The organism is Paenimyroides ummariense, from assembly GCF_900115115.1.
GTDB lineage: Bacteria > Bacteroidota > Bacteroidia > Flavobacteriales > Flavobacteriaceae > Flavobacterium > Flavobacterium ummariense.
The window spans coordinates 1-57671 of the sequence record NZ_FOVI01000007.1 but is presented as its reverse complement, the minus strand read 5'-3'; the positions used below and the strand labels follow the sequence as shown (position 1 = coordinate 57671).

Here is a 57671-nt window from a genome sequence, read left to right as displayed (position 1 = left end):
TCAAAAACTAATTGGTTTCCTTCTACTTTCCCTTGAACTTTTAATACGTTGGAATTATCAAATGCAGTTGCACTTTGATTGATTAACAACTCATACGTTCCGGTTGATTTTAACGATCCTAAATTAAAACGCAACGTAGTTAAGTTAGAAGCCGTATTTGTTTGAACCAACCAAGACGAATCTAAAATTTCATAATCGTCTGATTTTACAAATGATGTATTTTCATTGTTTGTTCCAATAAACAAATATTCGTTGTTGTTAAAACCGTTTGTACTAATTTCGATACGCTTATCAACAGAATTAACGGTTTCGGTTTTGTTCAAACCAAAATAATCGCTTTTTCCAACTCCTGTAATGTTTGTGTTATACTGTGTATTTAAGTTGCGGTTCCAAATGTGCTTTCCGTTCGCATCAACATAATTTGCAGGATTTATTAACGAAATTCCGTATTTTACCGATAAATATGTTTGAATTTGCTGATGATCTAATTCTGTGAATTTTTCATTTACATAAATTACTTCGTACACATCGGTTAAATCATTAGGTTGATCTATAACAGTCACATAATTTTTATCTCCGGTTGCGCCAGGATATTCAAAACCATATTTTACAATAGCTCCGGTTTTTCTTTTCTGATCAACTGTAGCGGCATCATGATAATTAATATTATGCGTAGTTACCGCATGTTGTGCACATGTAAATGTAAAATTCAATAAATCTTTTTCAACAATATCTTCCGACTTAAAGACCATGTAAAAGTTTGAACTACCTTCACCGATATTTGTTGTTAATGATTGATTTGTACCGTGATTTAACGAGGCATTTTTATTAAATACCTGTTTTGTACTTTGCGTTTTATTAGGTTTTGCCCAGAAGGTTGCTTTATTTTCAAAGGTTTGAGCAAAAGTTGTTAAAGATGTAAATAAAACTGCTGCTAAAAGTATTTTTCTTTTCATAATGATTTGTATTTTAATCGAATATACAAATTAAAATGAAACGCAAATAAAAAAACTCATAGAAAATATGAGTTTATCTTAAAATTATTTTTTTAATGATTTCTTTGCCTAAATCTTCATTTATCATGGCAATGATTTTATCTAAACCGTAACTTAATTCTTCTCGGAGTACGTTAGACGACAATGCAACAAACAGCGTGTCTTTTCTTAATTCTACCTGTTGTGTGTAAGCGGCAATTCCCGGACCTAAAAGCTTTATCCAGGCTTCGCGAACATTTAGCTTATCAATTCCTTTTTCTAAATTATAGCCCGAAATCATTTTCCCCAAAACATCTTGAATCGATGATTCTTCGTGCAAGCGTTTGTAAGGATTAAATTTTTTATTATTCATTTACTACAATTGGCGTAAACCTTTTATATGTGTATTTTATATCGTTTTGGTTGATAATTACCAATTCGTCTTTTGTAAGTTTATCAACCTTTTCTGTCCATTTGGCGTAATCTGTAGAATATTTCAGATACGTTGCATTGGCAGAATCTAAAACCGTGAATTGTTCTTTGATACCGTTTGATGCATTTTTCCCATCGAACTGTGGAACAACTTTGGTTCGAGTTCCCTTTAAATCGTTCAATTCAAAAAAATCTACATTGTTGTTTGATTGAAACTCTTTGGTATCTCCGTCAGCAGTTTTTACTTCGTTGATTTCCCAATATCCGTTTAAATTCTTTAATTCTTCGGCAGAAATTGGTTTTGAACAAGAAACCGCTAACAAACTAAAAGCAAATAAGCCTAAAATATTTTTCATTATTTAAAGAATGAATCTACGAATTCGTATTTATTAAAAACCTGTAAATCTTCGATCCCTTCTCCTACTCCAATGTATTTAACCGGAATTTGAAACTGATCTGAAATACCGATTACAACCCCGCCTTTTGCCGTACCATCTAACTTTGTAACTGCTAAAGATGAAACTTCGGTTGCTGCGGTAAACTGTTTAGCCTGCTCAAATGCGTTTTGCCCGGTAGATCCGTCTAAAACCAACATAACATCGTGCGGTGCATCGCCAATAACCTTTTGCATTACGCGTTTTACCTTGGTTAACTCGTTCATTAAACCTACTTTGTTGTGCAAACGTCCGGCGGTATCAATAATCACCACATCAGCATTTTGAGCAACTGCAGATTCTAAGGTATCAAAAGCAACCGAAGCCGGATCTGATCCCATTTGCTGCTTTACGATTGGCACCTGAACGCGATCTGCCCAAATTTGTAACTGATCGATAGCTGCTGCACGAAACGTATCTGCCGCACCTAAAACCACGTTATGACCTGCCTTTTTAAACTGATATGCCAGCTTACCAATAGTTGTTGTTTTACCAACACCATTTACACCAACAACCATGATTACGTAAGGTTTTTTATCTTTTGGGACTTCGAATTCTGTAGCTTCGCCCGATTTTGTTTCTGAAAGTAATCCTGAAATTTCTTCACGCAAAATTTTGTTCAGCTCCTCGGTTCCCAAATATTTATCTTCGGCTACACGTTTTTCGATACGACCGATAATCTTTAAAGTGGTATTCACACCTACGTCTGAGGTGATTAGGATATCTTCCAGATTATCTAAAACATCGTCATCTACTTTTGATTTTCCGGCAACTGCTTTTGAAAGTTTATCAAAAAAAGATGTTTTTGACTTTTCAAGCCCTTTATCAAGTGTTTCTTTCTTTTCTGATGAAAATAAACGCTTAAAAAAACTCATATTCTACAATTTTTAAGTAACAAATATACTGATATTAATCTTAGGATTTCTGATAAATATCATTCCCTTTAAAATAAATTTTCAGTAAAAATACATCAAAGATTAATAACAGGTAAAACGATTGTAAATAAGGGCTTTACAATCGTTTTTTGATTTTTTGGTAATGTGATAAAAAGCAGAAAAAAGCGAGTTTATGCAAAAGTAAGCTTACTAAAACGTTACTTTCAAGCATTATAAACAACCTATTTAAAATACTGTAATTCAGCTTTCTGCATAGTTTTTCATATTGTCCAGTAGCTCACATAGGTTTAATTTTATCATTAAGAATTGTGAGTATGGAAACGACAAAAAAAATCAACGTTTAAGGTTCTTTTCTACCTTAAAAAGAACGCCCCAAAAAAGAACGATAAAGTTTCGATTATGTGCAGGATTACCGTAAATGGTAAATGGAACACGAAGTAAGTATAAAACACTATTAAGACATCTTCTATCTTACAGACCATTAGATTATTGCCTTTGTGTTAAAGCAGAATTTCAACTATTCATAAAAATAAATACTTGTAAAAATATCTCCACCGGATGTAATAAACCTTCGTTTGGTGATATAACCATCGTCCGATTTCTCAATCTCGATATGCTCACCGTTCGGCAAAGGAGACACCTCCATCGCACTTATAACTTTGGGCGAGAAGAAATATCCAGTCAAATAAGACAGCGAATAGTTGAACGTAGGATCTATCAATGCCATGAACAAATCCAACTTATGTTGCTGAGTAAGTCCGTTTTTTAAATCTGATGCGTAATGATAGTTGTAAGAGGTATTGTTTCGCTTATACTTCGAAAAAGTACCTTTTTCAATATCAGGATCTTCTATCACATAATTTGTATTAGATCCAATGGTAAACGAAAGTTGCTGATTATTGTAGGTGATGTTCTGTATATAATCATTCCCGGTTGTACCTGTTTTCTGAACTTGTACCGGAATTCCGTTTTCGTTGTATATCATTTTAAAATCTTCGTATTGATTAGGTCTATCTGGTCTTTTAATTCTTCTTAAAACTTCGGGAACATTACTATTGCCAATATACGAAAACTTGAACGTTACATAACTGTTTACAGCGGCTAGTCGACCCTGCTCGTCATACTCATAATAAAAAGTGGCTGTATCGTAATCATAGTCTGCTCTATTTGACGAAATAGAAAAATGCGTCAATCTTTTCGTTATTCCATCTGTTTCTGCATTGTCATCATCATCTTTAGTACAAGCTGTAAATATACAAATGGCAAATATTACCAGATATGACAGCATTGCAAAATGCTTAGCTTTTTTATAAAACTTTTTCATCTGTTTATTTTTTTTATTTTAATGCTCATTTCATAAACTTTAAATTTCTAAACAGCTTCTTCAAAGGCTGATTTTAAAAAGAAAAATCGTTACGGATGCTTACTGTTTAATTTATTTTTTTGCTTTTTGAATACTACCAAAATGAGGCCGTTGGCAAGGCATAAAAAGCTGTGTCTTTTTCTTTTTGCCAAGGTGCCTGATGAAATTGCCAGCACTTTTCTACCTTGTCAAAACTTTTCCCTAAATTTATTTCTCCCCACTGATAACCAGCCTTGTATTCTTTTCCATTGCTGATTATGGTTCCGAATATGGTAGGATAAGAAAAACCCGATACACCATTGGTATATTGAATGGCTTTTTCAAACTTCAACGTTGTTCCTGCTGGAAACCTGGTTATTTCTACTAAATCGCCAATCGCTTTTTGTTCTTCTACATATTGCCATTTCGGATGCAGGCTATCCAACAAAACATAAGGGTAATCCCTGTTATGGTTCATTTCCATCTTATCCTTAAACAGAATCGCTTCCTTGTTAAGGATTACCGTTTTACCTACCCATTCTTTGAACGGCTCATACTTGGTGATACTTGTTGATTTGGTCTTTACCGTTGCGAAAATGATCAATACCAAAAGCCCGATGCCACCGATAACGACTAATGCAATGATACCCATTATTTTTTTTGTAGACATGTTACTTCTTTTCTGTGAGATATATTTCCATCTTACCGTCTGTAGCTTTCATGTTGATCATATAACCTGCTTGTTCGGTAATCTTCACAGGTGTGCCTTCTGTTTCAAAATCTGTGCTGTTCAATTCTTCTTTTGGCTTATGCGTTTTGCTAATTCCAGTCGATTTTGCCATGTAATAAATATCTCCTTCAACCTTTACCACTTTAAACCAACCAAAACCGATTTCCGACGCAATGCGTTCCCCTGCTTCTTTGAATGCTTCATACCTACCAAGATAAATATCCCCAACCACAGGAGCTTGTTCCATAGCTACATATTCTGCTGATTTAGGTACTGGGGGCTTCATTTCCTGATAAACGATCAATCCCATCGTGGCGATCATTATTGCTACGAAGATCCATCCTACAATGGTCAGCTTAAAGATAAATGGAGGCTGAGGTGCTTCCGCCACTTTTTGTCTTGCAAATGCTTTCATTTCGGGTGTCCAATAGCGGTTGGCTATCTTTTTTTGCGTTTCATCGTCCCAGAATTCACCATAGGCCTTTTTGGAATAAACGGTAAATAGTGCCGTTCTCGACTGCGTACGGTAGATACCCAGTACCATTGGTTTAGACGGATTTTTAGGATTATGCAGTCCATCAGTACGGTGGACTGCCTGTTCTATTTTATTGATTGCAAAAAACATATTTCTTCTTTTTTATGGTTGAACTTAGGGTTTGAGTATTGATCATCAATCTTTAAACTGGTTGTTGAAATCTGCTACAGCTTGTTCTATCCTTCGGTCTGCTTCCTCAATGATCACCGAAGCTATTTCACCTGGAGTGATATATTCCTTTAACAATGCTTTTTGATCGGCAAATTCCAGATAAGCCATCACTTCATGATGACCCCAGCAAAAGTCATAGACAAATGCGACACCTCGCTGTGTGCTTTCCTGATAGGATGCAAGGCTTTTCAACAGAGAAAGCATCGGTAAGATTTCGTTGTAGTTCTCGCTGAAGAAAACAGCGATGAATATCCATTCTTGCGACGCACTGTCGTAAAATTCTTTCGCACCAAAATCTCTGTCTTGGAGTAGTTCATCAAATACATTCCGGTTCGTTGCCGTGCTGTATGCTGGCAACTGTTCTAAACTTTGTTTGCCATACATCTTACGGCTGTCCCACCATCTCTGCCAGTCATCGTCAAGCAACTGTGATACCGGTTTGTCAAGGAAAAATTGATTTAACTTTTCCTCTGTGATTTCGATGTTTATATAAAGTGAACTGTATTCTGACATAATGTTTTGTTTAAATAATTCCCCATTTGAATAAAAAATAGCCTGTACCTATAAGCAGCATAGGCAAACTGAATGCAAACAAAATATTACTACCAAGATAAACGCCCCAAAAAGATACGATGCGTACATTTTGACTGTTCTTCTTACTATATACAATGGGTACCTTTTCACCAATATCATAAGCTGGTGGATTGGAACGCAAATTGGGAGTGTAGGTATTTTTCTCTGATTTTACATCATATTCCAACAAAGGTGCATACATTATGCTCGTACCTGCGTCACTTTGCGATGATATAGCGATATTATCGATTACCGTAGCCTGGGTTTTGATACCATTAGCTACAAATTTACACGAGGAAATAAAAAGCTGTATACCTAATACCAGTAAAACAAAACCTACAAGCACCAGAATCCCGTGTATCATATCTGCCATCTTCATCCTTTTTATTATTCTAAAATTTCAAATATAAGTGTGCATCCCTCTACAGAAATAAGATCGTGACCTTCTTTTTCATCCAAGGGTACGAGATAAAGTTTCCGTTCGGTCTTATTGAAATGGTAGCGATAATAATACCGGTCTTCCATTTTAAAAATTGCAAATGAAGGATGTTGTCCATCATCCATCTTGACGGACAACAATCTTTTGTTTTCGTTGATCTCAAAAGTGCCTTTCTTTTCTCCGTTTATAAAAAAATCGTTTTTAATAAATGCTATGCTTTCATTACGATCAACGTTCTTATATATACGATCCATTGGATGGAATTCCTGTTTAAGTTTCCATCGGTAAACAGTGAACTCTTTAGGATTGGAACTTGCTGAATGCTGAGTCATTTCATCCTCTATCTGATAGAGCAAAGGCCATACATCCTGAGATATCAATTGATCTCCCGGTTCAAGCCAATACACCCGATGGGCTTGCATATTCTTTTTTAGAAATGTCTGCTCAGGCACATGCTCATCAAAACAGATAAACTGATAATATTTACCATCACTGTTCCGGATAGTCATTTCATAGTAATCGGTTTCCAAAAAATCTTTCAAGATAAAAGCATGTTTCCTTGCTGGACCGAGAAATACATCAAGTGATGTGAAATTGTATGAGGGATTATCGCTATCGAGATTTCGGAAAGTCTCTGGTGTACCGTTTTCCAGTACAAATGTCCTGATTTTTTGAAACAGCGTCGGCTTAAAGATTGACGATGCGTCCGTATAGTTGTATTGTTGCATTTCCTTTTCTACATGACTGAGAATGGCATTTAAGCCGTTCCAGGTGCCTTCAAAATAGTTGTCGTCCTTAAATTTCGGTATAAAATATTCGTCAATGATTTTTTTTGTGGCTTCATCGCTCATGAGTTTCTCTATGCCGTAGCCGTTTTCGATACGCATTAGACGGAGTTGTTTGGAAATCGCGATAACTATCCCATTGTTTTTCCCATATTCCCCTTGGGCATATCCTGTCAAATTATCAAATACATATTGATCAAAATGCGCTTTATCGGTATGGTGTTCATCAATAGTGACGATGGCTATTTCGGCAATTCCTTTTTCCCAGATGTCATTTACGATACTATCTAATTGTTGTATCTCTTCATCGGTAAAAATCCTCTCATAATCAATGACACGTTCTTTTTTGACAACAAACTGCTGCTTGTTAGGATGGGTCTGTCCAAACACCAACGCTGACAAAAAACAACACAATATTATATAGAGTAGATAACGCATTTAATATTTTTTAAAGTTGTTATGATACTTTTCCAAACGGCTATTACATGATAAAATTAAACTTATCTTCAAAAAATTTACCTATTACCGGCACGGGCTTTTTAACCTCGTTGGCCGCTGTTATTATACCTAATACCATTAATATCAGAAAAACAAAACCAACAATGGTTAGGACAAATGTAAATGATGGCACGATGGTTAATAGCACTCCAGCACAAAGATTAAAAACAACAGCAGTAATGAATAGCCCCAAACCTTGTTTTAAATGATATTTGCTGAGGTCGTTTCTTTGGTCTTTTCCTACAAAAAAAGCAATAAGCCACAAAATGCCAAGGTAACTTAAAATAGATTGTACTTTCGGTGTCATAATTTTTCAATTTTATCTTAAACAAAAATCGGAAGAATCTTAAGAATGGAAGTTCTAATTAGCCTAACAAACCATCTACATCTTTTTAAAATGTATATACAAAGTATCTACACGTGTTTTAATTACCTTATCTTCAATTGATTGCGAATAAAATTATCATCAAGTTTAACGGTATCTGATTCGGATTTCGTTCGTTTTTTTTATTACTTTGTAGGAGTATGTATATAGAAATTGTATGAGGTTTAAATATGTTTTTTGTTTAATAGTTGCTTTTCTAGCATGTGTGGAGCTTAGTGCCCAGCACATTCATTCCGATACGCAAAAAATTCTGGATGAACTGGATCAGCTTCAATTACAAAACCAGCAAAAAGAAGCTATTAAGATTTTAGATGCCGGCATTAAATCCACTACTTCGCCTGCTGATTTGGCCTACCTCTATGCTTATCAAAGCAGTATATATACTTCGATGGACAGCCTTTTACTTTCTAAAAAACTCGTTGATTTAAGTTTTGAATATGCAGAGAAATCGAAGAAAAAGACATCTTTAGCGGTGGCGTACAGAGCTAAAGCCTTCCTGAACAATGCCCTTAATCTGCCGGATGCTGTTGTAAAAGATGCCCTTTATGGCCTAAAACAGGTAGAAAATAATGAGGACGACCTTTCCACAAAATACCACCTAAACTATTTGCTGTACGGAGCTTACAGCAAATGGGACGATAGCGAAAAGATGGAGCATTATATACATCAGGCTCGTTACTGTGCTGTCAAAGCAAACAACATCAATTTACAAACGAATGTAAACAATGGTATTTCAAGTATGTATCTGGCAAGATACAAAAAAAGTAAAGAACGAAATCTTTTGGACAGCAGTTACCATTATCTGAATAAGTCTTTTAATTTATTGCAAAAGCAGCCGGATAAATTGAGCGTTAACACGTATGTGATTACATGTATTAATCTGGCAAATTATTATTTAGAGCACTCAGCTGAAGCATTGAGAGTTAGAGAGCAGAAAGCATTTGAATATCTTAAACTTGCAGAACAAAAGCTGGATAATAACGAAGCTTTTGCCGATAAATGGGGTAATGTATTTGGTATCAAAAGTGGATTTGCAAAGCAAAAAGAAGATTGGGGACTTGCCGAGCAATATCTTTTACAAGGACTTAGTAGACTAATGAGTTCCAGCGGAAATCATTTTAGGTTAGAGTATGCCATTAATCGGGATTTAGCAGATATTGCCTTTAAAAAACAAGATTATAAATCGGCATTGACGTATCAGCAACGAGCAGAAGATTTATTAAAAAAATCGTTCAACGAACAGCAACTTTTCAATGCACAGAAATTAGAGGTGCAGTATGAAACCGAAAAAAAAGATCGTGAACTTGAACTTTTAACCGAACGTGAAAATTTCAGGAAACGACAAAATTACCTCTACGGAGGAATTGCAATTGCGCTGTTATTCGCGCTTCTGTTTATGTTCGTATCTTATCACTTCCGCCTACGATATTCCGTAGAGCGTGAAAAAAAATTGGCCCAGGAAAAAGAAGATCAGGCACAGCAGGCTGCCATGCAGCTTAAATTGGAAAAAGAAGAACAAGCGAGGTTGAAGGCTGAGCAGGAAATACTGGATTTAAGACGGCAGCAATTGGAAAAGGAAGCCTTGGCAAATTCTCTGATCATTGATAGAAAAAATGATACGCTTAAACAGATTCAGGATAAAATAGATAATGGCGAAGCCAAACATATACAGAAACTGATTAAGGAAGAAATGCTTTTGCAGACGGATTATGAAGATATCAAAATGCAAATACAGAAACTACATCCCGATTTCTTTAACCGTTTGAATGAAAAAGCAATTCAGAAACTAACCCCACTTGATCTGAAATACTGCACTTATCTCTACCTGAAAATGAGCACCAAACAGATTGCACAGGCGCTGCATGTAGAACCACAAAGTGTCCGTATGTTCAAATACCGCCTAAAACAGAAGTTTGGATTAGGGAAAGAGGATGATTTTGAGGATTTTTTGGAGAGGTAGGCTTCTGTTAATTACTTTTTTTTAACAACTTGATGCGATTTGTCGCTATTAAAACAATTAAGCGAGAAAGTTGGGAAGGTTATTCACAAGATTTATCAGAAAAATTCAAAAGTAATAATCCAATAACGATAGCTAAAATCTCATTGACAAAATGATTTGTTAACGACTAAGGAGATAAAAAAAGCTACCTAATAATTTAGATAGCTTTTAATTTTTTAATTTGATGAATGATTATTTTTTTGCTAAAAATTCATCAACTAACTCAGGAGCCATAACTGACTCAACGAATGTGTAAGCGCCTGTTTTTGGAGACTTAACCATTTTAATAGCTTTGGTTAATTTCTTTGAAGCTCCTTGTAATGTTGCTACGGTTTTCTTTGCCATGACTAACTAAATTATTTAATTTCTTTATGAACTGTTACTTTCTTTAAGATAGGATTGAATTTTTTGATTTCCATTCTATCTGGAGTATTTTTCTTGTTTTTTGTAGTAATGTAACGTGAAGTACCTGGTAATCCAGTTGCTTTATGCTCAGTACATTCTAAAATTACTTGAATTCTATTTCCTTTTGCTTTCTTTGCCATTGTGATAAAATTTTAATGGTGAACTGAATTACTTTAATAATCCGTTTGCTTTAGCTTCTTTCAAAACTGCTGCAATACCTTTTTTGTTAATTGTTTTTAATGCAGATGTAGATACTTTTAAAGTTACCCATCTGTCTTCTTCAGCGATGTAAAAACGCTTCTTAACTAAGTTTACAGAAAACTTTCTCTTAGTTTTGTTCATAGCGTGTGATACGTTGTTTCCAACCATCGCGCGCTTTCCTGTAATTTGACAAACTCTTGACATTATTTCTTACTTTTAAAATCAGTGTGCAAAATAACAACTTAAATTTTATTTAAACAAATGTTATTGCTTATTTTTTAAATATTTATACAGAATTAACCATGTTTTTTCTACAGCTGCTTGTATTACCTTATTTCGTGGCTGTCCAAAATTAAAAGTAAACGATTCTACTTGATCACCATAAGCTAATACCATACAAACAGTTCCTATTTCGGCATCGCCATCGCCTTTTAAAGGACCTGCATTTCCGGTAGTTGAGATAGCTAAATCAGCTTGATAAATTCTTTTTGCTCCAATAGCCATTTCACGTGCCACTTCTTCGCTTACCACACTAAATGTATCAATTGTTTGTTGCTGAACACCTAAAATATTCACTTTAGATTCGGTTGCGTACGTTATTGCACTTCCTTTAAAATAGCCCGAAGAACCTTCTACCGACGTTAATTTTTGAGCGATGCTTCCTCCCGTACAACTTTCAGCAGTTGCAATTGTTAAGCCGCTTTGTTTCAACAGAAGAACAACTTCGTTAAACAACGAATCAGCATTTGTTATTCCGATAAAAAACTCGGGGATTAACAATTGTAATTCTCTAATCTTTTGAAGAATTTCTGCTTCGATTGCATCAACAGAACTTCCCGTTTTGCTTAAACGCAAACGCACCAAACCAAATTGAGGTAAATATGCTAAATGGATATTTAAAGGCTGTAAGCTATCTTCCCATTGCTCTATTTTTTCTGCTAATAGACTTTCGCCTATTCCAACAGTTAAAACAGTTTTATGAACGATGGCTTCTAACTTAAACTGTTCTTTTATATAAGGAAGTAATTTTTCGGTAACCAGATATTTCATTTCGTAAGGCACGCCCGGTAACGATACAAAAGTTGTTTGTTCTTTTACCATTAACATTCCCGGAGCCGTACCAACATCGTTAAACAAAATAGTACATTTAGATGGAAGATACGCCTGCTGACGGTTCATTTCGGTAATTGGTCGGTTGTAATAACCTTCAATCAGCTTTTTTACGTGAAGAAAAACCTCATCGTTAAAAATCAGCTCGTCGTTAAAATAATTCACCAGCGTTTTTTTGGTAACATCATCTTTTGTAGGACCTAAACCTCCGGTAAGAACAACCAGATCAACCTTGTTTTGATAACGAATCATTGTGTCGATAATAGCTTCAATGGTATCCGAAATCGCAACTTTTTCAACAACCGTACAACCAATTGCTTCTAATTCCTGACCTATAAAAACACTGTTGGTATCGATCACTTGACCAATTAAAAGCTCGTCACCTATTGTTACAATTACCGCTTTCATTATAAAACTTTAAAGCCAAACATTTTTTTATCTTCCAAGAAACCTTCCAACACATCGCCACTGTTCACTTTTGATACGCCGCTTGGTGTTCCCGTAAAAATAATATCGCCAATTTTCAATGTAAAAAACTGTGATATGTACGAAATTAATTCATCAATTTGCCACAACATATCCTGTGTGTTCCCGTTTTGAACAACCTCATCGTTTTTTATTAATTGAAAAGATATATTCTGAAGATTTTCAAACTGATTTTTATCAACAAAATCGCCAATAATCGTTGCGCCATCGAATCCTTTCGCAATTTCCCAAGGTAAGCCTTTTTCTTTTAGTTTAGATTGAACGTCGCGCGCGGTAAAATCGACACCCAACCCAATTTGATTGTAATATTTATGAGCGAATTTTGGACTGATGCTTTTACCAACCTTGCATATTTTCACCAAAACTTCTACTTCGTGATGTACATCGTTCGAAAAATCGGGAATAACAAACGGAAACGTTTTTAGTAAAACCGATGTATCAGGCTTCATAAAAAGCACCGGTTCTGTCGGTTTTTGGTTAGAAAGTTCATTGATATGATCAATATAATTTCTGCCTACGCAAATAATTTTCATTTACTTTTTAAAGTTTTATTATTTATTTTTTGATGGATTCTGTCGTGTGTCGAAAATTCTAACTACATAAATTGCTCTTTTACCTTTTCGATATGTAATTTTATAATGACTTGTTACAAGCTTTCGATATTCATATTTTAGGTGTATGAATTCTTCATCTATAACACCAATTTCTGTAAAATCTATGGTTGAGTTTTCTAATATCTCTAACTCTTTAAAAATATCATTAATAATTTCTTTTGATTTAGAAATACTGTAAAGGTTATCATTAAATACTCTAATCTTTTGTAAATCTTTTAAAGACCGAGATGTTAATTCAACTCTTATTACGGATTCCATTTTTTCATTATTTCTTTAGCTTCTTCTAAAGTATAAGTTTGTCCGTTTTTAATATCCTTCTCGCCTTCTGCAATCATTTTATCTTTATTTTTTTGCAACATATACGCCTTTGCCATTTCATAAAACATTCTTAAGAATTGGTCATCGGCATTCTCTATATAATTATGCAGTTCTTTTTTTAATTCAATAGTACTCATAATTTCTTTTTTATTTATAAAGATACAACTTTGCTTTAATTAAAACTTATTAGTTAGTTTACGCAACTTGATTCCTGTCAACACTTTTTTGGTGTACAACGGAAAATCGGCATTTTGAATCCAGCCAAAATAACCCGGCTCGCGATCTAAAACATCATCAACCAAAGCACCTTTATGTTTACCGAATGTAAAAATTTCTTCTCCGTTATCATTCAAAGCAATAAATCCAGCAAAATCAACCGATTTTTTACGAGTTGTGAATACCGAAAGTGCTTTCATATCGTTCTCTAAATCTTCGTAACGATCTAACTGCGCCTTTAAAATTTCATAAGTAGCTTCGGTATCGGCTGCTGCCGAGTGCGCATTTTCTAATGATTGATTGCAGTAAAACTTCAAAGCTGCACTTAATGTACGTTCTTCTTTTTTATGAAAGATCGTTTGAACATCAATCGATACACGGTTTTTCATATCAAAATCAACATCGGCACGCAATAATTCTTCTGCCAATAAAGGAATATCAAATCGATCTGAATTGTATCCAGCCAAATCGGCGTCTTTAATCATGTTGTAAACCTGCGAAGCCAGTTCTTTAAAAGTTGGTTCATTTGCTACTTTTTCATTGGTGATTCCGTGAACAGCCGTAGCATGCGCAGGAATTGAAACCGTTGGGTTTACTAGCCACGTTTTACTCTCTTTGTTTCCGTTGGGGAAAATTTTTAATATCGATATTTCTACAATTCTGTCTTTTGCTACATCAATTCCCGTTGTTTCTAAATCGAAAAAACAAATAGGTCGGTTTAATTTTAATTCCATATTTTTTGTTTAAGGTTTAATGTTTCAAGTTAAAATCAGTTTACTTAAAACACTTACTTATTAATTTAATTTCTAACCCTTTGGGTGTAATTATTTCCACAACATAGAAACATAGATTTGCCGTATGTTTTTAAAAGATTGTGATAGGCGTTTTACTTTTCGCATAGCAAACTATGTGAAAAATAATATAATTTTCTATCCCATCTTTGACAATGAGTTATAATTCTATTGGTCTATGTGGTTAATTTTTATTTATTTTGAATTACCCCAACGAGTTTAATTTCTATAACCAAAAATTTGTTCGGCACATTTAATGGCACATTTTTCGCCATCGATCGCTGCAGAAATAATTCCGCCAGCATAACCTGCACCTTCGCCACAAGGATACAAGCCTTTTATTTGCAGATGCCCCAACGTATAATCGTTTCTTGGAATACGAACCGGCGATGAAGTTCTACTTTCCGGCGCATGTAAAATAGCATCGTTTGTAAAATAACCTTTCATGCTTTTACCGAATTCCTGAAAACCCTGACGCATAATTCCTGTTAGAAACTTTGGAAAAACAGCACCTAATTCTGACGATACAACTCCGGGAACATAAGACGTTTTAGGTAATGATTCGGAAACTTTTTTGTTCGAAAAATCTACCATTCGTTGCGCCGGAACTTGTTGCGTTTTACCTGCAACTTTCCAAGCAGTGTTTTCTATTTCTTTCTGAAAATACATTCCTGCCAAAGCTCCATACTTTTCGTACGGTTTAAAATCTTCTAATTTTAGTTCGACTACAATTCCCGAATTTGCTGTGATTTGATCACGCTTTGAAGGAGACCAACCATTGGTTACAACTTCTTCAACATCGGTAGCACAAGGCGCAATTACTCCACCCGGACACATGCAAAACGAATACATTCCGCGACCATTCACTTGTTTTACGATGGAATATGGAGCCGGCGGAAGAAAATCGCCACGGAAATCACATGAATATTGAATGCTATCTATTAAAGACTGCGGATGTTCTGCACGAACGCCTAATGCAAAAGGCTTTGCTTCAATTAAAATCTTTTTTCGATCTAACAATTCAAAAATATCTCTAGCCGAATGTCCGGTTGCCAAAATAACTTGATTTGCCGCAATGGTTTCGCCTGTATGCAAGATCGCGCCTTTAATCTCGTTACCTTTAACATCAAAATCAACCACACGTTTATCAAACAAAACTTCACCACCAAACTCGGTAATTTTATGACGCATATCTTCCATGATTTTCGGCAGTTTGTTAGTACCGATATGCGGATGCGCTTCAACCAAAATATCTTGCGATGCACCAAAAGCAACCAAAAGTTCTAAAATGCGGTTTACATCGCCCCGTTTTTTCGATCGTGTGTACAACTTTCCGTCAGAATATGTTCCTGCACCACCTTCGCCAAAACAGTAATTAGAATCGGGATTTACAATATGGTCTACGTTAATTGCCTTTAAATCACGCCGACGACCACGAACATCTTTTCCTCGCTCTATAACAATAGGTTTTACGCCTAATTCTATTAGCTGTAATGCCGCGAAATATCCTGCAGGACCTGCCCCAACTACAATTGCTACCTGTGCATCTTTCACATTTTTATAATCGGGAAATGAAACCGATCTGTGCTGCACATCTTCGCCTTGAAAAAAAACCTGAACTTTAAGATTGATTTTCACCTGTTTTTGTCGGGCATCGATCGATCTTTTTAAAATGGTAACATGCTGAATTTCGTTAGTAGGCGTATGCGTTAATTTTGCAACATAATCTACCAGCAAATGATTTGTAGCTGCAATTTCCGGAAGGACTTGTAATTGTATTTCTTGAGGCATTTTGTTATAAAGCAAATTTGAAACTACAAAAATACATTAATTATAGATTTGTTTAAAAGGATGTTTTAAATTTACTGAAATTTGACAAAATGGAACGACAGATAAAATTAATCTGGGATTTTAGAGGTCCCGATGCTTTAAAAACAGCCGAACATCAGGAAATTCATTTAAAAGAATTTATTGTTATAGAACAATTGCCGATTTCAATTTCGGGTTTTCAGCAGATAAATGAGTTTCATTCGATTGCTTTTATCGTGGTTAACGACGAAATGATGCGAAAAGTACGCGATGTTTTAAAACCGCACCGTGGTGAGTTGTATAGTGATATTGCATAAAAAACTCCTTAAATATTTTTAAGGAGTTTTTTATTAATTGGCTACTTCGCTAATGAATTTTATACGCATTAAACGAAGTTCTTCTATATCGTAATCGCCATCAAATTCTTTCAAGGCTGCTTTTATAGAATCGTTTTCGGCATCCATAAAATATTCTTTAATTTCTTCCTGCTGATCTTCATCCAACACATCATCAACCCAATAATTAATATTCAGTTTAGTACCCGAATAAACGATCTGTTCCATTTCTTTCAACAAAGCATCCATATTTAAACTTTTGGCAGCTGCAATATCTTCTAAAGACAATTTACGGTCCACACTTTGAATGATAAACAGTTTTAAGGCTGAATTTGCTCCCGTTGATTTTACAACCAAGTCATCTGGGCGAATAATATCATTTTCTTCAACGTATCGTGTAATTAAATCGATGAATTCTTTACCGTATTTTTTGGCTTTACCTTCACTTACGCCATGCACATTTGCCAGTTCATCTAACTTTATGGGATATTTTAATGCCATATCTTCTAAAGACGGATCCTGAAAAACCACAAACGGCGGTACATCCATTTTTTTGGCTACTTTTCGACGTAAATCTTTCAGCATACTTACCAAAACTTCATCAGCAACATTTGATGCCTTTGCATTGGTAATGATGGTTTCATCGTTGGTAGTTTCATAATTATGATCTTCGGTCATCATAAAAGAAGTAGGATTTTTCAGAAAATCTTTTCCTTCTTTAGTGATTTTTAGTACACCATAACTTTCGATATCTTTTGATATTAAATTTGATACCAAAACCTGACGGATCAATGCCATCCAGAATTTATCGTTAAACTCTTTTCCTGCTCCAAAAACGCTTTGCGCATCGGTTTTGTACGATTTTATAACGGCATTTATTTTACCCAATAAGGTAAGAACAATTTCTTTTGACTTGTAGATTTGCTTGGTATCCTGAATGGTTCTTAATAAAAGTTCCACCTGATTCTTTGCTTCTTTTTTAGATTTCGGATTGCGTGAATTGTCATCCATATTGGCTCCTTCCCCATTCACTTCATCAAATTCTTCACCAAAATAATGCAGTAAAAATTTACGTCGAGATACCGATGTTTCTGCATAAGCAACCACTTCTTGTAACAAAGCATAACCAATTTCCTGCTCCGCCAACGGTTTGCCTGCCATGAATTTCTCCAGCTTTTCAATATCCTTATAAGAATAGTACGCCAAACAATAGCCTTCGCCACCATCGCGACCTGCACGACCGGTTTCCTGATAATAACTTTCTAACGATTTTGGTATATCGTGATGAATCACAAAACGCACATCGGGCTTGTCAATTCCCATTCCAAAGGCAATAGTTGCAACCACCACATTCACATCTTCCATTAAAAACATGTCTTGATGTTTGGCGCGAGTTTTGGCATCTAATCCTGCGTGATACGCTACTGCCGAAATTCCGTTAACTTGCAAAACCTGGGTGATTTCTTCTACCTTTTTACGGCTTAAGCAATAGATAACGCCTGATTTTCCCTTAAACTGATTGATGAATTTGATAATATCCGATTCTATATTCTTGGTTTTCGGACGAATTTCATAAAACAAATTAGATCTGTTGAATGAAGCTTTAAACGTATTAGCGTTGGCAATTTCCAGATTTTTAAGGATATCTTCCTGAACTTTTGGCGTTGCAGTTGCCGTTAAACCTATAATTGGAATATCGCCTAATTTTCTGATAATATTTCTAAGGTTTCTATATTCGGGTCTGAAATCGTGCCCCCATTCAGAAATACAGTGCGCTTCATCAATCGCAATAAAAGATAAAGGTACAGAATTTAAAAACTCAACATATTCTTCTTTCGTCAACGATTCTGGTGCAACGTATAAAAGTTTGGTAATACCTTTCTTTATATCCTCCTTAACCTGTGTAATTTCGGTTTTCGTCAATGAAGAATTTAATACGTGTGCCACACCAATTTCGCTTGAAAGTGCACGAATGGCATCAACCTGATTTTTCATTAAAGCAATTAAAGGCGATACTACGATTGCAGTTCCTTCTAAAACCAAAGCAGGTAATTGGTAACATAACGATTTACCACCACCCGTTGGCATAATTACAAAAGTGTTGTTGCCATAAATAATGCTTTTTACAACCTGCTCTTGCAATCCTTTGAACTGACTGAATCCGAAATATTTTTTTAATTCTTTATGTAAGTCAATTTCGATTGATTTCATGTTTTTAATTATGCTATTTTATCTAAATTTGCAATTATAAAGATATACAAATCTTTTAGTTTTAGCAAAATTTACATAACACGTTTGTATTTTGGACATTAATTTTAACATATTGGCAGCCGCAAAAAGCACTTTAAAAGCTGAAAGCGATGCTATTACAAAGGCTATAGATTTTTTAAACGATGACTTTTTAAAATCGGTTCAAGCTATATTTAACACAAAAGGAAGGCTGGTTATTACCGGAATTGGCAAGAGTGCACATATTGGTCAGAAAATTGTTGCCACTTTAAACTCTACCGGAACGCCGTCTTTATTTATGCACGCTGCCGAAGCCGTTCATGGCGATTTAGGTATGATTACGAAAGACGACGTTGTTTTGTGTATATCGAAAAGCGGAAACAGTCCGGAAATTAAAGTCTTAGCTCCGTTATTAAAGCGCGACGGAAATATTTTAATTGGAATGACCGCTAACGAATCTTCTTTTTTAGGAAAAAACTCCGATTTTGTTATTAACGCCTACGTTGAAAAAGAAGCCGATCCTAATAATTTGGCTCCAACAACAAGTACAACCGTTCAATTGGCATTAGGCGATGCTTTGGCTGTTGCGTTAATTGAAATGAGAAATTTTACTGCAAACGATTTTGCTAAATTTCATCCGGGTGGTGCTTTGGGTAAAAAACTACTACTTAAAATCAAGGATATTTTAGACGGTAAAAACAAACCTGCCGTTACTATTCAATCAACCATTCAACAAGTTATTTTTGAAATATCGAACAAACGTTTGGGCGTTACAGCTGTTTTAGATGGATCTGAAATCAAGGGAATTATTACCGATGGCGATATAAGACGAATGTTAGAAAAAACAACCGATTTATCAGCAATCACTGCAAAAGACATTATGACGGTAAATCCGAAATCAATTGAAATAAATTCAAAAGTAGAAGATGCTTTAAATATTATGGAATCGTTTGAAATTACTCAATTAGTAGTTACAGACAATAATCTATATGCAGGCATTATCCATCTACACGACATTTTAAAGGAAGGAATTGTATCGTGAAAAATAAAAACACCAACAAAGAAATGTCGTTCTTAAACCATTTAGAAGAATTAAGATGGCTTTTAGTACGCAGTTGTATTGCAATTTTAATAACATCGGTAGTAGCTGTTTTTTTTAACGAATTTATTTTTGATGTAATTATTTTCGGACCGAAACAAGGCGATTTCATTACTTACCAGTTTTTTTGCGACGTTGCTACTAAATACGATTTAGACCGATCGTTCTGCGATAACGAACTGCCTTTTGTTATTCAGAACCGAACCATGGACGGACAATTATCTGTAATGATTTGGACGTGTATCACAGCCGGATTCATTATGGCATTCCCGATTATCTTATGGGAATTTTGGAAATTTATACGTCCGGCATTGTATCAAAACGAACGAAAATATGCTAAATTATTCATATTTGTATCGAGCATTCTATTCTTTTTAGGAGTGCTTTTTGGTTATTTTGTATTAGTTCCATTATCAATCAACTTTTTAGCTAACTTTACCATCAGTAATGTTGTTGAAAATCAAATCGATATCAATTCATATATCAGTTTGGTAAAAACAACATCGCTGGCAACCGGTTTGGTATTTGAACTGCCAATTATTATTTTCTTTTTAACCTATTTAGGTTTAATTACCGATAGTTTTTTAAAGGAATACAGAAGATACGCTTACGTGTTGATTTTAATAGTAGCAGCAGTTGTAACTCCGCCCGATGTTATTAGCCAGTTAATTGTATCGTTTCCGTTGGTAATTTTGTACGAATGCAGTATTATAATTGCTAAAGTAATTACAAAACGCAATGTGCAAAAAGAGAAAAACGAAGCCTTAACAAAGAATTAAGCAATGAAATTAAGAGCAGAGAATTTAATAAAAACATACAAAGGACGAAAAGTTGTAAAAGGTGTTTCGGTTGAAGTCAACCAAGGGGAAATTGTTGGTTTATTAGGACCAAATGGTGCCGGCAAAACAACATCGTTCTACATGATTGTGGGGTTAGTAAAACCAAATTCGGGCAATATTTTTTTAGATAATTTAAATATTACCAATTACCCAATGTACAAACGTGCCCAAAACGGCATTGGTTACTTGGCTCAGGAAGCATCGGTTTTTAGAAAGTTAAGTATCGAAGACAATATACTTTCGGTTCTACAACTTACAACACTTACCAAGAAAGAGCAAGAAGCTAAAATGGAATCATTGATTGATGAATTTAGTTTGCAGCACATCCGAACCAATCGTGGTGATTTATTATCGGGTGGTGAACGCAGAAGAACAGAAATTGCTCGAGCTTTGGCAACTGATCCTAAATTTATTTTATTAGATGAACCTTTTGCAGGTGTTGACCCGGTGGCGGTAGAAGATATTCAGCGCATTGTGGCTCAGTTGAAAAACAAGAACATTGGTATTTTAATTACCGATCATAATGTTCAGGAAACCTTAGCAATTACAGACAAGACCTATTTAATGTTTGAAGGCGGCATTTTGAAAGCAGGAATCCCTGAAGATTTAGCTGAGGATGAAATGGTTAGAAAAGTATATTTAGGGCAAAATTTTGAATTAAGAAAAAAGAAAATAGAATTTTAATATTAAATTTTCATTTAAAATTTAAAAACAATACTTTTGCGGAGCTAAGGGGGAATCTTTTTTAAAAATTGTTATGACATTGCCAAAAAAAATACAGAAGAATTTTTCATACCTGAAAACAATTCAATACCTGCCTAGATGGATTATTTTTTCTATTGATATTGCTATTGTAATTTTTTCTGTTGTTATAACGCACTTTATTTTAAAGGGCGTAGGTATAGATTATATGCCAATTATTCAGACTCCTTTTGTATTTGCACTCTTTCTTGGAACACATCTTTGTGCGTTTTGGTATTTTAAAACTTTCACCGGAATTGTAAGACATACGACACTGAATGATGCTGCAAAACTATTCTTTGTAGAATTGTTGTGTTTTTTAGGTTTGTATATAACCAATACAGTTGTAGATTTAATTTATGACGGCAGGTTATTTTTAAACACACAATTATTAATCAGTATTGCAATTACTTACGGTTTACTGGTTATTTTTAGATTACTTGTAAAAGTTTGCTTCGATTTCTTTTCAGAATATTCTAACGATAGTCAACATTACATAAAAACAGTTATTTACGGAAGCGATGAACGCGCTATTGCTATTGCAAATGCTATTACAGCTGAAATTCCAAAGAAATATAAACTGCAAGGTTTTATAAATCCTAATGCTAAAAATTCATATAACCGAATTTTAAATATTCCAATAATCGGAAAAACACGTAAGGTTTCGGTTTTAGTAAGATCGTTAGGTGCAAACAATTTAATTATTGCCGATGAAAATCTTACAAAAGATGAAAAGATAGAGATTATTGAAGATTGTTTAAATTACAATATTAAAGTTTACAATTTACCACGTTTAACTGATATAAACGACCAGAAAAAAGTTGCTTCAAATATCCGAAAAATAAAAATTGAAGATCTTTTAGAACGTAAACCAATTGTAATAAACAACAACCAGATATCAGATCAAATTAAAGATAAAGTTGTTTTGGTTTCAGGTGCAGCCGGATCTATCGGAAGCGAAATTGTATGGCAGGTTGCCGCTTTTAATCCAAAAAAACTTATTTTATTAGATCAAGCCGAAACTCCATTACATCATATTTCTTTAGAAATTTCAAAATGCACTACCAATGCAGAAATTATCTGTATCATTGCCGATGTACGAAATTATGATTCGTTAGAACGCGTTTTTAACGATTACAATCCGGATATTGTATATCATGCTGCCGCTTACAAACATGTACCTTTAATGGAAATGAATCCGCAACAGGCAATTTTTACTAATGTTTTAGGTAGTAAATACATGGCAGATTTATCCTTAAAATACAAAGCAGACCGCTTTGTAATGGTTTCTACAGATAAAGCCGTGAACCCAAGTAATGTTATGGGTGCCAGCAAACGCATTGCCGAAAAGTATGTTCAATCTTTGGCGCAGAAACTTAAAAAAGAAAACAACAACACAACAAAATATATTACTACTCGTTTTGGAAATGTATTAGGATCTAACGGATCGGTAGTACCATTATTCACCAAGCAAATAGAGAACGGCGGACCAATAACCATTACGCATCCTGATATTATTCGATACTTTATGACAATCCCCGAAGCTTGTCAGTTAGTTTTAGAAGCAGGATCAATGGGTAACGGAGGTGAAATTTATATTTTTGACATGGGCAAACCTGTTAAAATTATCGACCTTGCTACAAAAATGATTAAATTAGCCGGTTTGGAACCTGAAAAGGATATCGAAATTAAAGTTGTAGGTTTACGCCCAGGCGAGAAATTGTACGAAGAGCTGTTAAATGACAGTGCTACAACATTACCTACACACCACGAAAAGATTATGATTGCCCAAGATATAAATGAAGATTACGAATTTATTTCAAATCAAATTGAAGAATTAAAGCATTTATCAGCAGCATATTTAGTTTTAGATACCGTTGCAACAATGAAAAAAATTGTTCCCGAATTTAAAAGCTTAAATTCTACTTTTGAAAAACTCGATTAAATATTTATGAAGAAGATAATTTTACCTATTGTAGTTGCCACTGTTTTGTTGACTTCCTGCGCATCAAGAGAAAAAATTGCCTATTATCAAGGAATTGACAATACAGAAATTGTTAACAAAAAGTTTGAAACAAAAATTAATCCAGACGATTTGTTAATGATCATTGTTTCTGCACAAGATCCATTAGCAGTACAACCTTTTAACTTAACTACCAATTTAAGTGTTGATCCAATGAATCAAGCTGGTGGCGGACAAATGCAACAACAATTGTATTTGGTTGATGATAAAGGCTATATTGATTTTCCTACTTTAGGAAAAATTGATGTTGGCAATAAAACAAAAGAGCAAATTGTTCAAGATTTACAAACAAAAATTTCAAAATACGTAAAAAACCCAATCGTTAATTTACGTATTATGAATTATAAGGTAACGGTTCAGGGCGAAGTTAAAATGCCGGGAACGCACCGCGTTACATCAGAAAGAATTACGTTGTTAGAAGCAATTTCACTATCGGGCGATTTAACAACCTACGGTAAACGTGATAATATCTTGGTTTTGCGTGAAGAAAACGGAGAAATAAAACACCATCGCGTTGATTTAACCAAGGCTGATTTCATTAATTCTGATTTTTACTATTTAAAACAAAACGATGTTGTTTATGTAGAACCTAATAAAGTAGCTGTTAATTCATCAGCAGTTGGTCCAAACATTTCAATTTATTTATCGGCAATATCTTTATTATTAACCACAGTAGCCATTATACTTACAAATTCTAACAAATAATGACTGAAGAAAAAGACAACGTTATAAACTTAAAAGAAGAATTATTTAAGTATTTAACACATTGGAGGTGGTTTGTTTTAAGTGTTTTTGTTTCACTTATTCTGGCATTTATGTATTTAAAATTCACTCCAAAAAGCTATAGTGTTGCTACAAAAATTTTGATTAAAGACGAAAAAAGTAACGATTTAGCAAACCAATTAAGTGCTTTTTCAGAAATGAGCTTGCTTGGTAATTCTAAGAACAATATTGAAAACGAAGTTGAAATTCTTAAATCAAGAACATTAATCTACAATACGTTAGATTCTTTAAACTTAAACATACAATATTTAGATGCATCTGAAGTTATCGAAAAAGATTTGTATAAAAAATCTCCTATTCAGGTTGTATGGAATAATGAGCAAATTGCAAAAACAGTAACTATTGAATTACATAATATTAATGGTAATACATTTGATGTTTCTGTAAACGACACTAAAATAGGAAATACTACTTTTGGCAAAAGTATTACTAGCGAATTTGGATCATTTATTGTTAACAAAATCGGATCATTGAACAAAGTTAATGAACTTAAAGTTAATGTGTATCCTAAGTTTCAACACGCCGAAAGCTATCAAAAAATCTTAAGCGTTGCACCAGCTAGCAAAACATCAAGCGTTATTGATGTTTCGATTATTGATAAAACTCCGGAAAAAGCTGCCGATTTCTTAAATACGTTGGTTTACAACTACAATTTAGGTGGAATAAAAGACAAACGTTTTATATCAGAAAATACTTCTGAATTTATTTCGGATCGATTAACATTAATTGGAACAGAATTAGGCGATGTAGAATCGCAGGTAGAAGGTTATAAAAACGCTAATAATTTATCAGACATTGAAACTGAAGTTAAATTATATTTAGATAATTTATCAACATTTGAAAAATCGGTTTTAGAGAATGAAACAAAGATCAATGTTGTTAACGATTTAATTCGCCATATCAGCAGAACAAAATATGATGATTTGGTTCCTGGAGGATTATTAACTGATGATGCAGGTTCTGAAAGTTTGATTCAAGAAATTAATCAGTTGATTCTTCAAAAACAAAAAGCTTCTGTTAACGCGACAGCAGAAAACCCAAATTATATCATTTTAGAAGAGCAAATTCGTGCTTTAAAATCAAATTTACAAGCAAGCTTAAGAAGAAATTTAAGCTCGTTACAAATTGTAAAAACTGATTACAAGCGTCAAGAAAACGAGATGCAGGCAAAACTTTCGCAAGTTCCACGTCAAGAAAAAGAATTTAGAATCATTGATCGTCAGCAAAAAGTAAAAGAAGCTTTATACTTGTTTTTACTCCAAAAACGCGAAGAAACCAATATTACGCTTGCAGCAACCGACATGAACGCAAAAGTGATTGATAAAGCTATTGCTACAGATAAGCCGGTTGCCCCTAAAACAATGATTATTTTGCTGGTCGCTTTAGTATTGGGAGCAATAATTCCTTTCATTGTAATTTATATTACAAACCTGTTAGACACGAAAATCAAAAACAGATTTGATGTTACTGATAATTCAGATATTCCGTTTTTGGGAGATATACCTACATCAGAATCTAGTGGTGAATTAATGGAAATAGGCAGCAGATCAAGTGCAGCCGAAGCGGTACGTATTGTTAGAACAAATTTAGATTTTATATTATCAGAGAAAGCAGAAGACGAATGTAAAGTTATATTTTTAACCTCAACAATTTCTGGTGAAGGTAAAACATTTGTATCGGCAAATTTAGCAGCAACATTCTCGCTTTCAGGCAAAAAAGTTTTATTGATAGGTTTAGATTTACGTAATCCAAAATTATATGAGTATGTAAAAGTAAATCCTTTAGGAATTTCTAATTACATAACATCAAACAATAAATCTTTGAATGATTATATTTCTCCTGTTGAAGGTTATGAAAACTTTGATGTGTTGTCATCAGGGTCGATCCCTCCTAACCCAACAGAGATTTTAATGAACAAAAAAATAAAAGAGGTTTTTGACACCTTAAAAACCCAATACGATTATATTATTGTTGATACCGCTCCTGTTAGTTTGGTTACAGATACTTTATTAATTAGTAAATATGCAGATGCTACGATTTATGTGGTTAGAGCCAATAAGATTGATAAAGATATGCTGAGAATTCCTAACGAATTATACAGAGATAAGAAACTGAACAAACTTTCACTGGTATTAAATGACTCTGACGTCACAAAAGGTTATGGCTATGGCTATGGCTATGGTTACGGAGCAAAAGTTGAACAAAAACCACTTTGGAAAAAGATACTGGGAATCAAATAATCAAGTTAACCAATAAAAGTCTAATCTTTTAGGAATTGTTATTAATAGAAAAAGTTCGATATTGTATCGAACTTTTTCTATTAAATTAGAATTGAATACTATAACTATGTTTTGTTTTATTAATTCAATTTTTCCACAGTTTCTCTCCAGATATCCAATTCAGGAATTCCTGGTTTGCGTTTTCCAAAGAACTGTACAATAATATCGCCCATTTCGTTGAAAACCTCAATAGCCGTAACTACACCGTCTTCGGTTGGTTTACGTACCACCCAAGTTTGTGCAATTTTGCTCATATCTAAATGCAGGTTAAAATCAGGATCCATAATGTTGTACCATTCTTGGTGCCACATAGTTTTACGTACGCGACCTGTGTGTATTTGAATGTTTCCTTTGTTACCCACAAAAACCATGATTGGTGTTTTCTCTTTAGTAACTTCTTCTAACATGGTAACAATTCCATCTTTAGAAATTTGTTTTGCATGAAAATCAGACGGAGCCAAACGTAATGCCTGTGTACGACTAACACCAAATTTGCGCAACATCATAAAAAAGTCGTGCGTATCTTTTAGTTCTAACCAAGCCTGTTTAAAACCATCCACATCAATTTCGTTGTCTGGTTTTTCGTCTAAATTTAATTCGTAAGCTTCAGATGTTTCAAACGGTTGCTGATCTTCACTTTTGTATTTTTCAACTAAAGCTTCAAATGCTTCAACATTACTATCAGCAGTTAAAAATATTTTATGGATTGCATCGCCGTCTTTTCCAAAAAACTGAATGCTTCTTGATGTTCCGCGTGCGTTTTCTTCAATAACAGAAAAAACTTTTTTCCAATGTGATAAAAAGATTCTTAAATCAATATCTTCGTTCACAAATAAACCTGCATGCGGATTAGAAAAATCTGCGTTTGCGTAAATTCCTTTGCGTTCGTGTACACATTCTTCATTACGTGTTAAAGCCATTACTTTGCCTAACGATTCAATTTCTGACAAAATTTCTTTAAATTCCGGACGTAAACGCGTTACGTTGCTGCCAATGTTTGTAGCCAATAATTCCATTTCGCTAACACCTAATTTCTGTGCGGCATTGCGTATTCTTAAATGAGGTTGCTCTTGTTTAAGCGTGTCCCATTGTGCTTTTAAACTTTCAGTTGTATTCATTGTTGATTAGATTTATCCGAATAATATAATTGGTTGTTGGTTTTCGGGATGAGGTGTAATGATGCAGGGATATTGATAAACGCGCGAAATACGTTCTTGTGTAAGTACTTTTTTAGGTTCATCGAACATTTCAATAGAACTTTTGTTCATTAAAATTAATCGGTCTGCAAATTGCGAGGCAATGTTTAAATCGTGTAAAACAACCAATGCCGAATTGTTTTGATTTGTGAATTCTTTAATTAAATGAAGCGTTTTAAACTGATGCGCTACATCAAGATTATTCAAAGGTTCATCTAACAAAAGGAGTTTGTTTTCAACGTTATTTTCAAGTTGGGCAAAGACGCGGGCTAAATGCAAACGTTGTTTTTCACCACCCGAAAGTTGTTCGTATTCACGATCTGTTAAATGACTTGTTTCGGTTTTTGCCATCCATTTTTCTACTATCTCCAAATCACTTAAATCGGCTTCTGTTTTAAAATATGGATAACGTCCCATTAAAACGATTTCCTCGTTTTTTAAGTTGATTTCGTTTGATTGATGTTGTGAAAATTTGGCTCTGTGTAACGGAATTTCACTGCGCTTGTAACTTTTAACATCTTTATCTTTAAAAGAAAAATGTTTTGTTTGATAAGGAATTTCGTTTGCAACACAGCTTAAGAATGTCGATTTTCCGGCTCCGTTTGGTCCTACAATAGCAATTAATTCTCCTTTATTTATCTCTAAATTAATATCTTTTAAAAGAAATCGATCCTTAATTTGAAAGCTTAAATCGTGAATTTTTATCATTTTAATTTTCTTTTATAATTAATTAAGATCGAAATAAATACAGGCGCACCCATAATGGCAGTTAAAATACCAATTGGCAGTTCGGCAGGAATAACAATGGTTCTACTAATGGTATCGGCAATTAAAAGAATTACCGCTCCTAAAAGCATTGATAAAGGTAGTAAAATATTGTAATTAGAATTAAAAACAAATCTTAAAATATAAGGAACTACCAATCCAACAAAGCCAATTGTTCCGTTAAAAGCTACCACGCAGCCTACCATTAATGATACAATAATGATGATTTCGCGTTTGGTTTTTTCGATATCGAATCCTAAATGAGCTGCTTCTTTTTCGCCCAGCATTAAAGCATTTAAAATTTTACCTTTTGATAATAAACGAATGCTTCCTAGTAATACTACGATAAAAACCAAGCAGACTTTCCACCAATTTGATCCGGCTAAACTTCCTAAAGACCAAAAAGTGATGTTTCGCAGTTCTTCTTCGGTTGATATATAAGTTAAAAAACCCGTTACAGCACCTGTTAATGCCGTAATTGCCACGCCCGATAACAATAAAATTAAAATGTGCGTTTTACCGTTTGATGTTGCCATTTTGTAAACAAACCACATAGTTAGCAATGCACCGATAAACGCCATAACGCTTAATAAAACGTAACGGAAAAATGCCGGTAGCAGGTGCATTACAGCAGATCCGAACACGATTGTTAAAGCTGCGAATAAGACGGCACCAGATGTTATACCAATTAAATCGGGCGATGCCAATGGATTTTTAAATAATCCTTGTAAACTTGTTCCGCTAATAGCCAAGGCAGCTCCGGTTAAAATTGCCATTAATATTCGCGGAATACGCAATTCTATTAAAACAAAAGAATCGGCTGTGTGGGTGTTTGTATTAAAATAGGTGCTTACAATTTCAAACACCGATTGGTTGAAATCATAAGCACCTAAATATAATGCCGTTACTAAAGCAACAAGTAATACTATAAAGAACGCAACTTTGTAAACAGCAACTTTTTTCTTCATTATTGTAATTTGTTATGTAATTCTACAACAGCGTCACCTACGCGAGGACCAAAACCTGAAAGGTATTGTCCGTCCATTGTAACCACTTTTTTGTTTTTACCTGCGTTTGTTGTAGCAATACCTTCAATTTTTAATAAACCGTCCACACCGCCTAAACTTTGTAAACCTTTATCAAACATTAAAATAACGTCTGGGTTTGTAGTTAATAAAGCTTCTGGAGTTAAAGGTTTAAAATCTGTTAAAGCAGCAGCAGCATTTTCTGCACCAGCTAATTCAATCATGCTGTGTAAAGGAGTTCCCGCACCTGCAACCATTAAGTTACCTGCGCCACGAGCGTAAATAAACAATACTTTAGGTTTTTTATCGAATGCTTTAACGTTAGCCATTTTGTTAGAAATATTATCTAAAAGTGGCTGATAATTGTCTTTTTTAAGTTTTGTAGCAACTTCGGTAATTAATTTTTTACTTCCGTCTATGCTGTATTCCTGATCGATCAATACTAAAGGAATATTTGCTTTTTTCAATTGCTCGTTTAAGTTCGGGTTCACATCTTTAGTAGTTCCAAAAACCACACTTGGTTGTAAAGCCAAAATACTTTCTGCAGTAATTGAACGTACGTGACCTAAATCGGTAGCTTTTAAATCTGCAGGAAAAGTAGAAGTAACATCTCTACCAACAATGTTTCCGGCAACATCTAAAGCTGCCAACGTTTCAGTTACAGCTCCGTTTAACGATACAATACGATCTGTTTTAATTTCTGTTGCAACAGTATCTGTTTCTGTAGTTGTTGTTTTGTTTTCTTCTTTTTTATTACAGCTTGCAACAACAATTGCTAAAGCAAGTACTGAGAAAAATTTCTTCATAAATTCGGTTTAATAAAAGGTTTAACTTATTATTTACGGTGCAAAAATAGCGGTTTTTTTTTAAAAAAGAATATTTTATTTAGAACAAATAAAAATAACTTAATATATTTGCACCGTGATTTAAACAGAATAAATAAAAATAATGAGAATTAAATCTTTAATTTTTTCCTTGTGTTGTGTGAACGGATTTGTAATGAATGCACAGGTTGATTCATTAGATCAAAGTATTGAAGACACAAGACTTGAAGAATTAGTTATTACAGGACAATTTGAACCTCAATCAATAAAAAAATCGGTACATAATGTAAGAGTTATTTCTGATGCGGATATTAAGAATTTAGCTGCAAATAATTTAACCGATGTACTTAACCAATATTTAAATATAAGTGTAAGTTCAAACGAACAGTCCGGTAAATCTTCGGCTTCATTATTTGGTTTAGATTCACAATATTTTAAGGTTCTTATTGATAATATTCCCGTAGTAAGTGATACCGGTTTAGGTACAAATGTAGATTTAACCCAGATTAACTTAGATAATGTTGAACGCATTGAAATTATAGAAGGATCAATGGGAGTAACACACGGAGCGAATGCCGTAAGTGGTATTTTAAACATCATTACCAAAAAGAGTTCTAAATACGATTGGGAATTATCTGCGAGTGTACAAGAAGAAACATTAGGTAAAGAATTTTCTTTTTTTGATAAAGGTAGACACATACAAAGTTTTAAAGCATCTCACAATTTATCTGAAAACTGGTATGCATCTATTGGTGTAAACCGCAATGACAAAAGAGGTTTTTTTGATGATAGAAAAGGTATTGATTATCCTATTAATAATGGCGAGAGAGGGTTTACACAATTGCCCAAAGAACAATTAACCACGAATACTACTATAGGATATCAAAAAGGGGAAACTAGAATTTTTTATAAATTCGATTATTTAAATGAAACAATAACCTTTTATAACCCAATTGTAGTGCCTATTGTTAATTATCCGTTTCCAGAAACTTATTTTTCTCGCGATAAACGATTTTTAACTAACAGATATTTTCAACACTTAAATTATTACGGAAAGCTGTTTAACGATTTAGTTTTTAACGTGTCGTTATCTCATCAAAAACAACAACGCGATGAAGAGCTTTTTGATTATCATTATGCCGATAAGAAAGAACGTGAAAATAATAGAAATGTTTATCATTCTAAAGATGTTTTATATTCAACTGGTACCCTTACAAATATAACTAAAAGTAAAAAAGTTGATTTACAGTTAGGATATGAATTAGTAAGTGAAAATAGTTTTGCAAATGCAAGTACCGGCGTTTTTTTAGATAAAGAAAATCAAGCAAACGGTATACGTAAGCGATTAGAAAATTACGATGTATATGCTATTGCAGAGCTAAATTTTACCGATCGTTTTTCTCTACGTCCTGGTATAAGGTATTCGTTTCAGTCTAAATTCGACAATCAGTATTCTTACTCCATTGGTTCTCGTTATTTGTTTGATAAGGGAATTGAAGCACGTTTATCTGCCGGATATTCTTACCGTACACCAAATTTCGATGAATTGTACACCTATATGGTAGATTCAAATCATAATATCCAAGGAAATCAAGATTTAATACCCGAAAAAAGTAACTATATAGAAGCAAATATAAAAAAGAATACCTTTTTTAAATCCGGATTAACAATGTATAATTCTATAAGTTCGGGATTAATGTTTGTTGACGATAGAATTAGCACGGTGTTAATAAGTCAAGAGCCTATACTTTCTTACAAGTATATTAACGTTGATACATATAAAATGTGGAATATAGCAGCAGAAAATCGTATAGGATACAAAAATTGGAATTTTGCTGCAGGCTTGTCTTTAATTGGTATTTCACAGCAGCTTACTAATAATGTTTCCGGATCTACTTCAGATGACCGTTTTTTATACACCTTAAATATAAACACAGCCTTAAGCTATCAGTTGCCAGAATATCAGACTCAGTTTACTGTGTATTTTAAACATAACGGAAAAACACAAGAGTTTGTTGACGTTTCTTCTCCAGGTGAATCAAATTTCGTTTTGTCGGAATTGGAAGCATATAATTGGCTTGACGCATCAGTTAGAAGAACTTTTTTCAACGGGAAATTCGAAACAATGATTGGTGCACGTAACCTTTTAAATGTAGTAACACTTCAACGTTCTACTACATCTAGTATAGGAGGCGGAGCGCATTCAGCATCGGGTACAACATTGTTAGGTGTTGGTAGATCATATTTCGTAAAACTTACGTACAATCTTAATTTTTAATATATAATTATATCATGAAGAAGTATTTATTATTTTTTTCGTTTCTGATTTTAGCAGTTTATTCTTGTAAAGATGATGATGGAGTAGATTCAGGAGCACTTGCAGTAAGTTTTGCTGTTCCGTCTGCAAATTTAACCGAAGATGTAACAGATGTTGTTATTTCTTTCTCAAAAGCTACAACAGCAGCAGGAACTATTACATTAGGCGTAACTGAAACCGAAGCTGAATATGGTATTGATTACACGACAAACCCAACAGGATCTGCATCAACATTAACTGTTCCGTTTGAAGCTGGTGTATCTAAAGTAATTTTCAAATTCAATAAATTAGTTCCTGCAGTTGAAGGTGAGGTTAAAAATGTAAAATATACAATTAATGCAATCTCAACTAACTATGAGATTACAGGAAACAACACCACGGTTTTAAATTTTAACGAAACGGCACTTACAGGTAGATCGTTAGCTCCACAAGTTGGTGGTCCTTCACAAGCTAACCAAGTTTATATCGATTTAAGTAGTGGAGCAATGACAACTGTACCACGTGTTTCTTGGGATTTAGGATTTTATTCAGGTAACGAATTTAGAGTTATCTTGAATAATTCTGTGAAAATGTCTGTAAAATCTTTAAATAGTACAAATCTTGCAGCTGTTGTGGCAGAAGATAATACCATGTTAATTTCTCAAGGATCAGGCAATCTTAATCAAGTTGATAATCCAACAGGTGTAATTACTGAAACTGCAATTGCTGAAGTTTCAGCTAACGATGCTGAAAACTCTGTTTACTTAATTAATTTAGGTAGCAATCCAGGTTCTACACCTCCGGATTTAGGAAAACCGTCTGCTGATAGTGGATCTCACAGAGGTTGGAAAAAAGTTAGAATTTTAAGAAATGGTAATGGTTATAAATTTCAATATGCTGATTTAAATGCTACAACATTCAATGAAGTTTTAATTGATAAAAATGCTGCTTTTAACTTTAACTTCTTTAGCTTTACGGCTAATGCTACAGTTAATGTAGAACCTCAAAAAGAAAAATGGGATATTAACTTTACTACCTTTGTAAACACAGTTAATATGGGTGGCGGACAATTAATTCCATATTTCTATCCAGATTTTATTGTGAATAACAGTAGAGGAGGAGCATTAGCATATAGTGTTTCTACTGCTGATTTCTCTTACGATGCTTTCACAATGGCTAATGTTGATCAATCTAAATTTATCAATGATCAAAGAGGTATTGGATCATTATGGAGAGGTACAAGTGCTCCTGGTCCAAATGGAGATCCTGTATCTCAGTTCGTGTTAAAGACTGATATTTTCTTTGTATTGAAAGATCCGGCAGGAAACATCTACAAAATTAAAATGACCGGTGGTGCGTTGCCTAATTTAGAAAGAGGGCACCCTACATTTGTTTATTCTTTACTATAAGATATAACAACATATTTTACAAAGGCTCGTACATAGTGCGAGCCTTTTTTGGAGTTAATTGTTAACAAAATCTTATAACAACAAAAAAATCAATGCTTTATGCTTTTGTTTGTATCCTTGCAAAAGAAATTCAAATAGTAACTGTGTTTGAGAAATGATACCTATTCCTCCATTTTTGAAGAAAGTTCAAACCAGCGTTCTTCTTTTTCTTCTAAAGTTTCAATTATTTTTTGAAGTTCTAATCCTTTTGAGATCATCTCATCATCAGAAACAGTTCCGTTTGAAAAACCGTCTTCGATTTGCTTTTTCTGATATTCCAGATCTTTTATTTCGCGTTCAATTTTAGAAAACTCTTTTTGTTCGTTGAAACTTAATCCAAATTTTTTAGGCTGATTATCTTTCCAGTTTACTTTTTCTTTCGACGTATCATCTTTTACAGGTTCTACAGAATCTTCGTAAATTCTAAAATCGGAATAGTTGCCCGGAAAATCTTCAATTTCTCCTTCGCCCCTAAACACAAATAAGTGATCTACGATTTTATCCATAAAATAACGGTCGTGCGAAACTACCAATAAACATCCCGGATAATCTAACAAGAAATTTTCCAATACATTCAACGTAACAATATCCAAATCATTTGTAGGCTCATCTAATATCAAGAAATTTGGATTTTGAATTAAAACCGTACACAAATACAATCGTTTTAATTCGCCACCACTTAATTTCTCAACAAAATCGTGCTGTTTTTTTCGATCGAACAAAAAGCGTTCTAACAACTGTCCTGCCGAAATGGTTCTGCCTTTTGTCAACGGAATGTATTCGCCATATTCTTTAATGATATCAATAACCTTTTGCTCGGGTTTCGGGTTGATGCCGCTTTGTGTGTAATAACCAACCTTAATGGTATCGCCAATCACCACTTTACCAGAATCGGGCTGAAGTGTTTGTGTTAATATATTTAAAAAGGTAGATTTTCCTGTTCCGTTTTTACCGATGATACCAATACGCTCGCCACGATTAAACAGATAATCGAAGTTTTTCAGGATTATTTTATCGTTAAAAGACAAGGAAACATTGTGCATTTCAATGATTTTCGATCCCATACGTTCCATGTTGATCTCCAACTCTAAAACATGCTCTTTACGGCGCGAATTGGCTTTATCTTTAATTACATAAAAATCGTCTTGACGCGATTTTGACTTGGTAGTACGTGCTTTTGGCTGACGACGCATCCATTCCAATTCTTTTACAAACAAGTTTTTTGCTTTATCGATCGATGCGTTTTCAGATGCAATACGCTCTTCTTTCTTTTGCAGATAGTACGAATAATTTCCTTTGTATTGATATATTTTTCCGTTGTCTAATTCAATGATTTCGTTACAAACTCGCTCTAAAAAGAAACGGTCGTGCGTAACCATGAACAACGTAATATTTTCTTTTGCAAAGTAATCTTCCAACCATTCAATCATTTCCAGATCCAAGTGATTGGTAGGCTCATCTAAAATCAACAAATCGGGTTTATTAATCAAAATAATTGCCAACGCCAATCGTTTGCGCTGCCCACCCGACATATTTTTAACCTTTGCTTTTAAATCTTCGAGCTTTAATTTGAAAAGAATCTGCTTGTACTGCGTTTCAAAATCCCAAGCATTGTATTGATCCATTTGGTCGAACGCCAATTGATATTCCTCTTGATCGTCCATGTTCTCCAACGCCTTTTCGTATCGTTCAATAACCTTCAGAATTTTGTTATCTGATGCAAAAATGCTTTCTTCAACCGTTAATTCGTCTTGTAAATTAGGTTCTTGTGATAAAAACTCCATACGGATTCCTTTGCGGATCACAACCTGACCGGTATCGGGAAAATCCAATCCGTTGATAATACTTAATATGGTAGATTTTCCGGTTCCGTTTTTAGCTACAAAGGCAATTTTCTGGTCTTTGTTGATACCAAACGATACGCCTTCAAACAGCGTGCGTGCTCCGAAAGATTTTGATATATTTTCTACTGAAAGATAGTTCATGATTGATTTCTTGAAGCACAAAAATACGTTTTTTTGGCTTATGAATATGATGACTTATGTATTGAAACTGATATTGTATATTAAAACAAGCGGTAACCAAATTTTAGTCGAAGTACAGGTGCAACATCTCCGTAAGTAGTATCAAAATCGTACATATAACCTAAACCAATGTTGGTATTCAATGTAAATTTTGTACCTAAACTTCGTTGCAATCCCCAATGAATATCGGTTAAAAGAGCTTTGTTTAGCGCAAGACTATTAGGATGACCAAAACTGTATTTTGTTTGTAAACCTACATAGTTTCCGGCATTGTTGGCATTATTCTTCTCTTTTGCTTCGCGTTTTTCACGATTGTAGATCCATTTTAATTCTGTAGAAACAAATGGCACAGGATCTAGCAAATAAAAACTATAAGTACTTTTATTGTGATCCACTTCCATTCCCACACCTAAACCGGCTGCACTTTCTAAAAGCAAACTTTTACTTAACGGAAGTTCGTAAGAAAACTCGGCTCCTTGCAAACCTAAACTCACTTTACCAATATTTTCTAATGTAGATTGTGCAAAACATGCAGTTGTATTTGCTACTAAAAGTGCAGCTAACAAACATTTTTTCATGGTGTTTATTTTTTATTGAGCTGGCAAAGGTCGGCTTTTAAAATAAAAATCACAAACACTAACAGGTATTGCTAAAAAAAGGTTGCTTTACAGCAACCTTTTTATTTTATATTATTCTTTGTTAACCAAGCCGTATATTTATCTCGGTTTGCAGCATGTTCTTCAATCGTACTTGCAAATTCGTGATAACCCATACGTTCTACACTTGCACAAAAATAAATGTAGTTGTGTTTTTCAGCATTTAGCACGGCATCAATCGAGCTTTCATCGGGCATTGCAATTAATCCTTTTGGAACACCTTTGTATTTGTAGGTATTAAATGGATGATCTAAAACCAAATCTTTTAAATAAACGCGTTTTATAACTTGTTCAAAATCGTTACTTAAAGCTTTCTTTGCATAAACAACTGTTGGATCGGCTTGTAAAAGCATGTCTTTATTTAAACGATTAAGGTAAGCTCCTGCAACTTTTGGGCGTTCATCTACTTTTGCCGTTTCTTTTTGAACAATTGCAGCCAATGAAGAAACTTCAACGAGCGACAAATTCAACGCTTGTGCTTTTGCTTTGCGTTCATCGTTCCAAAATCGAACATACGATTTTTGCAATAGATTTCTAATCTTTAATGGCGTACTGTTCCAATAAACTTCATAGGTATTTGGCATACACATTGCCAAAACATTATCTTTGGTCATACCCATTTCTTGTAAAAAAGCAGGTTCTGTGAATGACTGATACAAATCGGCAACATCGGGTTCAACTTGCGATGCAATACGTTGTAGTAATTTCTGAAGTGTTTCTTGATTATTAAAAGTCAGCTTAACCGGAACGTTATGGCGTAACGATTTTATAATTCGGTAATTATTGTATCCGTTTTCAATCAAATATCTTCCCGGTTCAACCGTAGCCGATTCGCCTAATTTAGAAAACAACCCTTGTAACGATTCATAATCTTTTACATATTTCTTCAACGAATCTTGAACCTGCGCATGAGTAGCATCGGTTGGAACAAGAATGTAGATGCTTTTTTCAGAAAAATTGGTGTTTGCCGTAAACGCTTTTCGGTACAACATGTATCCGAATATTAATGCTACAAAAACTCCGAGAATGGAAACGTAGCTTACTAATTTATTAATTTTCATTTAAAGGATTTATTAATTGATACAGCGTTTCATCGACATAAACAGAACCAACTTTGTTCCAATGTTTTTTTACTCCGATTTTTTCAAACCCAAAATTAGAAAAAAGCTTGATACTTGCACTATTTGTTTCGGCAACATTAACAAATATTTGATGCACGTTTAAAACCTGAAACGCGTAACCTAAAAGCAATTTTACAGATTCGCTACCAAAACCTTTATTTCTTTCAGAAGGATTTTTAATCACAATGCCCAATCCTACCCTGCTGTTTTTTGGATCGAAATCGTACAAATCGATTAATCCGATTAAATTATCTGTCGATTTTTCTACAATTGCTAATCGTAACTGTTTGGCTTCGTATATATCCTGATGGCTATTTTCCAAATAATTCTTCAACAACCATTTAGAATAAGGTGTTTGCGTATTGCTGACTTCCCACAAAGTTTCGTCGTTTTCAATTTCGTACAGAAACGATAAATCTTCGGGTTCCAATGCGCGTAAATAAACTTGGTTTCCTTTTAAAAACATATTAATCAATAGAAATTTCTCCTTTAAAAACCTGTTTGGCTGCACCGGTTAACATTACGTTGTAATATTTTTCTTCGTTTTGATCGAACGTAACCTGCACATCACCACCTTGTACTTGAATAGTTATTTTGTTTGCAGCCGTTTTACCTAAACTGTTCATGGCAATTGCCACAGCTGTTGCTCCGGTTCCGCAAGACAAAGTTTCGTCTTCCACTCCCCGTTCGTAAGTTCTAATTTTAAAAGAATTGTTTGATAACTGTTCAACAAAATTCACATTGGTTCCGCCAGGTTTGTATTGATCACTGTAACGAATATTCTTTCCGTTTTCAAAAACATTAAAATTTTGAATATCATTTACCATTGCAACGTGATGTGGCGATCCGGTAAACAAAAACGTAAATTCAGTATCCTTTTTTATGGTATCTTTTACAACATCGATCATCTGTAACGCAACAATTCCATTTTCATTAATTGTGGCATGATGCAGACCGTCAATCGCATTGAACGTAGTATCCTTTGAAAAAATTCCTAAAAAATGAGCAAACGAAACAATACAGCGACCACCATTGCCGCACATGGTACTTTCATTCCCATCGGCATTGTAATACACCATTTTAAAATCGGCAGTAGCATCGTTTTCCAATAAAATCAATCCGTCGCCACCAATTCCAAATCTTCGGTCGCATAATTTTTCAATCAATTCTACATTTTTCTTTGGGAAAAACTCCGTGCGATTGTCAATCATTACAAAATCGTTTCCTGTTCCCTGATATTTAAAAAAAGTTACGTTTTTCATACTACAAATATACAATTATTAAAGCTTCGTTAAGTTGTGTTAACATGCGTTAAACTGCTTTTTTGTTATTTAAACATATTTTAATTTTAATGTTAAATAAACAAACATTCTATTTAAACATGAAAAATATAGGAACTATTTTAGCAACATCGTTGTTAAGTGGTGTTGTAACTTTGGGATCGTACAAATTGTTTTTTGAAGAAGATTCTTTCTTAAACAATTCAAACACAATAACAACAAGCGCACCATTTAGAAATGTTGCAAATACAGCTTTTGAAGCACCGAATTTTAAATTGGCAGCCGAAAAAACCATACATGCGGTTGTGCACGTTAAAAATGTATCTTTTAGAAATGCGCCGCGAAACCCGATTATGGAATATTTTTACGGATACCAAGGCGGAAATAAAACCTACGCACAAGTTGGTACAGGTTCGGGCGTAATTATTTCTGAAGACGGATACATTGTAACCAACAACCACGTGATTCAAAACGCAAATGAACTGGAAATAACGTTGAACGACAACCGTACTTTTAAAGCGAAGTTGATTGGAACTGATTCTAAAATGGATATTGCACTTTTAAAAATTGATACCAACGAAAAACTGCCTTTTGCTGCTTTTGCCGATTCTGATGCCATTAGTGTAGGCGATTGGGTTTTGGCTGTGGGGAATCCGTATAATTTAACATCGACCGTTACTGCCGGAATTGTATCTGCCAAGGCACGGAATTTATCAGAAAACGGAATTCAATCGTTTATACAAACCGATGCTGCTGTGAACCCGGGAAACTCGGGCGGTGCATTGGTAAACGGCAACGGCGATTTAATTGGTATTAATACCATGATATCTTCTGCAACGGGATCTTATGTTGGTTATTCGTTTGCTATTCCTTCAAACATGGCTCGGAAAATTGTGAACGATTTAATGGAATACGGAAAAGTACAGCAGGGAATTTTGGGCGTTCAGGGTTACGAAATAAACAGTCAGGTTGCTGCCGAAAACAAATTGAATTTTAAACAAGGATTTTACGTAGAAAGCGTTACAAAAAATTCGGGTGCCGAACAAGCCGGGCTTAAAAAAGGAGATATTATTTATAAGATTGATAACAAAGGAATTAATTCGTTTTTAGATTTAAACAGCATTATTGCAACCAAACGTCCGAACGATGAAGTAAAAGTTTCTTTAAAACGAAATAATAAAGACGAAGAATTTTTGGTTAGATTAAGTAAAAAAGAAATTGCCCAAGTTCAGTTTAACGGTTTTGAAATCGAAAATTTATCGCCAACAGAACAAAAAGCGTTAGGTATAAATTATGGCGTAAAAATCAACGGAATTTCTAACGAACGTTATAAACCTTACGAAGGCGAATTAAAAAACTCCATTATATTGGCAGTGAACGGATCTAAAATTGAAAATACCGAACATGCAAACGAAATTTTATCAAAACTAAATCAGCAACAGCTTCGTATTGATTTAATTACGCCAAAAGGCGAACGATTGCGACTGATATTATAAATTCAATACTTTCAACTACACTGTTGAACTAATTTTAAATCATACAACAACTAAAAAATCGTCTTTAATCATTACAAGACGATTTTTAGTATTTTTTAATAAACACGGTTTTATATAAATTTACTTTTTAACAATTTTCTTCACAGCAATACCTTTATCGGTTTTTATTTGTAACAAATACGAACCACTCGCCAGATTTTCTACATTCAACTGTACTTGGTTTACGTTACTAAAACTATGTGTTTTTACACTTTTACCGCTTATATCAAAAACCTGTATTTGCTCTATGTTAATGCTTTCATTGTTGGTTACTGTAACTACATCATTCATAGGGTTAGGAAAAACGTTGAATTTAGAAGAAATAAAATCTTGTGTGCTTAATGGAACCGTATCAACCGCCGAAATAATTAGATTATCAAACTTGTGAACAGCCTGTACTGATGCTATTGTTTCTACTATTAACCGTGTTTCTGAAAAATTAGATGAAGAAAACCACCCCGAAGTACCACTTACTCCCAAAGAGGGAATTGTAAAATACGATATTTGGTTAGCATAATCTAAATATAATTCAAATTTTAACCAGGTATTTCTTGGAACAGCAGTATTTTGCAAGATATCACGCACTCCATGGGGCGGTGGCGTACAAGTACTACAAGAAACTCGAATTAAATTTGGAGCATTTGCATAATATATTATCAATGGTACAGTACCGCCAACAAAACCCAATTGATTCCAGAATGAATTTGAATTAGAAGAAAATACAATATTTCCGGTAAAAAAATCGTATTCTATTTTTAAAACATTGTTTCCTGCAGTTCTATTATTCCATAATAACCCTAAATTTTTTAGCGTTATAACATTACGTCCCCCAGAAACACCAGGACCTGTTACTTGCAGTACATTTCCCCTGCCGGATTCTACTATAATTTTAAAATCGTTATTGCCTGTATATGGAGTAGGGTTAGTATGTGAAGTTGTGTACCACCCGCCTTTTCCCGGTACAGTACCGGTGTCGTCTGTACCAACATTGCCAATGGTAAGGTTGTTAAAATCTTCACTGTATAACACTTGTGCATAAGTTAGCTGCGTTATACATAAAATTGTTAAAATAAACAGTATGTTTGTTCTCATAGCTTTTTTTTATTAGTATTAAAACTTGTATTTAATAATACAAACCACAGATACAATTTTTCTTGTTATTGTAACAGGGTATTTCTGTTAAAAAAACTACTTTGTATCTGTGGCAAAAATAAATTTTAGGTATCAATACATATTTTTTTCATATACTGTACTACATGTTATATTTAATTATTTTTGATACCAACCAAAAAAATATTTTAGTTTAATTTGGACCTACTATTAACATAGGACCCGATGTTCGCCATAAATGACTGCCAATTGGGATTCCCACAGTAACTTTCCAATTATTTATACCACCATAACTAAATATTTCAGTATCGGGATACACTTGATCAATAACAACTTCACGTGAATTACATATATAATTAGGGTTAGGATTACCATTAGAATCACTAACCGGGTATGGTGCTACCCATTGTGTTTCATTTGGGGCACCCGGAGTTTGGTTAAGGTAATAATAGACGTTACCACCGTGCGGAGTATTTGATGCATATCCTGGTATTTGGATGTAATTTTGGTACATATTGTCTAAAGACTCATTTCTATATTGTACATAATAGGTACCGTAAGGTGCTCCGGATGCTCTTTCGGTAATACGTACTTCATAATAAAATACTTTACCGTATTTCATAAGTAAGTCTTGCTCTTGTGGTGTTGCAGAACTAAAACTGAACACTTTGTCCAGGTTATTATACCCGCTTGGATGCTTATTTACGGCATTTACCAATAGATGTTCATCTGTGGTAGTTGCCGGATCTGAAGCGATTGTTAATTCAGATTCATCTATATTCGATCCATCTAATATAATAGCATCACCTGCAATGAAATTTCCTACTTCTTGATTATGGGCATACAAGTTAGGATAATTTCCATTATTTAAATTAGCTACAATCCCCGTACCACCCGTTTGCAGTGCCAAATATAAATCCGTGTAATTACCGTCATCATTATCATCAAAATAAGCTAACCCTACCCAAGGTATTATTTCCAGTTTTAAAGGGCTGGTGTGCCCGCCACCGCCTCTGTTAGAAAAGGTGTAAACGGGCGTAAAAGGATCATTTCTAAACCAGATATCCCAAGGTGATTGGTAACCCGCACCTGGGTTGATAAATGGACTTCCGCCTAAATCAATCCACCCGGGGTTCTCATCTTCAAAACTGTTGGTTTGCATACCGCTGTTGTCTGCGTTTTGACCATTTGTTGGATCATTTTGATTATCAATTTCATCATAAATGTCACCGCTACATGCTGTAAGTGTACACAATGTAGCAAATAATAATACTTTTTTAAACATATTGTGAATTTAAAAGGTTAATAATGAAGCTAATATAATTAAAAAATCATAATTAACAAAATATTTTGTTAATTATTTAAAATAAATTAAAACCAAAACTAAACCAGCAACAGCTTCGTATTGATTTAATTACGCCAAAAGGCGAACGATTGCGACTAATTTTATAAACTAAAGAAAAGTAGATTTTTAATTAAAATCTACTTTTTTAATTATATGTGCTTGTATATCATAAATTTTAATATTTTTGTACAACTTTTTAAATTACAACACAATTTATACCCCAAATGGAAAATAATTTATACGAAAAAGAATTGGCTTTCCAAGCAGACAGAAGAAAAGCTTGCGTAGAGTTTATTAAAATCGTTAATGATTTATGGTACGATAAATCGATAGAATTGGTATTATTTAGAAACCAATTGATTGACCGTAGCGTGAGCGACATTATTAATTTACACGAATACGCTGCAAAATTTGTTGAAAAACCAATCAATATTTTTGACACGGTTGAAATTGCTCGTGCTATTTTAACTGCAGATTTACCACCGGCACGTATCGATATTGGTAAATTAACGTATGAATTCCATTTAGAAGACAACAAATACAATGATTCTTTATCTTTTGTTGTTGATAAATTAAAAGATGCTAAAGAAAACAAAGGCATTCAACCAAAAGATGTTGTTTTATACGGATTTGGTCGTATTGGTCGTTTATTGGCGCGCGAATTAATGGCTAAAATTGGTAAAGGACAACAATTACGTTTAAAAGCAATTGTTACGCGTGATAAAAACGATGAAGCTTCATTAGAAAAACGTGCTTCTTTATTACGTTTAGATTCAATTCACGGCGATTTTGAAGGATCTGTTGGAATTGATGTAGAAAGCGAATCTTTAATCATTAACGGTTCAGCCGTTCGTATGATTTCTGCAGCGCAACCAGAAGATATCGACTATACTCAATACGGAATTAACGACGCTTTGGTTATTGATAACACAGGTGTTTTTAAAGATGAAGCAGCTTTATCGCGTCACTTAAAATCAAAAGGTGCAACAAAAGTTTTATTAACTGCGCCAGGTAAAGGTGTTCCAAATGTTGTTTATGGTGTAAATCATGACGATTATAACATTGATGAAACTCCGATTTGGTCTGCAGCATCTTGTACAACAAACGCTATTACGCCGATTTTAGCTGTTGTTGAAGAAGAATTAGGTGTTGTAAAAGGACATTTAGAAACAATCCACGCATATACAAACGACCAAAATTTGGTTGATAACATGCACAAAAAATACCGCCGTGGTAGAGCAGCAGCTTTAAACATGGTAATTACCGAAACCGGTGCGGGTTCTGCAGTTGCAAAAGCATTACCAAGTTTGGCTGGTAAATTAACATCAAACGCTATTCGTGTTCCTGTTCCAAACGGTTCATTAGTTGTATTGAATTTAGAAGTTGGTAAACAAACTTCTATTGAAGATTTAAACAGAATGATGAAACAATACGCTTTAGAAGGTGAACTGGTAGAACAAATTAAATACTCGTTAAACAACGAATTGGTATCTTCTGATATCGTTGGAACATCAGCTCCAGCAATCTACGATTCTAATGCTACAATTGTTTCTGCCGATGGTAAAAACATTGTATTATACATTTGGTACGATAACGAATATGGTTACAGCCACCAAGTTATCCGCTTAGCAAAACACATTGCTAAAGTACGCAGATACATTTATTATTAGTAGATACATAACATATTTTGAAAGCCAGCTTTTTACAGTTGGCTTTTTTATTTTACATTAGCATAAAACTCAAACAAAATGGCTCGTACACCATCAAACATGTTAGCGCTTGACACCATAGCACCCGATTTTTTTCTGCCCGATACTAACAGTAACGAATGGAAATCGTTTAATGATGTAAAAGGAAATCACGGAACTGTGGTTATGTTTATTTGCAACCACTGTCCTTTTGTACTGCATGTTATTGAAGAAATTATCCGTGTTGCAAATGATTATCGAGTTCAAGGAATTGGTTTTGTGGCAATATCAAGCAATGATGTCTTGAACTATCCGGAAGATGCACCTGATAAAATGACCGAATTTGCGTTCAACAATAAATTCAGTTTTCCTTATCTGTATGATGAATCCCAAGAAACTGCTAAAAAGTACGATGCTGCCTGTACACCCGATTTTTATTTATTCAATGCACAAAACAAGCTGGTTTATCGCGGACAGTTAGATGATTCACGCCCAAAAAACGGCATTCCAACCAACGGAAATGATTTACGCGGTGCCATTGATTCTTTATTATACAATCGGAGTGTTAATCCTTTGCAAAAACCGAGTATCGGTTGCAATATAAAGTGGAAAAATTAGTTTTAAAATCAAAATGTTTATTACCTTTGCGAACACTATTTTTCTTAATCTGATATAAAAGAAAGATATTTTTTAAATAAAAAACAAATTAGCTGTTTCAACATAGTTTAAAATTGTTGTTTAAATAAATATCTATAGAATAAGTAATAGTTCAAACAAAAAATTTAATAAACAACAACAAATTTTTGCATTTAAAAACCTATGTTACACCAAAAATTTTTAAATCGTTTTGTAATTAGGCAAGTTATCTGGGCTTTTATAATTACCTATTTAATTGTAGCATTATATTTAGTTTTTTTAAGAGATTGGAGCTTTTTAACGCTAATACTTCCTGTAATATTATTTTATTTAGCTTTTAAAGATGCTTTTCAAACAAAACATACCATTCGTAAAAACTACCCTATTATTGGGCGTTTACGTTATATTTTAGAAGAAATTCGTCCGGAATTACGTCAATATTTCTGGGAAGGCGAATTAGATGGTAAACCTTTTAACCGTCGCGAACGTTCTATTGTTTACCAACGTGCTAAAAACGAGAAACAAACGGTTTCTTTTGGTATGCAAGATGATCCTAACCGTATTGGTTACGAATGGGCTTCACACTCGGTTTATCCAAAAATAATTTCCGATTTTAACTTTCGTACTTTAATTGGTAACGAACAATGTTCACAACCATACAGCGCAAGCATTTACAATATTAGTGCTATGAGTTACGGTGCGTTAAGTAAAAAAGCGATTATTTCATTAAACAAGGGTGCTAAATTAGGTGGATTTGCTCATAATACGGGCGAAGGTGGAATTTCGCCTTACCACAGATCGGGCGGAGATTTGATCTGGCAGATTGGTACAGGATATTTTGGATGTAGAGATGAACACGGATTTTTTAACGATGCGTTGTTTGCAGAAAGATCTCAGTATCCAGATGTAAAAATGATCGAATTAAAACTTTCTCAAGGTGCAAAACCTGGTCACGGTGGATTATTACCAGCAGAAAAAAATACTTTAGAGGTATCTAAAATACGTAACGTAAAACCGTTTACAACCGTTCACTCGCCATCATCGCACTCTGCTTTCAGTAATGCTAACGAATTGGCGCAGTTTATAGGAAAACTACGTACTTTAAGTGGTGGAAAACCTGTTGGTTTTAAAATTTGTATTGGTAGAAAAGACGAATTTGTAGATATTATTAAAGCTTTCAGCGAATCTGGTATTTACCCTGATTTTATTACAATTGATGGTGCCGAAGGAGGTACAGGTGCTGCTCCTTTAGAATTTATCGATTATATGGGTATGGCATTAGGTGATGCTTTGGTATTTGCTAACAAAATTTTAAAACAATACGATCTTCGTAAAAACATAAAAATCATTGCTGCCGGAAAAGTAATTTCTGCTTTTGATTTGGCTAAAAACATGGCATTGGGTGCCGATGCTTGTTACAGTGCTCGCGGAATGATGTTTGCTTTAGGATGCATTCAGGCACTACAATGCGACAGCGGTCACTGTCCTGTTGGTATTGCAACGCAAGATCCGTTACTTTATGAAGGTATGGATATTACAGATAAATCGGTACGTGTGGCAACCTTCCATAAAAATACCATGAAAGCCTTTGGTGAATTTATCGGTGCTTGTGGTTTCTCTAAACCAAACGAGGTTAGCCCGGAAGTTTTCCATAAACGTATAGAACACGGTAAAAACATGTCGTTCGCTGAAATGTATTTTAAAGACGTTCCTGCTAATTAATTAGAAAAGAAAAAACGGAAGCTAAAAAGCTTCCGTTTTTTTATGGTCTATTTTCTTTTAATCTAATCAAAAAACACACGGAATAAATATCTAACTACATTCTTCTTAATAAATAAAAACCACACGCAATAAAACAATACACGTGTGGTTTTTAGGAATTTAAGTAAACATAAGGTTTTATAAGATGAGCTTTTAAATTTGTACTTTACTTATAAAAAACCACACGTGATAAACTAACAACGCACGTGTGGATTTTTGGGGGATTTAAGCAAACATAAGTCTTATTAAATGTACTCTAAGTGGTACTTGCTTATAAAAACCACATTGAAAACTAACAACATATCTGTGGCTTTTAGGGGGGATTAAGCATAAATAAGGTCTTAAATTTTTTATATTTTAATTAATTAATCTTTTTACGAATATGCTGCTTTAAATTAACTACTTCGTCTTCTAAAGCATTCACTATCTTTTCTAACTTAGAAATAATCTTTGTAACATCACTACTTGTAATATTACAGCCTGAAACCGATATTATACCTTCAGCAGAATATTTTTTTGTTCTAACTGTTTTTTCAGCATGTTTATTTGAATCATTCTCTAACATCATAATTGCGCCTGTTGAATTAATTGATGCTTATTTACTGTAAATCTATTTATTAGAATAATCTTGAGAAAAATATTCCCTAATAACTTTTTTAAAAACCCACACACAGTTTCACGCTGTGTGTGGAAAATTGGGCAAATTAGGTGACTTTCTTTTCTTATATTTTTAATTATTAATTTTTAATAAGGCAACATTAAAAACAGCATTAGCACTACTCTTTTCAAATCCTAATGTTGCCGCAACAATTCTTCTTCTTTTCCAATCAAAATCATTACCATCAAGATCATTTAAAGAATTAACAGTAAAAATTAATAGATTCTTTTCGTTCAAACTTAATTGTTCATCTACACTTATAGAATATAATAAATCATTTAGATTGTTTTCATATTGCAAAGTTGAATTGAAATAAGTTTTTACCCTTTGAGAAACTTTTAAGTTATTATACTCTAAATCGTAATTAAAAAGAAACTTTTTTACTTCTACTTCAGTTGGCACATTAAAATCGGCAGGTTTAATTTCGGCAAACTTTGCATTTTCATTAGATACCTTTTCTAACAACGCTATTTTTTGCGACAATGTGTTATTAGAATTTGCACCGTAAGCTAACTTATAAGTTGTTACTAATTCTGTAACAATATTGTTTAAATTAATACTAACAGAATTTGTAGTTTTGTTAGAAATTACGTTAGCTTGATCTTCTTGTTTTGGAGTAGACTCATCAAAATCATTTGTACATGAAAGCATCAGCATTGGAATCGATAAAAGTAAGTAACATTTTTTCATAATGATCAAAATAAATTTTAGATAGATATAACACATTTATGTTACTTCAAAGCTACAGGTAAGTATGGAAATATGCAAAATGTTGTGGTGCAGATTGATCAATTCGTACCAAAAAAAAACGTAAACAACTAATAATCAGCGATTATTTTTTTTAGGCAGTGTGTATTTAAAATCGTAAATTGCACTATAATGATATGTATAAATGGCAAGGATTTATATTTTTTTAAGCATCTTTTTGATGTTTTTTGTTGCAAATAGTCAATCCTCTTTAAAATTTAATGAGGATAATTTTACATTAAGCCAGCTACATGATTCATTAGAACATAAGAATATTGCTAGCAAAGAGTATCTGTCTTTTCTAACAATATATTTACAAAAAGCAAAACAACTAAACAGTAATACGCATTTATTTGAAGCATACAATAAGCTTTACGGCATCGCTCATTCATCAAAAAATATTCACGCCTATGCAGATAGCCTGTTATCTGTTTCAAAAGAATTGCCAAAAAAATATTATATACGGGCTTTACAATCAAAAGCCACAGCTTTTTACTTTGAAAAAGACTACATTAATTCCCTTGCTTTTGAATTAAAAATTCTGAACACAATTGACAAAGCGGCAGACTCTTATTCCTATTATAAAAGTATGTATAATATTGGTTTGGTATATTTTCATATACAAGAATATGAAAAAGCGTATAGCCATTTTAATCAGGCACGCACTTATTTTGAAAAGGAATCAACATACGATCATATCCAAGGTTATTTCAATTCACTATATCGTGAAGCTTTTACTTTATATTATTTAAAAAGAATTGAAGAAAGCTCAGGTCTTATAAATATTGGATTAAGTAAACAGAATTTATTAAAAGCTGACGATCAAAAATTTAATGCTCTGTATTTTAATTATATATTAGGTCTAAATCTTTTTCAAGAAAAACAATTTCAAAAAAGCATTGACCTCCTTAAAGCGAATGTTTCTACCATAGCTGCAAATGATGATTTTGCTAATGAAGCTACGATATATTATTACATAGCATTAAACTATTGGAATTTAAACAACAAAGAGCAAGCTGTTGTTTTCTTTAAAAAAATTGATACTATATTTAAGAATCACAATTATAGTAATCCTGAAATTAAAGACGCTTATACTTATTTAATAAACCATTATAGAGAACAGAACGATGTAAAAGAAGAACTTCATTACACCAATCAATTATTAGATGTAATGAAGTATTTACAGATAGAATACAAACAACTTGCTGGAACTCTACATAATACTATTGATGTAAAAACCTTAATAAGTGATAAGGAAAGATTGGAGAATGATCTAAACAACAAAAGTCTTTATAACCGCTATTTCACAATAATAGGAATTGGTATTGCACTTTGCCTAATTATAATTACAATCTACAATTATAGAAAAAGAAAAGAATTCTTAAAAAATTATAACGACCTTTTAAAACAACGTGAACCTTTGCCCATTCAAGAAAGTACAGACGAAAGTTACCCGATTGTTTCAAATTCTATAAACCCGTTGGCTATTAATATTGATGAGTGGGGAAAATACATTTTACCTGTTGTAAACGACGTAAAGGATACTACGCCTGTTGATGACAAAGTTTTAAAGGAATTAATAAAACATTTAAACGCTTTCGAGAAGAATCATTTGTTCTTAAATAAGGATATTACCCTGAATGATCTTGCAAATCAATGGAATACCAATCGAACGTACTTATCGCAATTTATTAATTCGTATAAAGAAAAATCTTTTATAGATTATTTAAACGGCTTACGTATTACGTACTTTCTAGATAAGGTTGATACCGACAAAAAATGGTCTAAATACAAAATACAGGCTATTGCAGATCAGTTAGGTTTTTCAAGTGCCCGCAGTTTTTCAAGCGCGTTTATGAAAAGTACCGGCATGTCGCCATCATTTTATCTGCAACAAGTAAATTTAGAGAAGGACAAAGAAGTGGTTTCTACTTAAAGTTTACTGTTTTTCTAAAATAATATCGATAGGTTTGTTCATGCGGCGACCAAACTGCATGGCTTTTTGTTTTTCTTCAGAAGTACAAAGAATATACATATTATAAGGAGCCAATTGCATGGTAAACGTTTTAAAATGTCCGCCGTTTTCTTCGCCATCTATATCTTCGATCTTTAGGTAAAAATCTTCGGCATTAAAAGTATTGGTAACGGTTACTAAATAATGATCTTCGGCAAAATAATAAAACCATTTTCCTTCATCGAACCCTTCAATTTTTTTATTGTTTGAATCGATCTTATAATTTCGAACAAAATTCAGAGGCTGATTGTTGTTTTTCCAGCTTAACTTAAAATCTTTATTAATTACTTCGTTACCGGCTTCGTCGCAAATCGTCATTTTTAAACCATTTATGGTTTGAGTTTTACCATCTTCATGAGGTTTAACAACGATATAACTTGTAAAATCGTAACCACAATGAATGGCATCGCCAATTTGTGCACTTGCGGCAGTTACAGTTAATAACGAAATAATCGAATACAATTTCTTCATAGCACAAAAATAAAAATACCTCTTAAAATAAGAGGCATTTTCAATATTATTTAACGTCTACTAATTCAACATCGAAAATTAAGGTTGCGTTTGGTGGAATCACTCCACCTGCACCTTGCGAACCGTAACCCAAATGCGATGGAATTACAAAACGAGCTTTATCACCAACGTTCAACAACATAATTCCTTCATCCCAGCCTTCGATAACCTGACCAACACCTACATTAAATTCAATTGGTTGTTTGCGTTTGTACGAATCATCAAAAACTTGTCCGTTAGTTAACTGTCCTTTATAATGAACCGCCACTTTACTCCCTTTCGCAGCTTGTTTACCCGATCCTCTTTGAATGTATTGGTAACGTAAACCACTATCGGTTTTTTGAAAACCTGCTGCAATTTTATCTAATTCTGCTTCTATTTTAGCTTTTTCGTCGGCTAATCTTTTAGTGCGCGATCCTTCAAAAGTTCTAAATGCTTCAACTGCATTCCATTTCTGTGCTTCATCACCCACACGGATAATTTCAACTTTATCCATTTTATCGCCCGGTTCTACAGCATCAACTACATCTTGCCCTTCAACTACATGTCCAAAAACGGTATGATTGTTATCTAACCAAGGCGTTGCAATGTGTGTGATGAAAAACTGAGATCCATTTGTACCTTTTCCAGCATTTGCCATAGAAAGAATTCCCGGTTTATCATGTTTTAATTCCGGATGAAACTCATCATCAAACTTATAACCCGGACCGCCAGAACCTGTTCCTGTTGGATCTCCACCTTGAATCATAAAATCGTTAATCACTCTGTGAAAAGTTAAACCGTCGTAATAAGGTTTTCCTTGTGGACGCGCTTTGTTTTCTAAAGTACCTTCGGCTAAAGCAACAAAGTTACCTACTGTACCCGGAGTTTTATCGTGAGTTAATTTTATTACTATTTCACCTTTTGGTGTTTTAAATTTTGCGTAAATACCGTTTTCCATAATAATCTTAAAAAATAAGATACAAATATAAGGTTATTTCTTTTTATGGATCTTAAAATAACTATAAAGCTGTTTTGCTAAAAAGAAAGTGTAATTTTGCAGCAAATATTTTTTTATGCGTATTGATATTATAACTGTTTTACCCGAATTGATTAAAAGTCCGTTTGAAGCATCGATTTTAAAAAGAGCCATTGCCAAAGGTTTGGTGGAAGTTCATTTTCACAATTTAAGAGATTACAGTACCAATAAGCATAGAAATGTTGACGATTACCAGTTTGGAGGCGGTGCAGGAATGGTTATGAGTATTGAACCGATTGATAAATGTATTACCAAACTGAAAGCTGAACGCACTTACGACGAAATAATCTACATGACACCCGATGGCGAAACGCTGAACCAGCAAATTGCCAACAGTATGTCTATGGTTGAAAATATTATTATTCTTTGCGGGCATTACAAAGGGGTTGATCAGCGTGTGCGCGATCATTTTATTACCAGAGAAATTTCTATTGGCGATTATGTGCTTTCGGGCGGTGAATTGGGAGCTGCCGTTTTGTGTGATACGATTATTAGATTGATTCCAGGAGTTTTATCGAACGAAACCTCTGCCCTAACCGACAGTTTTCAGGATAATTTACTGGCTCCGCCAATTTACACACGTCCGGCTGAATACAACGGTTGGAAAGTTCCTGATATTTTGTTGAGTGGAAATTTCCCTGAAATTGAAAAATGGCGCGAAGAAAAAGCCTACGAACACACACAAAACCGCAGACCCGATTTGTTAGATAGAGAATAGTAATTTTAAAGATTAATGATCTAAAAATGCCTTTTACATTTTCGCATCCAGCAATAATTTTACCACTAACTTATTTGCCTAAACGATGGTTTTCGTTAACTGGGCTTATAATTGGAAGTTTAATGCCTGATTTTGAATACTTCTTAAGAATGAAGATAAAGAGTGATTTTAGTCATACTTTAGAAGGTGTTTTTTTGTTTGATTTACCTTTAGGAATACTAACTGCTTTCATTTTTCACAACATTGTGCGAAATAATTTGTTTGATAATTTACCGATTTTTTTAAAATCACGCCTTGTAATATTCAAAGATTTCAATTGGAATATCTATTTTAAAAAGAATTGGCTAATTGTTATTTTTTCTATAATTATTGGAACTTTCTCTCATATTTTATGGGATAGTTTTACTCATGATACAGGATATTTTGTACAAAAAATTGAAATTCTAAATCAATCAGTTGATTTGTTTGATAAGCAGATTCCTATTCTAAAAATTCTTCAACATTCGAGTACCTTTTTTGGTGCAGTTGTAATAGTTTTCTCTTTATACAAACTTCCCAAATACCAAGTATACAGTAAAAGTATCAACTTAAATTACTGGTTCGCATTTTTTATATTTTTTATTATATTGCTTTCAACTTTTTTAGTTACAACATCTGCAAAATTTGCCATCGGAAATTTAATAGTTTCAATAATTTCCAAAAGTATGATAGCGTTAATATTAACATCACTACTAGTAAAAACAAAACCCAAAAAATTTATTTAGTACAAAAAACTCATTCACAACAACTTACAATCATATCTTTACAATATATTTCGTAAATTATTTTTGTTTTGAATAAATAAAATTTCTTATATTTGCCCCACTTTTGGATCAACCTCTGGCGAAAACCGTGCATGTTGGTTTGAATTAACTTAAAAAATTTATACAATGTCTTTAGATTTAGTAAAGTTCGTACAAGACGAGTTTGTTACAAAAAAAGATTTCCCAGAATTTAAAGCGGGTGATACTATTACAGTTTACTACGAAATTAAAGAGGGTGAAAAAACAAGAACGCAGTTCTTTAAAGGTGTAGTAATTCAAAGAAGAGGATCTGGCGCTACTGAAACTTTTACAATTCGTAAAATGTCTGGTAACGTTGGTGTTGAGCGTATTTTCCCAATGAACATGCCAGCTTTACAAAAAGTTGAATTGAACCAAAGAGGTAAAGTTCGTAGAGCACGTATTTTCTACTTTAGAGAACTTACAGGTAAAAAAGCTAAAATTAAAGAATTACGTCGTAAGTAATCTTTTAATTAAGAACATAAAAAACACCATTCGTTTGAATGGTGTTTTTTGTTTTATAACTGTTTTAGAATTTTATTTTCTATTTAACCACAGATTTCACAGATTCAAAAATGTCACTTTACATTATACAACTATACTTTGTACAATCTAAAGCTACTGCTTCTTAATCAATTCCAAATAATTTTTAAGAATAACGCCGTATTTACTTTTTGAAACTTCGGGTGACAGGTTTTTATAAATAGTATCTAAATGTTTACTGTTTGTTGGTGCAACATCGGTTAGTGTTATATAAGGCGCCACCTGGTTTTTACCGTTTTTCAAAGCAAAATTAACTGCGTTTAAATAACTCATTCTGGCACTTCGGTTCAAAACATTTTCTAAACTATCGGCTTTAACAGTTTGCTGGTTTTGTTGTGCCAAAATAATAGATCGAACCAAATCGGTTTGTTTGTTGGTAAAAACAGTTTTGGTTTTTAAGTATTTGGCGTATAAATCTTGATTTTTAGATCCTTCGATTACCGCGCCACCCGAAAAATTATCTAACGAACTATTGATTTTTAAATTTCCCGGTTCGGCAAAAAACAAAATCAGATTATCCATAGACTGTGACGTTCCTCGATTCAATCCTAAATACAAAACTTCGGGTTCATTCAAATCAAAACCGGTTTCAAAAGTCGATTTTCCTTTTAAAACAATACTGTCTAACGTAATTAGCGTACTGTCTTTCAACTGCTGAATGTATAACGTACCTTGTTTTAACCCTTTAATTTCGCCGGTAATCTGTGTATTTCCAGATTTTTTGTCGCTACACGAAACCATTGCAGCAACACCCATAAATAGTATAAATAACTTTTTCATACTATTTAAATAAATCCATTCCCGGAATATTCGGCATACCGTCTTTTGCAGCAGCAGCCAATTCGGCTTCGTTAATTGCTCCCGCTTTTTCCAACGCCTTATTCAACGTTAAAATCAAATAATCTTCTAATTGCTCTTTATCGTTCAATAACTCATCGTTAATATCAATCGTTCTAATTTGTCGGTTTGCGGTAACAGTAACTTTCAATAATCCGTCGGCAGACTGTTCATCAATCAACACATTATTCAAACGTTGCTTTGTTTCTTCCACTTTTTTCTGGGCTTCCTGTAATTTTCCCATCATACCCATTAAATCTCCAAACATATCTTAAATTTTATATTTATTACAAAAGTATTAAATTCAACCAAAATCACTAACTAATAATTATGAAACCTACAAATACTTTTATGCTGGCTTTTTGTAGTATTTTTGCAGCTGCATGTTCAACAAAAAATAAAATGAATAACACTATAAAAGAACCAATTGCCAAGATAAAACCTACGAATTTAGAGAAACACGGCGATGTTCGTACCGATAATTACTATTGGTTAAACCAGCGCGAAGACCAAGAAGTTATTGCGTATATTGAAGAAGAAAACAAGTATTACAACGAAGTAACGGCACATACGAAAGATTTTCAGAAAGATTTATTCGAGGAAATGAAAAGTCGAATTAAAGAAGATGATACATCGGTTCCTTATTTTAACAACGGTTACTGGTACATTACCCGATTTGAAAAAGGTAAAGACTACCCTATTTATTCGCGTAAAAAAGGAACTTTAGATGCCCCCGAAGAAATTATGTTCGATTGTAACGAATTGGCAAAAGATCACGCTTATTTTCAGTTGGGCGGTTTAAACATTAGCGACGATAATAAGTTTGCAGCTTTTGGTGTTGATACGGTTTCGCGCCGTGAATACACCATACAGATTAAAAATTTGGAAACAGGCGAAATTATGCCGACAAAGATTGAAAAAACAACGGGAGGAAGTACTTGGGCTGCCGATAACAAATCGTTGTTTTATTCTCGTAAAGACGAACAAACACTTCGTGCCGATCGTATTTTTAAACATACTTTAGGAAACGATGTGGCACAAGACGAATTGATTTTTAACGAGAAAGACGAAACTTTTTCTACTTATATCTATCGATCTAAATCGCGCAAATATTTAATTATTGGGTCTGAAAGTACCATGACTTCTGAATATCAGATTTTAGAAGCATCGAACCCAGACGGAAAATTCAGTGTTTTTCAGAAACGTACCCGCGGTTTGGAATATTCGGTTTCGCATTACAACGACCATTTTTACATTGTTACCAATAAAGATAAAGCCACTAATTTTAAGTTGATGATTACGCCCGAAACGGCTACAACTAAAGAAAATTGGAAGGATTTAATTCCGCATCGTGAAGATGTCTTGTTGGAAGGAATTGATATTTTTAAAGATTATTTAGTGGTTTCGGAACGATTCAACGGTTTGTCGCACATTAAAATTCAACCTTGGCAAAATCCAGATCAGGCGTATTATCTGCCTTTCGAAAACGAAACTTTTACAGCTTACACTACAACCAATTTAGATTTCGATACCGAAATTCTTCGTTACGGTTATCAATCAATGGCAACGCCTTCATCAGTAATCGATTTTAACATGCGTACCAAAGAAAAAACGGTTAAAAAAGAGCAGGAAGTTTTAGGAGGAAAATTCAACAAAGAAAATTATATCGAAGAACGTGTTTGGGCAACGGCAACCGATGGAACTAAAATTCCGATTTCGTTGGTTTATAAAAAAGATTTGAAGAAAGACGGCTCAAATCCGTTGCTTCAATACGCTTATGGTTCGTACGGTTCAACTATGGAGCCTTATTTTTCTACCGTTCGTTTAAGTTTGTTAGACCGTGGATTTATTTATGCCATTGCACATATTCGCGGTGGCGAAGATTTGGGTCGCGAATGGTATGAAAACGGAAAATTGCTTAAAAAGAAAAACACCTTTACCGATTATATTGATTGTTCGAAGTTTTTGATCGATCAAAAATACACTTCACCTCAACATTTGTATGCCGAAGGCGGCTCTGCAGGTGGTTTGTTAATGGGTGTTGTTTTAAACGATGCACCTGAATTGTACAACGGCGTTATTGCACAAGTTCCGTTTGTTGATGTGGTTACCACGATGTTAGATGATTCAATTCCGTTGACTACTGGGGAATACGATGAATGGGGAAATCCGAACGAAAAAGAATATTACGATTACATGAAATCGTATTCGCCTTACGATAACGTGAAAGCGCAAGATTATCCTAACTTGTATATTTCGACAGGTTTTCATGATTCGCAAGTGCAATATTGGGAACCTGCAAAATGGGTCGCGAAGCTGCGTGCATTGCGTACAAACAAAAACTTATTACTTTTAGATACCAATATGGATGCCGGTCACGGTGGTGCATCAGGACGTTTTGAAGCACTGAAAGAAGTAGCCAAAGAATTTGCCTTTTTGTTAGATTTGGAAGGAATTAAGAAGTAAAATTCATTTCAATTTATAGAAAGAAGGTGTCTAAAAAGGTCACCTTCTTTTGTTTATAACGAATTTTTTATAATATCTATTTTTATTAAGCAGCGAGAAGTTCAAGACTTCTCATTTGTTTGATTTTAGTGTCCACACCAGATTTGCAACTAATTTTT

Annotated in this window: 57 protein-coding genes and 1 pseudogene (1 of these 58 running past the window's edge); 20 read left to right on the top strand and 38 right to left on the bottom strand. The window is 33.8% G+C overall.

Annotation, left to right across the window (positions count from 1 at the left end):
• The 4 genes from BM253_RS06860 to ftsY form a co-directional block, all read right to left on the bottom strand.
• Positions 1–956 carry the 5' portion of a T9SS type A sorting domain-containing protein gene (locus BM253_RS06860; RefSeq protein ID WP_091521291.1) on the bottom strand. 346 nt of this gene lie to the left of the window's left edge, so the window shows 956 of its 1302 coding nt (coding positions 1–956); it begins with the start codon at positions 954–956; its stop codon lies off the left edge, out of view.
• A 73-nt stretch (positions 957–1029) separates the two neighbouring features.
• Complete coding sequence (locus tag BM253_RS06855) at positions 1030–1347, bottom strand: DciA family protein (protein WP_091521287.1); 318 nt, start codon at positions 1345–1347, stop codon at positions 1030–1032.
• On the bottom strand, positions 1340–1762 hold the full coding sequence (locus BM253_RS06850) for a hypothetical protein (RefSeq protein ID WP_091521284.1): 423 nt from the start codon (positions 1760–1762) through the stop codon (positions 1340–1342). Before BM253_RS06850 ends, BM253_RS06855 begins: the two co-directional genes overlap by 8 nt.
• Positions 1762–2715, bottom strand: a complete 954-nt coding sequence (gene ftsY / locus BM253_RS06845) for a signal recognition particle-docking protein FtsY (protein WP_091521280.1) — start codon at positions 2713–2715, stop codon at positions 1762–1764. The genes BM253_RS06850 and ftsY overlap by 1 nt, the downstream gene beginning before the upstream one ends.
• Positions 2716–3054: 339 nt before the next feature.
• On the opposite strand from ftsY, the pseudogene BM253_RS17680 reads away from it, so the two are divergent.
• Positions 3055–3162 (top strand): annotated as a pseudogene (locus BM253_RS17680) (hypothetical protein); the annotation flags it as partial.
• A 91-nt stretch (positions 3163–3253) separates the two neighbouring features.
• Here BM253_RS17680 and BM253_RS06840 read toward each other — a convergent pair.
• From BM253_RS06840 to BM253_RS06810, 7 genes are all read right to left on the bottom strand, one after another.
• A complete protein-coding gene (locus tag BM253_RS06840; protein ID WP_091521277.1) occupies positions 3254–4060 on the bottom strand; it encodes a hypothetical protein in 807 nt (268 codons plus the stop codon).
• Positions 4061–4193: 133 nt separating this feature from the next.
• Positions 4194–4748, bottom strand: a complete 555-nt coding sequence (locus BM253_RS06835; RefSeq protein ID WP_091521273.1) for a hypothetical protein — start codon at positions 4746–4748, stop codon at positions 4194–4196.
• 1 nt (position 4749) lies between these two features.
• Positions 4750–5433, bottom strand: a complete 684-nt coding sequence (locus BM253_RS06830; RefSeq protein ID WP_091521270.1) for a hypothetical protein — start codon at positions 5431–5433, stop codon at positions 4750–4752.
• Positions 5434–5478: 45 nt separating this feature from the next.
• Positions 5479–6027 (bottom strand): hypothetical protein, encoded by a 549-nt coding sequence (locus tag BM253_RS06825; protein ID WP_091521267.1) that lies wholly within the window; start codon positions 6025–6027, stop codon positions 5479–5481.
• 10 nt (positions 6028–6037) lie between these two features.
• Positions 6038–6460 carry a DUF3592 domain-containing protein gene (locus BM253_RS06820; protein WP_177205744.1) on the bottom strand — a complete coding sequence of 141 codons (423 nt, stop codon included), beginning with the start codon at positions 6458–6460 and terminating at the stop codon, positions 6038–6040.
• A 14-nt stretch (positions 6461–6474) separates the two neighbouring features.
• A complete protein-coding gene (locus BM253_RS06815; protein ID WP_091521262.1) occupies positions 6475–7749 on the bottom strand; it encodes a TPM domain-containing protein in 1275 nt (424 codons plus the stop codon).
• 43 nt (positions 7750–7792) lie between these two features.
• Positions 7793–8116, bottom strand: a complete 324-nt coding sequence (locus tag BM253_RS06810; RefSeq protein ID WP_091521259.1) for a magnetosome magnetite crystal formation protein family — start codon at positions 8114–8116, stop codon at positions 7793–7795.
• 235 nt (positions 8117–8351) lie between these two features.
• Here BM253_RS06810 and BM253_RS06805 point away from each other — a divergent pair, with 235 nt between their 5' ends.
• A complete protein-coding gene (locus BM253_RS06805) occupies positions 8352–10154 on the top strand; it encodes a hypothetical protein (protein ID WP_091521256.1) in 1803 nt (600 codons plus the stop codon).
• Between the two features lie 231 nt (positions 10155–10385).
• Here the strand turns inward: BM253_RS06805 and BM253_RS06800 are convergent, their stop codons facing one another.
• From BM253_RS06800 to BM253_RS06760, 9 genes are all read right to left on the bottom strand, one after another.
• A complete protein-coding gene (locus BM253_RS06800) occupies positions 10386–10538 on the bottom strand; it encodes a DUF4295 domain-containing protein (protein ID WP_091521254.1) in 153 nt (50 codons plus the stop codon).
• 11 nt (positions 10539–10549) lie between these two features.
• The gene (gene rpmG / locus BM253_RS06795; protein ID WP_091521250.1) at positions 10550–10738 is read right to left on the bottom strand and encodes a 50S ribosomal protein L33; all 189 of its coding nucleotides are present in this window, start codon (positions 10736–10738) and stop codon (positions 10550–10552) included.
• A gap of 28 nt (positions 10739–10766) precedes the next feature.
• On the bottom strand, positions 10767–11003 hold the full coding sequence (gene rpmB / locus BM253_RS06790) for a 50S ribosomal protein L28 (RefSeq protein ID WP_091095089.1): 237 nt from the start codon (positions 11001–11003) through the stop codon (positions 10767–10769).
• Between the two features lie 60 nt (positions 11004–11063).
• Complete coding sequence (locus BM253_RS06785; protein ID WP_091521247.1) at positions 11064–12317, bottom strand: CinA family nicotinamide mononucleotide deamidase-related protein; 1254 nt, start codon at positions 12315–12317, stop codon at positions 11064–11066.
• Entirely contained in the window at positions 12317–12928 is a 612-nt protein-coding gene (locus tag BM253_RS06780) for a fumarylacetoacetate hydrolase family protein (protein WP_091521244.1), read from the bottom strand. The genes BM253_RS06785 and BM253_RS06780 overlap by 1 nt, the downstream gene beginning before the upstream one ends.
• 18 nt (positions 12929–12946) lie before the next feature.
• Positions 12947–13267, bottom strand: a complete 321-nt coding sequence (locus BM253_RS06775) for a type II toxin-antitoxin system RelE/ParE family toxin (protein WP_091521240.1) — start codon at positions 13265–13267, stop codon at positions 12947–12949.
• Positions 13255–13464: a hypothetical protein gene (locus BM253_RS06770; protein WP_091521236.1), complete on the bottom strand. Its 210-nt coding sequence runs from the start codon at positions 13462–13464 to the stop codon at positions 13255–13257. Before BM253_RS06770 ends, BM253_RS06775 begins: the two co-directional genes overlap by 13 nt.
• A 39-nt stretch (positions 13465–13503) precedes the next feature.
• Complete coding sequence (locus BM253_RS06765) at positions 13504–14277, bottom strand: 3'-5' exonuclease (RefSeq protein WP_091521233.1); 774 nt, start codon at positions 14275–14277, stop codon at positions 13504–13506.
• A gap of 276 nt (positions 14278–14553) precedes the next feature.
• Positions 14554–16125 carry an NAD(P)/FAD-dependent oxidoreductase gene (locus BM253_RS06760; RefSeq protein ID WP_091521229.1) on the bottom strand — a complete coding sequence of 524 codons (1572 nt, stop codon included), beginning with the start codon at positions 16123–16125 and terminating at the stop codon, positions 14554–14556.
• 89 nt (positions 16126–16214) lie between these two features.
• On the opposite strand from BM253_RS06760, the gene BM253_RS06755 reads away from it, so the two are divergent.
• Positions 16215–16460, top strand: coding sequence for a hypothetical protein (locus BM253_RS06755; RefSeq protein ID WP_091521226.1), 246 nt, complete (start codon positions 16215–16217; stop codon positions 16458–16460).
• Positions 16461–16493: 33 nt separating this feature from the next.
• Here the strand turns inward: BM253_RS06755 and BM253_RS06750 are convergent, their stop codons facing one another.
• Positions 16494–18689 carry an ATP-dependent DNA helicase RecQ gene (locus BM253_RS06750; RefSeq protein WP_091521222.1) on the bottom strand — a complete coding sequence of 732 codons (2196 nt, stop codon included), beginning with the start codon at positions 18687–18689 and terminating at the stop codon, positions 16494–16496.
• A 91-nt stretch (positions 18690–18780) separates the two neighbouring features.
• On the opposite strand from BM253_RS06750, the gene BM253_RS06745 reads away from it, so the two are divergent.
• The 6 genes from BM253_RS06745 (at position 18781) to BM253_RS06720 (ending at position 26432) form a co-directional block, all read left to right on the top strand.
• A complete protein-coding gene (locus tag BM253_RS06745; protein ID WP_091521219.1) occupies positions 18781–19749 on the top strand; it encodes a KpsF/GutQ family sugar-phosphate isomerase in 969 nt (322 codons plus the stop codon).
• A gap of 23 nt (positions 19750–19772) precedes the next feature.
• Positions 19773–20585 (top strand): twin-arginine translocase subunit TatC, encoded by an 813-nt coding sequence (gene tatC, locus BM253_RS06740; RefSeq protein WP_091521507.1) that lies wholly within the window; start codon positions 19773–19775, stop codon positions 20583–20585.
• Between the two features lie 3 nt (positions 20586–20588).
• Positions 20589–21329: an LPS export ABC transporter ATP-binding protein gene (gene lptB / locus BM253_RS06735; RefSeq protein WP_091521216.1), complete on the top strand. Its 741-nt coding sequence runs from the start codon at positions 20589–20591 to the stop codon at positions 21327–21329.
• 73 nt (positions 21330–21402) lie between these two features.
• The gene (locus tag BM253_RS06730) at positions 21403–23331 is read left to right on the top strand and encodes a polysaccharide biosynthesis protein (protein ID WP_091521212.1); all 1929 of its coding nucleotides are present in this window, start codon (positions 21403–21405) and stop codon (positions 23329–23331) included.
• 6 nt (positions 23332–23337) lie between these two features.
• A complete protein-coding gene (locus BM253_RS06725) occupies positions 23338–24114 on the top strand; it encodes a polysaccharide biosynthesis/export family protein (RefSeq protein ID WP_091521208.1) in 777 nt (258 codons plus the stop codon).
• Positions 24114–26432, top strand: coding sequence for a GumC family protein (locus BM253_RS06720; protein WP_091521204.1), 2319 nt, complete (start codon positions 24114–24116; stop codon positions 26430–26432). Before BM253_RS06725 ends, BM253_RS06720 begins: the two co-directional genes overlap by 1 nt.
• A 119-nt stretch (positions 26433–26551) precedes the next feature.
• Here the strand turns inward: BM253_RS06720 and BM253_RS06715 are convergent, their stop codons facing one another.
• From BM253_RS06715 to BM253_RS06700, 4 genes are read right to left on the bottom strand one after another with little or no spacing between them, the layout of a single operon-like run.
• A complete protein-coding gene (locus BM253_RS06715; protein ID WP_091521201.1) occupies positions 26552–27589 on the bottom strand; it encodes a hemin-degrading factor in 1038 nt (345 codons plus the stop codon).
• A gap of 12 nt (positions 27590–27601) precedes the next feature.
• On the bottom strand, positions 27602–28375 hold the full coding sequence (locus tag BM253_RS06710; RefSeq protein ID WP_091521197.1) for a heme ABC transporter ATP-binding protein: 774 nt from the start codon (positions 28373–28375) through the stop codon (positions 27602–27604).
• Positions 28372–29400, bottom strand: coding sequence for a FecCD family ABC transporter permease (locus BM253_RS06705; RefSeq protein ID WP_091521194.1), 1029 nt, complete (start codon positions 29398–29400; stop codon positions 28372–28374). Before BM253_RS06705 ends, BM253_RS06710 begins: the two co-directional genes overlap by 4 nt.
• Positions 29400–30263, bottom strand: a complete 864-nt coding sequence (locus BM253_RS06700) for a heme/hemin ABC transporter substrate-binding protein (protein ID WP_091521190.1) — start codon at positions 30261–30263, stop codon at positions 29400–29402. The genes BM253_RS06705 and BM253_RS06700 overlap by 1 nt, the downstream gene beginning before the upstream one ends.
• A gap of 142 nt (positions 30264–30405) precedes the next feature.
• Here BM253_RS06700 and BM253_RS06695 point away from each other — a divergent pair, with 142 nt between their 5' ends.
• Complete coding sequence (locus BM253_RS06695) at positions 30406–32559, top strand: TonB-dependent receptor plug domain-containing protein (RefSeq protein WP_091521186.1); 2154 nt, start codon at positions 30406–30408, stop codon at positions 32557–32559.
• Positions 32560–32573: 14 nt separating this feature from the next.
• A complete protein-coding gene (locus BM253_RS06690) occupies positions 32574–33986 on the top strand; it encodes an HmuY family protein (protein WP_091521183.1) in 1413 nt (470 codons plus the stop codon).
• A 161-nt stretch (positions 33987–34147) separates the two neighbouring features.
• On the opposite strand, the gene BM253_RS06685 is transcribed toward BM253_RS06690, so the two are convergent.
• From BM253_RS06685 to dapF, 5 genes are all read right to left on the bottom strand, one after another.
• A complete protein-coding gene (locus BM253_RS06685; protein ID WP_091521179.1) occupies positions 34148–36010 on the bottom strand; it encodes an ABC-F family ATP-binding cassette domain-containing protein in 1863 nt (620 codons plus the stop codon).
• A gap of 80 nt (positions 36011–36090) precedes the next feature.
• Complete coding sequence (locus BM253_RS06680) at positions 36091–36627, bottom strand: hypothetical protein (protein ID WP_091521175.1); 537 nt, start codon at positions 36625–36627, stop codon at positions 36091–36093.
• A 101-nt stretch (positions 36628–36728) separates the two neighbouring features.
• Positions 36729–37766 carry an endolytic transglycosylase MltG gene (gene mltG / locus BM253_RS06675; RefSeq protein WP_091521171.1) on the bottom strand — a complete coding sequence of 346 codons (1038 nt, stop codon included), beginning with the start codon at positions 37764–37766 and terminating at the stop codon, positions 36729–36731.
• Positions 37756–38292 carry a GNAT family N-acetyltransferase gene (locus BM253_RS06670; protein ID WP_091521168.1) on the bottom strand — a complete coding sequence of 179 codons (537 nt, stop codon included), beginning with the start codon at positions 38290–38292 and terminating at the stop codon, positions 37756–37758. Before BM253_RS06670 ends, mltG begins: the two co-directional genes overlap by 11 nt.
• A gap of 1 nt (position 38293) precedes the next feature.
• Positions 38294–39088, bottom strand: a complete 795-nt coding sequence (gene dapF, locus BM253_RS06665; RefSeq protein WP_091521164.1) for a diaminopimelate epimerase — start codon at positions 39086–39088, stop codon at positions 38294–38296.
• Between the two features lie 119 nt (positions 39089–39207).
• Here dapF and BM253_RS06660 point away from each other — a divergent pair, with 119 nt between their 5' ends.
• On the top strand, positions 39208–40602 hold the full coding sequence (locus BM253_RS06660; RefSeq protein WP_091521506.1) for a Do family serine endopeptidase: 1395 nt from the start codon (positions 39208–39210) through the stop codon (positions 40600–40602).
• Between the two features lie 120 nt (positions 40603–40722).
• Here the strand turns inward: BM253_RS06660 and BM253_RS06655 are convergent, their stop codons facing one another.
• Positions 40723–41733 carry a T9SS type A sorting domain-containing protein gene (locus tag BM253_RS06655; RefSeq protein WP_091521161.1) on the bottom strand — a complete coding sequence of 337 codons (1011 nt, stop codon included), beginning with the start codon at positions 41731–41733 and terminating at the stop codon, positions 40723–40725.
• Between the two features lie 211 nt (positions 41734–41944).
• Positions 41945–43036: a hypothetical protein gene (locus BM253_RS06650; protein WP_091521157.1), complete on the bottom strand. Its 1092-nt coding sequence runs from the start codon at positions 43034–43036 to the stop codon at positions 41945–41947.
• A gap of 284 nt (positions 43037–43320) precedes the next feature.
• On the opposite strand from BM253_RS06650, the gene BM253_RS06645 reads away from it, so the two are divergent.
• From BM253_RS06645 to BM253_RS06635, 3 genes are all read left to right on the top strand, one after another.
• A complete protein-coding gene (locus BM253_RS06645) occupies positions 43321–44766 on the top strand; it encodes a glyceraldehyde-3-phosphate dehydrogenase (protein WP_091521154.1) in 1446 nt (481 codons plus the stop codon).
• A gap of 78 nt (positions 44767–44844) precedes the next feature.
• Positions 44845–45402 (top strand): thioredoxin family protein, encoded by a 558-nt coding sequence (locus BM253_RS06640; protein ID WP_091521151.1) that lies wholly within the window; start codon positions 44845–44847, stop codon positions 45400–45402.
• A 201-nt stretch (positions 45403–45603) separates the two neighbouring features.
• Complete coding sequence (locus tag BM253_RS06635) at positions 45604–47142, top strand: FMN-binding glutamate synthase family protein (protein ID WP_091521147.1); 1539 nt, start codon at positions 45604–45606, stop codon at positions 47140–47142.
• Positions 47143–47542: 400 nt separating this feature from the next.
• On the opposite strand, the gene BM253_RS06630 is transcribed toward BM253_RS06635, so the two are convergent.
• Both BM253_RS06630 and BM253_RS06625 read right to left on the bottom strand, forming a co-directional pair.
• A complete protein-coding gene (locus BM253_RS06630) occupies positions 47543–47749 on the bottom strand; it encodes a hypothetical protein (RefSeq protein ID WP_143095600.1) in 207 nt (68 codons plus the stop codon).
• A gap of 162 nt (positions 47750–47911) precedes the next feature.
• Positions 47912–48529 (bottom strand): hypothetical protein, encoded by a 618-nt coding sequence (locus BM253_RS06625; RefSeq protein ID WP_091521140.1) that lies wholly within the window; start codon positions 48527–48529, stop codon positions 47912–47914.
• Positions 48530–48767: 238 nt separating this feature from the next.
• Between BM253_RS06625 and BM253_RS06620 the strand changes: the two genes are divergently transcribed.
• Positions 48768–50522 (top strand): helix-turn-helix domain-containing protein, encoded by a 1755-nt coding sequence (locus tag BM253_RS06620; protein WP_177205743.1) that lies wholly within the window; start codon positions 48768–48770, stop codon positions 50520–50522.
• A gap of 3 nt (positions 50523–50525) precedes the next feature.
• Here the strand turns inward: BM253_RS06620 and BM253_RS06615 are convergent, their stop codons facing one another.
• Positions 50526–51071, bottom strand: coding sequence for a hypothetical protein (locus tag BM253_RS06615; RefSeq protein WP_091521133.1), 546 nt, complete (start codon positions 51069–51071; stop codon positions 50526–50528).
• A 46-nt stretch (positions 51072–51117) separates the two neighbouring features.
• A complete protein-coding gene (locus tag BM253_RS06610) occupies positions 51118–52050 on the bottom strand; it encodes a peptidylprolyl isomerase (protein ID WP_091521130.1) in 933 nt (310 codons plus the stop codon).
• Positions 52051–52165: 115 nt separating this feature from the next.
• On the opposite strand from BM253_RS06610, the gene trmD reads away from it, so the two are divergent.
• From trmD to rplS, 3 genes are all read left to right on the top strand, one after another.
• A complete protein-coding gene (gene trmD / locus BM253_RS06605) occupies positions 52166–52846 on the top strand; it encodes a tRNA (guanosine(37)-N1)-methyltransferase TrmD (protein ID WP_091521126.1) in 681 nt (226 codons plus the stop codon).
• Positions 52847–52872: 26 nt separating this feature from the next.
• A complete protein-coding gene (locus tag BM253_RS06600) occupies positions 52873–53610 on the top strand; it encodes a DUF4184 family protein (RefSeq protein WP_091521123.1) in 738 nt (245 codons plus the stop codon).
• Positions 53611–53775: 165 nt separating this feature from the next.
• Entirely contained in the window at positions 53776–54132 is a 357-nt protein-coding gene (gene rplS, locus BM253_RS06595) for a 50S ribosomal protein L19 (RefSeq protein ID WP_091521120.1), read from the top strand.
• A 153-nt stretch (positions 54133–54285) separates the two neighbouring features.
• Here rplS and BM253_RS06590 read toward each other — a convergent pair whose 3' ends face one another.
• Together BM253_RS06590 and BM253_RS06585 are read right to left on the bottom strand one after the other, a co-directional pair.
• On the bottom strand, positions 54286–54990 hold the full coding sequence (locus BM253_RS06590) for a DUF4369 domain-containing protein (protein ID WP_091521117.1): 705 nt from the start codon (positions 54988–54990) through the stop codon (positions 54286–54288).
• Position 54991: 1 nt separating this feature from the next.
• Complete coding sequence (locus BM253_RS06585) at positions 54992–55315, bottom strand: YbaB/EbfC family nucleoid-associated protein (protein ID WP_091521114.1); 324 nt, start codon at positions 55313–55315, stop codon at positions 54992–54994.
• Positions 55316–55449: 134 nt separating this feature from the next.
• Between BM253_RS06585 and BM253_RS06580 the strand changes: the two genes are divergently transcribed.
• Entirely contained in the window at positions 55450–57513 is a 2064-nt protein-coding gene (locus BM253_RS06580) for a S9 family peptidase (protein WP_091521505.1), read from the top strand.
• The last annotated feature ends 158 nt before the right edge of the window (positions 57514–57671 follow it).

What these genes read in the sequence shown, in the direction of transcription:
- BM253_RS06630 (WP_143095600.1), bottom strand. Translation starts at nt 47,749, where the DNA reads ATGATGTTAGAGAATGATTCAAATAAACATGCTGAAAAAACAGTTAGA.
- rpmG (WP_091521250.1), bottom strand. Translation starts at nt 10,738, where the DNA reads ATGGCAAAGAAAGCAAAAGGAAATAGAATTCAAGTAATTTTAGAATGT.
- BM253_RS06580 (WP_091521505.1), top strand. Translation starts at nt 55,450, where the DNA reads ATGAATAACACTATAAAAGAACCAATTGCCAAGATAAAACCTACGAAT.
- BM253_RS06715 (WP_091521201.1), bottom strand. Translation starts at nt 27,589, where the DNA reads ATGAATACAACTGAAAGTTTAAAAGCACAATGGGACACGCTTAAACAA.
- BM253_RS06710 (WP_091521197.1), bottom strand. Translation starts at nt 28,375, where the DNA reads ATGATAAAAATTCACGATTTAAGCTTTCAAATTAAGGATCGATTTCTT.
- dapF (WP_091521164.1), bottom strand. Translation starts at nt 39,088, where the DNA reads ATGAAAAACGTAACTTTTTTTAAATATCAGGGAACAGGAAACGATTTT.
- BM253_RS06835 (WP_091521273.1), bottom strand. Translation starts at nt 4,748, where the DNA reads ATGTCTACAAAAAAAATAATGGGTATCATTGCATTAGTCGTTATCGGT.
- BM253_RS06770 (WP_091521236.1), bottom strand. Translation starts at nt 13,464, where the DNA reads ATGAGTACTATTGAATTAAAAAAAGAACTGCATAATTATATAGAGAAT.
- BM253_RS06775 (WP_091521240.1), bottom strand. Translation starts at nt 13,267, where the DNA reads ATGGAATCCGTAATAAGAGTTGAATTAACATCTCGGTCTTTAAAAGAT.
- BM253_RS06670 (WP_091521168.1), bottom strand. Translation starts at nt 38,292, where the DNA reads ATGTTTTTAAAAGGAAACCAAGTTTATTTACGCGCATTGGAACCCGAA.
- BM253_RS06650 (WP_091521157.1), bottom strand. Translation starts at nt 43,036, where the DNA reads ATGTTTAAAAAAGTATTATTATTTGCTACATTGTGTACACTTACAGCA.
- rpmB (WP_091095089.1), bottom strand. Translation starts at nt 11,003, where the DNA reads ATGTCAAGAGTTTGTCAAATTACAGGAAAGCGCGCGATGGTTGGAAAC.
- lptB (WP_091521216.1), top strand. Translation starts at nt 20,589, where the DNA reads ATGAAATTAAGAGCAGAGAATTTAATAAAAACATACAAAGGACGAAAA.
- BM253_RS06840 (WP_091521277.1), bottom strand. Translation starts at nt 4,060, where the DNA reads ATGAAAAAGTTTTATAAAAAAGCTAAGCATTTTGCAATGCTGTCATAT.
- ftsY (WP_091521280.1), bottom strand. Translation starts at nt 2,715, where the DNA reads ATGAGTTTTTTTAAGCGTTTATTTTCATCAGAAAAGAAAGAAACACTT.
- trmD (WP_091521126.1), top strand. Translation starts at nt 52,166, where the DNA reads ATGCGTATTGATATTATAACTGTTTTACCCGAATTGATTAAAAGTCCG.
- BM253_RS06635 (WP_091521147.1), top strand. Translation starts at nt 45,604, where the DNA reads ATGTTACACCAAAAATTTTTAAATCGTTTTGTAATTAGGCAAGTTATC.
- BM253_RS06625 (WP_091521140.1), bottom strand. Translation starts at nt 48,529, where the DNA reads ATGAAAAAATGTTACTTACTTTTATCGATTCCAATGCTGATGCTTTCA.
- rplS (WP_091521120.1), top strand. Translation starts at nt 53,776, where the DNA reads ATGTCTTTAGATTTAGTAAAGTTCGTACAAGACGAGTTTGTTACAAAA.
- BM253_RS06830 (WP_091521270.1), bottom strand. Translation starts at nt 5,433, where the DNA reads ATGTTTTTTGCAATCAATAAAATAGAACAGGCAGTCCACCGTACTGAT.
- BM253_RS06805 (WP_091521256.1), top strand. Translation starts at nt 8,352, where the DNA reads ATGAGGTTTAAATATGTTTTTTGTTTAATAGTTGCTTTTCTAGCATGT.
- BM253_RS06760 (WP_091521229.1), bottom strand. Translation starts at nt 16,125, where the DNA reads ATGCCTCAAGAAATACAATTACAAGTCCTTCCGGAAATTGCAGCTACA.
- BM253_RS06645 (WP_091521154.1), top strand. Translation starts at nt 43,321, where the DNA reads ATGGAAAATAATTTATACGAAAAAGAATTGGCTTTCCAAGCAGACAGA.
- BM253_RS06655 (WP_091521161.1), bottom strand. Translation starts at nt 41,733, where the DNA reads ATGAGAACAAACATACTGTTTATTTTAACAATTTTATGTATAACGCAG.
- BM253_RS06640 (WP_091521151.1), top strand. Translation starts at nt 44,845, where the DNA reads ATGGCTCGTACACCATCAAACATGTTAGCGCTTGACACCATAGCACCC.
- BM253_RS06725 (WP_091521208.1), top strand. Translation starts at nt 23,338, where the DNA reads ATGAAGAAGATAATTTTACCTATTGTAGTTGCCACTGTTTTGTTGACT.
- BM253_RS06590 (WP_091521117.1), bottom strand. Translation starts at nt 54,990, where the DNA reads ATGAAAAAGTTATTTATACTATTTATGGGTGTTGCTGCAATGGTTTCG.
- BM253_RS06685 (WP_091521179.1), bottom strand. Translation starts at nt 36,010, where the DNA reads ATGAACTATCTTTCAGTAGAAAATATATCAAAATCTTTCGGAGCACGC.
- BM253_RS06660 (WP_091521506.1), top strand. Translation starts at nt 39,208, where the DNA reads ATGAAAAATATAGGAACTATTTTAGCAACATCGTTGTTAAGTGGTGTT.
- BM253_RS06800 (WP_091521254.1), bottom strand. Translation starts at nt 10,538, where the DNA reads ATGGCAAAGAAAACCGTAGCAACATTACAAGGAGCTTCAAAGAAATTA.
- BM253_RS06720 (WP_091521204.1), top strand. Translation starts at nt 24,114, where the DNA reads ATGACTGAAGAAAAAGACAACGTTATAAACTTAAAAGAAGAATTATTT.
- BM253_RS06855 (WP_091521287.1), bottom strand. Translation starts at nt 1,347, where the DNA reads ATGAATAATAAAAAATTTAATCCTTACAAACGCTTGCACGAAGAATCA.
- BM253_RS06730 (WP_091521212.1), top strand. Translation starts at nt 21,403, where the DNA reads ATGACATTGCCAAAAAAAATACAGAAGAATTTTTCATACCTGAAAACA.
- BM253_RS06780 (WP_091521244.1), bottom strand. Translation starts at nt 12,928, where the DNA reads ATGAAAATTATTTGCGTAGGCAGAAATTATATTGATCATATCAATGAA.
- BM253_RS06810 (WP_091521259.1), bottom strand. Translation starts at nt 8,116, where the DNA reads ATGACACCGAAAGTACAATCTATTTTAAGTTACCTTGGCATTTTGTGG.
- BM253_RS06690 (WP_091521183.1), top strand. Translation starts at nt 32,574, where the DNA reads ATGAAGAAGTATTTATTATTTTTTTCGTTTCTGATTTTAGCAGTTTAT.
- BM253_RS06750 (WP_091521222.1), bottom strand. Translation starts at nt 18,689, where the DNA reads ATGAAATCAATCGAAATTGACTTACATAAAGAATTAAAAAAATATTTC.
- BM253_RS06695 (WP_091521186.1), top strand. Translation starts at nt 30,406, where the DNA reads ATGAGAATTAAATCTTTAATTTTTTCCTTGTGTTGTGTGAACGGATTT.
- tatC (WP_091521507.1), top strand. Translation starts at nt 19,773, where the DNA reads ATGTCGTTCTTAAACCATTTAGAAGAATTAAGATGGCTTTTAGTACGC.
- BM253_RS06705 (WP_091521194.1), bottom strand. Translation starts at nt 29,400, where the DNA reads ATGAAGAAAAAAGTTGCTGTTTACAAAGTTGCGTTCTTTATAGTATTA.
- BM253_RS06820 (WP_177205744.1), bottom strand. Translation starts at nt 6,460, where the DNA reads ATGGCAGATATGATACACGGGATTCTGGTGCTTGTAGGTTTTGTTTTA.
- BM253_RS06765 (WP_091521233.1), bottom strand. Translation starts at nt 14,277, where the DNA reads ATGGAATTAAAATTAAACCGACCTATTTGTTTTTTCGATTTAGAAACA.
- mltG (WP_091521171.1), bottom strand. Translation starts at nt 37,766, where the DNA reads ATGAAAATTAATAAATTAGTAAGCTACGTTTCCATTCTCGGAGTTTTT.
- BM253_RS06610 (WP_091521130.1), bottom strand. Translation starts at nt 52,050, where the DNA reads ATGGAAAACGGTATTTACGCAAAATTTAAAACACCAAAAGGTGAAATA.
- BM253_RS06615 (WP_091521133.1), bottom strand. Translation starts at nt 51,071, where the DNA reads ATGAAGAAATTGTATTCGATTATTTCGTTATTAACTGTAACTGCCGCA.
- BM253_RS06700 (WP_091521190.1), bottom strand. Translation starts at nt 30,263, where the DNA reads ATGAAGAAATTTTTCTCAGTACTTGCTTTAGCAATTGTTGTTGCAAGC.
- BM253_RS06785 (WP_091521247.1), bottom strand. Translation starts at nt 12,317, where the DNA reads ATGAAAGCGGTAATTGTAACAATAGGTGACGAGCTTTTAATTGGTCAA.
- BM253_RS06850 (WP_091521284.1), bottom strand. Translation starts at nt 1,762, where the DNA reads ATGAAAAATATTTTAGGCTTATTTGCTTTTAGTTTGTTAGCGGTTTCT.
- BM253_RS06755 (WP_091521226.1), top strand. Translation starts at nt 16,215, where the DNA reads ATGGAACGACAGATAAAATTAATCTGGGATTTTAGAGGTCCCGATGCT.
- BM253_RS06585 (WP_091521114.1), bottom strand. Translation starts at nt 55,315, where the DNA reads ATGTTTGGAGATTTAATGGGTATGATGGGAAAATTACAGGAAGCCCAG.
- BM253_RS06600 (WP_091521123.1), top strand. Translation starts at nt 52,873, where the DNA reads ATGCCTTTTACATTTTCGCATCCAGCAATAATTTTACCACTAACTTAT.
- BM253_RS06815 (WP_091521262.1), bottom strand. Translation starts at nt 7,749, where the DNA reads ATGCGTTATCTACTCTATATAATATTGTGTTGTTTTTTGTCAGCGTTG.
- BM253_RS06620 (WP_177205743.1), top strand. Translation starts at nt 48,768, where the DNA reads ATGTTTTTTGTTGCAAATAGTCAATCCTCTTTAAAATTTAATGAGGAT.
- BM253_RS06680 (WP_091521175.1), bottom strand. Translation starts at nt 36,627, where the DNA reads ATGAAAAAATGTTTGTTAGCTGCACTTTTAGTAGCAAATACAACTGCA.
- BM253_RS06825 (WP_091521267.1), bottom strand. Translation starts at nt 6,027, where the DNA reads ATGTCAGAATACAGTTCACTTTATATAAACATCGAAATCACAGAGGAA.